Annotated in this window: 52 protein-coding genes and 2 tRNA genes; 38 read left to right on the forward strand and 16 right to left on the reverse strand. The window is 57.6% G+C overall.

Translation table 11 applies throughout. The features are described 5' to 3' along the window. Positions 1-166: 166 nt before the first annotated feature. A tRNA-Asn gene (locus tag EE36_RS13470) sits at positions 167-241 on the reverse strand. Positions 242-322: 81 nt separating this feature from the next. Then, positions 323-1234, reverse strand: coding sequence for an MBL fold metallo-hydrolase (locus EE36_RS13475; protein ID WP_005853121.1), 912 nt, complete (start codon positions 1232-1234; stop codon positions 323-325). A gap of 45 nt (positions 1235-1279) precedes the next feature. Between EE36_RS13475 and EE36_RS13480 the strand changes: the two genes are divergently transcribed. Next, a complete protein-coding gene (locus EE36_RS13480; protein WP_005853122.1) occupies positions 1280-2608 on the forward strand; it encodes an ATP-binding protein in 1329 nt (442 codons plus the stop codon). Between the two features lie 21 nt (positions 2609-2629). Here the strand turns inward: EE36_RS13480 and EE36_RS13485 are convergent, their stop codons facing one another. From EE36_RS13485 to EE36_RS13535, 9 genes are all read right to left on the reverse strand, one after another. Continuing rightward, complete coding sequence (locus tag EE36_RS13485; RefSeq protein WP_005853123.1) at positions 2630-3052, reverse strand: lysozyme inhibitor LprI family protein; 423 nt, start codon at positions 3050-3052, stop codon at positions 2630-2632. Positions 3053-3828: 776 nt separating this feature from the next. After that, positions 3829-4887 carry a hypothetical protein gene (locus EE36_RS13490; protein WP_039911928.1) on the reverse strand — a complete coding sequence of 353 codons (1059 nt, stop codon included), beginning with the start codon at positions 4885-4887 and terminating at the stop codon, positions 3829-3831. Continuing rightward, on the reverse strand, positions 4888-6483 hold the full coding sequence (locus tag EE36_RS17375; protein ID WP_083776469.1) for an AAA family ATPase: 1596 nt from the start codon (positions 6481-6483) through the stop codon (positions 4888-4890). Positions 6484-6969: 486 nt separating this feature from the next. After that, a complete protein-coding gene (locus EE36_RS13505) occupies positions 6970-7767 on the reverse strand; it encodes a site-specific integrase (protein WP_254655586.1) in 798 nt (265 codons plus the stop codon). Positions 7768-7919: 152 nt separating this feature from the next. Beyond that, positions 7920-8198 carry a helix-turn-helix domain-containing protein gene (locus EE36_RS17785; protein WP_083776470.1) on the reverse strand — a complete coding sequence of 93 codons (279 nt, stop codon included), beginning with the start codon at positions 8196-8198 and terminating at the stop codon, positions 7920-7922. A 60-nt stretch (positions 8199-8258) separates the two neighbouring features. Further along, positions 8259-8534 (reverse strand): hypothetical protein, encoded by a 276-nt coding sequence (locus tag EE36_RS13510; RefSeq protein WP_039911932.1) that lies wholly within the window; start codon positions 8532-8534, stop codon positions 8259-8261. 331 nt (positions 8535-8865) lie between these two features. Beyond that, positions 8866-9261 (reverse strand): hypothetical protein, encoded by a 396-nt coding sequence (locus tag EE36_RS13520; protein ID WP_254655587.1) that lies wholly within the window; start codon positions 9259-9261, stop codon positions 8866-8868. Then, entirely contained in the window at positions 9261-9518 is a 258-nt protein-coding gene (locus tag EE36_RS13525; protein WP_005853132.1) for a hypothetical protein, read from the reverse strand. Before EE36_RS13525 ends, EE36_RS13520 begins: the two co-directional genes overlap by 1 nt. 562 nt (positions 9519-10080) lie before the next feature. After that, entirely contained in the window at positions 10081-10419 is a 339-nt protein-coding gene (locus tag EE36_RS13535; protein WP_039911939.1) for a helix-turn-helix domain-containing protein, read from the reverse strand. 89 nt (positions 10420-10508) lie between these two features. Here EE36_RS13535 and EE36_RS17790 point away from each other — a divergent pair, with 89 nt between their 5' ends. The 19 genes from EE36_RS17790 (at position 10509) to EE36_RS13625 (ending at position 23401) form a co-directional block, all read left to right on the forward strand. Then, positions 10509-10724 (forward strand): helix-turn-helix domain-containing protein, encoded by a 216-nt coding sequence (locus tag EE36_RS17790; RefSeq protein WP_367577060.1) that lies wholly within the window; start codon positions 10509-10511, stop codon positions 10722-10724. Then, the gene (locus tag EE36_RS17720) at positions 10721-11080 is read left to right on the forward strand and encodes a hypothetical protein (protein WP_254655588.1); all 360 of its coding nucleotides are present in this window, start codon (positions 10721-10723) and stop codon (positions 11078-11080) included. The genes EE36_RS17790 and EE36_RS17720 overlap by 4 nt, the downstream gene beginning before the upstream one ends. Before the next feature lie 509 nt (positions 11081-11589). Then, a complete protein-coding gene (locus tag EE36_RS13545) occupies positions 11590-12234 on the forward strand; it encodes a hypothetical protein (RefSeq protein ID WP_254655589.1) in 645 nt (214 codons plus the stop codon). 226 nt (positions 12235-12460) lie between these two features. Beyond that, positions 12461-13051, forward strand: a complete 591-nt coding sequence (locus tag EE36_RS13550; RefSeq protein WP_156785547.1) for a hypothetical protein — start codon at positions 12461-12463, stop codon at positions 13049-13051. Continuing rightward, positions 13048-13749, forward strand: coding sequence for a hypothetical protein (locus tag EE36_RS13555; protein ID WP_050752199.1), 702 nt, complete (start codon positions 13048-13050; stop codon positions 13747-13749). Before EE36_RS13550 ends, EE36_RS13555 begins: the two co-directional genes overlap by 4 nt. 128 nt (positions 13750-13877) lie before the next feature. Continuing rightward, complete coding sequence (locus EE36_RS13560) at positions 13878-14219, forward strand: HNH endonuclease (protein WP_217564302.1); 342 nt, start codon at positions 13878-13880, stop codon at positions 14217-14219. Positions 14220-14674: 455 nt separating this feature from the next. Then, positions 14675-15154, forward strand: coding sequence for a hypothetical protein (locus EE36_RS13565; protein WP_005853139.1), 480 nt, complete (start codon positions 14675-14677; stop codon positions 15152-15154). Further along, entirely contained in the window at positions 15151-16875 is a 1725-nt protein-coding gene (locus EE36_RS13570) for a terminase large subunit (RefSeq protein ID WP_005853140.1), read from the forward strand. The genes EE36_RS13565 and EE36_RS13570 overlap by 4 nt, the downstream gene beginning before the upstream one ends. A 38-nt stretch (positions 16876-16913) precedes the next feature. Then, the gene (locus EE36_RS13575) at positions 16914-18095 is read left to right on the forward strand and encodes a phage portal protein (RefSeq protein ID WP_254655590.1); all 1182 of its coding nucleotides are present in this window, start codon (positions 16914-16916) and stop codon (positions 18093-18095) included. Positions 18096-18099: 4 nt separating this feature from the next. Then, entirely contained in the window at positions 18100-18954 is an 855-nt protein-coding gene (locus EE36_RS13580; protein ID WP_005853142.1) for a head maturation protease, ClpP-related, read from the forward strand. After that, a complete protein-coding gene (locus tag EE36_RS13585) occupies positions 18951-20261 on the forward strand; it encodes a phage major capsid protein (RefSeq protein WP_005853144.1) in 1311 nt (436 codons plus the stop codon). The genes EE36_RS13580 and EE36_RS13585 overlap by 4 nt, the downstream gene beginning before the upstream one ends. A gap of 87 nt (positions 20262-20348) precedes the next feature. Continuing rightward, positions 20349-20669, forward strand: a complete 321-nt coding sequence (locus EE36_RS13590) for a hypothetical protein (protein ID WP_005853146.1) — start codon at positions 20349-20351, stop codon at positions 20667-20669. Further along, positions 20666-20959, forward strand: coding sequence for a head-tail connector protein (locus tag EE36_RS13595; RefSeq protein ID WP_005853148.1), 294 nt, complete (start codon positions 20666-20668; stop codon positions 20957-20959). Before EE36_RS13590 ends, EE36_RS13595 begins: the two co-directional genes overlap by 4 nt. Continuing rightward, positions 20959-21309: a head-tail adaptor protein gene (locus tag EE36_RS13600; protein WP_005853150.1), complete on the forward strand. Its 351-nt coding sequence runs from the start codon at positions 20959-20961 to the stop codon at positions 21307-21309. The genes EE36_RS13595 and EE36_RS13600 overlap by 1 nt, the downstream gene beginning before the upstream one ends. After that, a complete protein-coding gene (locus EE36_RS13605) occupies positions 21306-21752 on the forward strand; it encodes an HK97-gp10 family putative phage morphogenesis protein (protein ID WP_005853152.1) in 447 nt (148 codons plus the stop codon). Before EE36_RS13600 ends, EE36_RS13605 begins: the two co-directional genes overlap by 4 nt. Before the next feature lie 148 nt (positions 21753-21900). Next, positions 21901-22284 (forward strand): DUF3168 domain-containing protein, encoded by a 384-nt coding sequence (locus EE36_RS13610; protein ID WP_005853154.1) that lies wholly within the window; start codon positions 21901-21903, stop codon positions 22282-22284. Between the two features lie 12 nt (positions 22285-22296). Continuing rightward, a complete protein-coding gene (locus EE36_RS13615) occupies positions 22297-22737 on the forward strand; it encodes a hypothetical protein (protein WP_005853156.1) in 441 nt (146 codons plus the stop codon). Then, positions 22734-23087 carry a hypothetical protein gene (locus tag EE36_RS13620; RefSeq protein ID WP_005853158.1) on the forward strand — a complete coding sequence of 118 codons (354 nt, stop codon included), beginning with the start codon at positions 22734-22736 and terminating at the stop codon, positions 23085-23087. The genes EE36_RS13615 and EE36_RS13620 overlap by 4 nt, the downstream gene beginning before the upstream one ends. A 98-nt stretch (positions 23088-23185) precedes the next feature. Further along, positions 23186-23401: a hypothetical protein gene (locus tag EE36_RS13625; protein ID WP_039912279.1), complete on the forward strand. Its 216-nt coding sequence runs from the start codon at positions 23186-23188 to the stop codon at positions 23399-23401. On the opposite strand, the gene EE36_RS13630 is transcribed toward EE36_RS13625, so the two are convergent. Continuing rightward, positions 23398-23784 (reverse strand): hypothetical protein, encoded by a 387-nt coding sequence (locus tag EE36_RS13630; RefSeq protein WP_005853161.1) that lies wholly within the window; start codon positions 23782-23784, stop codon positions 23398-23400. The genes EE36_RS13625 and EE36_RS13630 overlap by 4 nt on opposite strands. Before the next feature lie 33 nt (positions 23785-23817). Here EE36_RS13630 and EE36_RS13635 point away from each other — a divergent pair, with 33 nt between their 5' ends. From EE36_RS13635 to EE36_RS13690, 12 genes are all read left to right on the forward strand, one after another. After that, positions 23818-28824 (forward strand): hypothetical protein, encoded by a 5007-nt coding sequence (locus EE36_RS13635; RefSeq protein ID WP_005853163.1) that lies wholly within the window; start codon positions 23818-23820, stop codon positions 28822-28824. Positions 28825-28827: 3 nt separating this feature from the next. Beyond that, positions 28828-29724 carry a hypothetical protein gene (locus EE36_RS13640; RefSeq protein WP_005853165.1) on the forward strand — a complete coding sequence of 299 codons (897 nt, stop codon included), beginning with the start codon at positions 28828-28830 and terminating at the stop codon, positions 29722-29724. Next, positions 29725-32205, forward strand: a complete 2481-nt coding sequence (locus EE36_RS13645; RefSeq protein ID WP_005853167.1) for a LamG-like jellyroll fold domain-containing protein — start codon at positions 29725-29727, stop codon at positions 32203-32205. Between the two features lies 1 nt (position 32206). Next, positions 32207-32503: a hypothetical protein gene (locus EE36_RS13650; RefSeq protein ID WP_005853169.1), complete on the forward strand. Its 297-nt coding sequence runs from the start codon at positions 32207-32209 to the stop codon at positions 32501-32503. 2 nt (positions 32504-32505) lie between these two features. Continuing rightward, positions 32506-33015 carry a hypothetical protein gene (locus EE36_RS13655; RefSeq protein ID WP_039911946.1) on the forward strand — a complete coding sequence of 170 codons (510 nt, stop codon included), beginning with the start codon at positions 32506-32508 and terminating at the stop codon, positions 33013-33015. Continuing rightward, positions 33015-33365 carry a DUF1353 domain-containing protein gene (locus EE36_RS13660; RefSeq protein WP_005853173.1) on the forward strand — a complete coding sequence of 117 codons (351 nt, stop codon included), beginning with the start codon at positions 33015-33017 and terminating at the stop codon, positions 33363-33365. The genes EE36_RS13655 and EE36_RS13660 overlap by 1 nt, the downstream gene beginning before the upstream one ends. A gap of 33 nt (positions 33366-33398) precedes the next feature. Next, complete coding sequence (locus tag EE36_RS13665) at positions 33399-33668, forward strand: hypothetical protein (RefSeq protein ID WP_005853176.1); 270 nt, start codon at positions 33399-33401, stop codon at positions 33666-33668. Next, positions 33665-34099, forward strand: a complete 435-nt coding sequence (locus tag EE36_RS13670) for a hypothetical protein (RefSeq protein ID WP_005853178.1) — start codon at positions 33665-33667, stop codon at positions 34097-34099. The genes EE36_RS13665 and EE36_RS13670 overlap by 4 nt, the downstream gene beginning before the upstream one ends. 65 nt (positions 34100-34164) lie before the next feature. Beyond that, a complete protein-coding gene (locus EE36_RS13675) occupies positions 34165-35064 on the forward strand; it encodes a lysozyme (protein ID WP_005853180.1) in 900 nt (299 codons plus the stop codon). Further along, positions 35061-35372 carry a DUF5658 family protein gene (locus EE36_RS13680; RefSeq protein WP_005853181.1) on the forward strand — a complete coding sequence of 104 codons (312 nt, stop codon included), beginning with the start codon at positions 35061-35063 and terminating at the stop codon, positions 35370-35372. Before EE36_RS13675 ends, EE36_RS13680 begins: the two co-directional genes overlap by 4 nt. 16 nt (positions 35373-35388) lie before the next feature. Further along, positions 35389-35715: a hypothetical protein gene (locus EE36_RS13685; protein WP_254655591.1), complete on the forward strand. Its 327-nt coding sequence runs from the start codon at positions 35389-35391 to the stop codon at positions 35713-35715. Beyond that, entirely contained in the window at positions 35657-35896 is a 240-nt protein-coding gene (locus EE36_RS13690) for a hypothetical protein (protein ID WP_254655592.1), read from the forward strand. The genes EE36_RS13685 and EE36_RS13690 overlap by 59 nt, the downstream gene beginning before the upstream one ends. 871 nt (positions 35897-36767) lie before the next feature. Here EE36_RS13690 and EE36_RS17385 read toward each other — a convergent pair. The 3 genes from EE36_RS17385 to EE36_RS13705 all read right to left on the reverse strand — a co-directional run bounded on the left by EE36_RS17385 (position 36768) and on the right by EE36_RS13705 (position 40642). Continuing rightward, positions 36768-37988, reverse strand: a complete 1221-nt coding sequence (locus tag EE36_RS17385; RefSeq protein WP_039911949.1) for a GAF domain-containing sensor histidine kinase — start codon at positions 37986-37988, stop codon at positions 36768-36770. A gap of 454 nt (positions 37989-38442) precedes the next feature. Next, positions 38443-38516 (reverse strand) — tRNA-Gly (locus EE36_RS13700). An 89-nt stretch (positions 38517-38605) separates the two neighbouring features. After that, entirely contained in the window at positions 38606-40642 is a 2037-nt protein-coding gene (locus tag EE36_RS13705; RefSeq protein WP_005853191.1) for an ASKHA domain-containing protein, read from the reverse strand. A 239-nt stretch (positions 40643-40881) separates the two neighbouring features. Here EE36_RS13705 and guaB point away from each other — a divergent pair, with 239 nt between their 5' ends. The 3 genes from guaB (at position 40882) to EE36_RS13720 (ending at position 45929) form a co-directional block, all read left to right on the forward strand. Next, positions 40882-42330, forward strand: a complete 1449-nt coding sequence (gene guaB, locus EE36_RS13710; protein ID WP_005853192.1) for an IMP dehydrogenase — start codon at positions 40882-40884, stop codon at positions 42328-42330. 38 nt (positions 42331-42368) lie between these two features. Further along, complete coding sequence (locus EE36_RS13715; protein ID WP_005853195.1) at positions 42369-43529, forward strand: RsmB/NOP family class I SAM-dependent RNA methyltransferase; 1161 nt, start codon at positions 42369-42371, stop codon at positions 43527-43529. Between the two features lie 114 nt (positions 43530-43643). After that, positions 43644-45929, forward strand: a complete 2286-nt coding sequence (locus EE36_RS13720) for an ATP-binding protein (RefSeq protein WP_005853197.1) — start codon at positions 43644-43646, stop codon at positions 45927-45929. Between the two features lie 12 nt (positions 45930-45941). On the opposite strand, the gene EE36_RS13725 is transcribed toward EE36_RS13720, so the two are convergent. Then, positions 45942-46535 carry a hypothetical protein gene (locus EE36_RS13725; RefSeq protein WP_005853199.1) on the reverse strand — a complete coding sequence of 198 codons (594 nt, stop codon included), beginning with the start codon at positions 46533-46535 and terminating at the stop codon, positions 45942-45944. A gap of 206 nt (positions 46536-46741) precedes the next feature. Here EE36_RS13725 and recA point away from each other — a divergent pair, with 206 nt between their 5' ends. From recA to EE36_RS17390, 3 genes are all read left to right on the forward strand, one after another. Continuing rightward, positions 46742-47812 (forward strand): recombinase RecA, encoded by a 1071-nt coding sequence (gene recA, locus EE36_RS13730; protein WP_005853202.1) that lies wholly within the window; start codon positions 46742-46744, stop codon positions 47810-47812. A gap of 134 nt (positions 47813-47946) precedes the next feature. Then, positions 47947-50607, forward strand: coding sequence for an alanine--tRNA ligase (gene alaS, locus EE36_RS13735; RefSeq protein ID WP_005853203.1), 2661 nt, complete (start codon positions 47947-47949; stop codon positions 50605-50607). Between the two features lie 3 nt (positions 50608-50610). Further along, positions 50611-50772: DUF1330 domain-containing protein (locus EE36_RS17390; RefSeq protein WP_005853205.1), on the forward strand; the 162-nt coding region annotated here is incomplete at its 3' end.

A 50772-nucleotide genomic window follows, 5' to 3' on the forward strand; every position in this document is an offset into this window, starting at 1 on the left:
ACGCGCTGCGTCCGTTGCGCATCCGCGCCGTTCTGCGCACCGTGTTGCGTGGGATTGGCACCCCATCAGCTAAAACGGAAAGGATGTGCCACGCAGGCCCCCAGAACGCGAAAAGCGCCCCCGAAGGAGCGCTTTTTCGTTTACCGCCAACCACCTAAGGGGAAGTTGGCTCCGACGGTAGGGATCGAACCTACGACCAATTGATTAACAGTCAACTGCTCTACCGCTGAGCTACGTCGGAACGGTCTGCACCGTATAGCTATGGTAATTTCCGGCGTCCAGAGGGTTTTGCCACTTTTTTCCAGATTTTTTCAAAAGATTTTCAGACCCGGCGAAAGGTGGCTGTCGCAGAGAAGGATTCAACCGGGGCGACGCGGTTTTTGCCTGTAAGGTCAATCAGATGCGCAAGGACGTTGCGGGTCGCGGCACCCAGTAGCGCAGGCGGGGTTTCGGTGTAGATCGCGGCAGCAAGTTGGGCGGCTGTGGCGGGGGCTTGGTCGAGGGCGCGCAGGATATCAGCCTCGCGCGAGAGGCGGTGCGACACCAGCCAGTCGAGCCTTGCCGCAGGGTCGGTCACCGCCGCGCCATGTCCCGGATAGAACACCCGCCAGTCATTTTTTTGCAGCTCGGCACAAGATGCCATGAAATCGGTCAGATCCCCATCCGGCGGCGACACCAGCGAGCTGGCCCAGCCCATGACGTGATCCGCGGTGAAACAGGCGTCATTCCAGCCAAGGCTGATGTGGTTACCAATATGGCCGGGGGTGTGAATCACGCTCAGCGTCCAGTCGTCGCCGGCGATGGTCTCTCCGTGAGTTAGGGGGCGATCGGGGATGAACTCTGCATCAATGCCTTCGCCGCCGCCAATATCGGACACGGCGGCCAGTTGTTGCATCACCGCAGAGCGGCCAGAAAACGCGTCGCCAAAGGCCAGTATCGGCGCGCCGCAGGCACGGGCAAGGTCGCGCGCGAGGGGCGAATGGTCCAGATGCGTATGGGTTACGATGATGTGGCTGATGTGCTGTTCGGGTCCGATGGCATCGCGTATCGCTTGCAGGTGCCGCGGCGACGCGGGGCCGGGGTCGATCACGGCGATGCCGCGCGTGCCCAGCAGATAGGTATTCGTGCCACGGTAGGTCATGGGCGAGGGGTTGTCGGCCACGATGCGGCGCAAGCCCGGTTCCAAGATCTCGGCAATACCGATGGCGGGGTCGAAGTCGTCAGGGGGCAGCATGGTTTGGCCTTTCGCTGGGGCAGGGGGCTGGCTAAGGTCTATCCCATGTTCTTCGTCTGGCTCAAACGATATATGCCCCGCGGCATCTATGGGCGCGCTGCCCTGATCCTGCTTTTGCCGGTGGTGATCTTGCAGCTCGTGATGACCGTGATCTTTGCACAGCGGAACTATGAGGGGGTCACCAATCAGATGACCGACACGGTCCTGCGCGAGGTCGAACTGGTCATGCAGGTGGTCGATGACGCCCCCTCCGCCGCTGCCGTTCCCGCCACGGTGCAAGATCGGCTGGCCACGCTGGACATGGGGGTGACGCCTGTGTCCGCTAGTGAGGTGCCGACGCGCAACCGGATGTCGTGGTATGATTATTCCGGTCGGGTGATGGTGGCGCGGTTCGATGAGTATCTGCCAGCCTTCCTGAGCCTTGATCTGACGCGGCCCACGGGGGTGCATCTTTATGTGCAGTCGCGCTTTGGCCCGCTTGATCTCCAGTTCGAGAGGCGCAGGATCTCGGCGCAGAACCCGCATCAGCTGTTTGTGTATACCTTCAGCTTCGGCTTTGTCATGACGTTGATCTCCTTCGTTTACCTGCGCAACCAGCTGCGCCCGATCAAGCGGCTGGCCCGCGCAGCCGAAGCCTTTGGCCGCGGGCGTCACGTGCCATATACCCCGACAGGCGCTGTCGAGGTGCGTGCGGCGGGGGCGGCCTTTGTCGATATGCGCGCACGGATCGAACGGCAGATTGAACAGCGCACCTTGATGTTGTCGGGGGTCAGCCATGACCTGCGCACGCCCTTGACGCGGATGCGGCTTGGCCTGTCGATGATCGACGAAGACGATGCTGAGCCGCTGTTGCAGGACGTCGATGATATGCAGGGCATGCTGGATGCCTTCCTTGATTTCGCCAAAGGCACCGCAGAGGGGGAGGCCGAACCCCTGGACCCGCACGCCCTGATGCAGACCGCCGTAGAGGATGCGCAACGCGCTGGTCGCAATGTGACCTTGCTCCCGCCCGAAGGCGACGGCACCGGCACCGTCCGCCTGCGCCGCATGGCGATTTTGCGCGCGGTGGATAACCTGATCTCGAACGGGGTGCGCTATGGGGCGCGGGCCGAGGTATCTGTGCTGCTGACGGATAAAACCCTGCGGATCAGGGTGGAGGACGACGGCCCCGGCATCCCCGAGGATCGCCGCATCGAGGCCGTGCGCCCGTTCTCGCGGCTTGACCCCGCGCGCAATCAGAACAGTGGCAGCGGCGGCGTGGGCCTTGGCCTTGCTATCGCGACCGACATCGCCCGCGCGCATGGCGGGGTGCTGCGGTTGGGCAGTTCGGACACTCTGGGCGGTCTGCGCGCGGATATCGTCATCGCACGGTAATGCGCCAAAGGATCGGTGGTGTCAGCGTGCGGTGGCGTAGTCTTGCAACTGCTCGATGCGCGATCGCGTCAGGACAATCCGGCAGCTCAGCGTCACGTTGATCGCGGCCGTTCCCCCCAACGACAAGCGTTCGGGAAACGCGCAGTGATATTTGCGGTAGTCTTCAAATGCGATCTGAGAGTTTTGCAGCAACGCGCTCGCCGAGGCATCGGCCTTTCGCGAAAACGCCTGATCAAACGCAGCCAGCGCCGCTTGGGCATCGAGATAGGCGCGCACCATGTCACGCTCCACCTGATCGCCCATTGCAAACAGACATCGATGCACGGCGTCCGGATCTGTCTGCGGCGCGGTGCAGTCTGACAAAAGTTCTGACGCAGGGGGTAGTTTTTCAGCGGTGGCCATCGCCGGGATCAACAGCAGCGAAAAGAACATGCATTTCAACATCTGGCGTATCCTTTCGGGCGACATGGCAAAGCTACGAAAGAGATACTGCCGCAAAGCACGGCGGAATGCTACCGGTCGGGCCAAGGGCGATGATCGACAAACGGCCTTAGCGGCGAGACATGCCGCGATTCCCGAAAAGGATTGATGTGAATTTGAGGGAATATTGGAGCGGGTAACGAGAATCGAACTCGTAACTAAAGCTTGGGAAGAAATCCACAGAGATATGGAAAAAAAGGCTATGAAAGGCTGGTCTGGGATAAAGTCTGGGGGTGGTGCTGTGCAGGCGTGGTTTTCGCCAGTTCAGGCTCGAAGCTGCCGTCCCGTCCCGCGGCACTGCGTTCTGCAGTTCGCCGTCGTGCCCCTTTAATCTCTTGGCAGATGAGCCGCTGCGACGGTTGGCCTGATTAGGCGGGCATCCTTCCCGTCATCATCACCCAGATGTGCCGTCATTTCAGCACCCTAGCATCCGCCCCATCTGCTTGACGTCGAGCTCTTTCATTCGGCCGGCATCGCCAAGAAGGTCTTCAGGCCGCTCGCAGCTCTCCAGTAGTTCCTTGGACATGGTCATCGTCTTTGATACTCTTAGGAACCGTGGACTAGATCGCAGTTACACAGGAGTTCGGACCCACTGATGCTTGGTGCTGCTTCAAATCACGCGTATCTACGTATCGTGCAGATGCATTGGACTTTGGTCGCACTCGTCAGCCAAGCAATCGGTCGACTTAAATCTGCGAGAAAAATTGCTGATCCGTCCAAGCTGCTATTGTATGAAGTTGCTAGACGCGACTGGTCAACCTGCTCTGCAAAAAGGGTAGGAATGCGTCAAACCACGGAGCGAAATGGTGTAACCAATATTGTGAGCGGGTGAATTTGTATAGCTTGGCAAGAAGTGCTCCATCATCGAGCAGTTGCGCGACAACAGTTTCCCCGAAACCGGTGATCGCAATTTTATCTACTTGAAGATCAATCTTGTATTTCTCCTCTGCCCATCGTTGAGCGTCAATCGATTTGCATTTTTTAAGGAGTTTATTCGAGCAGATCCCTTCTTTGACGTCAAAGAATAGCCAGAGGCAATCTCTGGGTTGAACGGGCCCCTGAACAGTAATCAGATCCTCAAGCTTCTTTCGCTGATCTATAGGGAAATTCGGAACAATATCTAGCACTAGATCTAGAGGGAGAAAATTCTCGACTTCCCTACCCGGCGTCGTCACCACCGTACCAACGAGGTCAGAGTGTTTGGCTGTAGAAGCCGCCTTTCTAAAGGTTTCGGAGTTCTGAGAATAAGGTGACAGCTTGTCGTGATCGCAAATGCAAACAACAACGTGCTGTAGCTTTGCCAACCGATAAACTTCTTGAAAGGTGGTTCCGCCACCACCATTCGCAACTTCGTACGCTAAGCTCCGAATACCTCTTCTGCGGGCCTCATGGGAAAACAGCTCAATGTACAAGTCACCGTCATTGGTTGCGTTCTCAAGGAGCAATATAGGTTTCTCTAGAAAGCGGCCGGCTAGCATACTGTCAACACTAATAGACCAAGCGTGATCGCCGATCCTCTGGATTCCTTGATCAGTAGATACCACTTTCAGCACCCTCGAATCTGGATCACTGCGAAGACTTCCCAATTGAGTAAATTCTTCCTTTAGGCGCTCCAAATGCGCTCGATCATGACCCGAAAGCTGAATATGGCCCAAAGTCCAACTTGCCAATGCCCGTGGAATTACGACGATGTGATGCCCTCGCCTACTACTCCTTAAAACCTCTGAGAAGAACTCTTCCAGTTTTTCGCGGGGCTGTTCGCTCGCCTCTGCAGCGGAAATCTCTATTGAAATAATCATTTAATAGTTAAAAAATCCATAAGGCCAGTCAAGCAACACACCATCAGCATCAAAAGTTGATGTCGAAATTTCGGTTTTAAGATCTTGCTCGCCGCCGCTGGCTGAGAAAATAACTACCTGGACATCATTTGGATCAATACTACCGTCTTCAATCAATTCCCCCAAGCGGTTCACTAAAGATTCACTGTGAGTCTCAATTAGAAGGACGGCGTTAGTCAGGTTGGATTCGTTGCGTAGAATCGCACTTCGAAAAACGTCTGCCAGTTTCGCTTGGTGAGCGGGGTGCAGGTGTAACTCTGGTTGTTCCATGGTAATTGGGCGTAAGCCATGCCGCGCTTGTCTGACAGCATATCGAGGCATCTGCGTTGCCCACCATATTTGAGCTAAGACCGGCAAGATCTGAGAGACACCATATCCTGTATCGGCGACGTTCACAGAGATTGATCGTTGGCGAAGTTGTATACTTACATGTCCTTCTTTGCGTTCTACCAAAACTCCGAAACCAAAAGACTCTTCAACCCAATCCGAAAATCGTTTTTGTTCCGTAGCGCTAAGTGATGCTAGAAACATCGGTAAGTTCTGCCCGTCGGGACTTATCTCAGAAACTTCCAACTCTTGTGAACGGTAGTATCGTTCACTGCGTGCTCTGGCGGGACCAAGGTACGTAGTGTTTCGGAAAAAGTCCTTCAGTGCACCTGAGACATGACCAATTGTTGTAATAGCGTGATAAAGGGCACAAAGATGGTCTACCTCAGTAAACGTAATCGAGACATCGTTACCTCTCCATCGATCATAGAGTTTTTCAAAAGATCGATTGCTAGCTCCACGGTGTAACTTGTCTAAACTACTTTGATTTAGGCGAGGGTTTCGTAGAATACGCCGCGCTTCAATCTCAAGGTTTTCCTCGGATATCCTTTTGTCGACATGTTGTCGCAATCGTTGCGCAATCGCACTTCCGACCACCGATGATGCTCCGGCGGCGCGTTTTATCACTTTTCCATCTATTTTCCCCTGCATAAAAAGAGCAGGCTTGCCAAAGATATCGCTGGCGCTGAATACTAGTTTGACGCCAGGAATAAGGTCGGACATCTTTTGACCATTAATTTCAAACTCGCTACATTCGCGACCATTTTTCTCGAATATGGCGACGGCTGACGTTTGGTCATTGGGCACTTCTAATCTAACAGAACGGCGAACGGTCCGTTTGAGCTGCTCTCCCAATGAGACACTTAATGAAACAGACGGATAAGATATTGTCCGCCGCCGAGCGCGGTAAGCATATTCGTCATAATAATAAAAGTCGTCATCGATTTCTCGAGTCTGAAGATCATCCACGCGAAAATTGAACGTTATTTCGTTTTCTTGGTCACGATCGCTAACTGCCGCAGCAAAATCGCCGAAATCTACATAATCACCATACCAGAGTATTGGCGCGCTTGATCTCATTTCGAGTGACTGCCGCAACAAAGCAAAGGATCGCAGGTAGGTACTTTTTCCAGCGCTATTCCTTCCGACTAAGATGGTAATCGGTCTAAGTTCAATTTGCGGGGTTTTCTTCAAAGATCTTAAGTTTTCGACGCCATAGGATATCTTCATTTTTGTTTCTTTCTAATCCTAAAAAGCATGGCCGCGTACCCTTCAGTCATATTCTTCCGCAGTGTTGACATGAGACTGCGTGCGACAATGACCAATTTTGACTATCTTGCAAGGCGCAAGTAGTCTGCTGTTGGTACTTTAGCTCTATAGTGACCTGATTTATTTAAAAGGCCACTCCGTGAAGGCGTGCCTCGGCAGCTAGAAAACAAGCCGCTATCAAAGTATGAGAAGTAAGCCGATCCTGCGATTTAGTTGTATTGTTGCTTCACCATCCCGGTCGCGAACTTTATTAATTCGGTGGAGCTATGCAATGGGTAAGTTTGCTCAATCATTCTTTGATGAAAAAGTTGAGAGTTGGCTTCAGTAACCCTTAAGCCCGCCTTGAGGAACATCAATAAGCACCTCTCTGCTAGAGCGAAAGTTCGCCTTGCGCCGTTAAACGCCTGTAGGCCGCTATCCTCCAAATAAGAATGCAACCTATATCAGCTAAACAATAATGTCATTTACCTTCAGCGAGGTTGGTCCGCTGCCGGTAGCAGAAAACCCATCCAGCGCATCCCGAAGATCGCTGGTCAACACATGCGCATAGCGACTGGTAGTCTCAATATTCGTATGCCCCAGCAACTTTGAAACCAAACTGATGTTCTGCGTCTTGCGCAGCATCCTGGTGGCAAAGGTATGGCGCAGATCGTGAAACCGAAAATTGTCAATCGCTGCATCCAGCAGCGCCTTGCGCCATACGGTGCCGAACACGCCTCCGCTGGCGATAATCTGAATCCGCTCTGCCGAGTGGCCGTCGACGCGGGTGAAAACGTAGCGGCGGCTTTCCATGACATTCGACTTTGGCAGGGCAGACAGCAGCGCCGCCAGTTCGCCATTGATCGGGAAGATCATCAGCTCATCGCCTTTGAGCCGGAAGGTAATCTCACGGTGGGGCATGTCGACGTCGCGCCACAGCAGGCCGGTGATCGTGCTGATCCGCGCCCCGGTCATAAGCGCAAAGGCGACCATCGGATGAAACTCTTGGGGCAGGGCGGCGAATAGCCTAGTCTGTTCGTCGGTGGTCAGTTCGCGCACGCGTTCCCGCGGTTCCTTCGTCTCAGCCGCTTTAAGATCGATGTCGGGGATTTCTGTTTTGTAGACCTTGCCCATGTGACGCAGCGCGCGGCCTAGCATCTGAAGATGACGGTTAACTGTGCTGTTGGCGCATGTGGCGCGGTGCTTGGCGGCGTACTGGGTGATGTCGGCATCGGTCAGCTTGGAGAGCCGCTTCTTGCCGTCCATGTGGGATAGGATCACACGCGCCTGGCTCTTGGTGGTGCCCTCTGAAGGGCGTCCGACGATTTTGTCGTTGATGTATGTGCCAAGCGCCTCAGATAGCGTGTAATCGGAGCCTCTCGCGGCATTGCGCTTGGCATTAGCCCGGATGTCTGCCTCTACCGCTTTCGCGGCTTCGAAGTCCTCCGTCCCGCAAGATCCTCGAAAGCGATGACCCCCGACGACGATGTCGTATTGATAGACGCGGGTTTTCTTGGTTCGGAATGGCATTGTGTCTGGGCCTCGATGTAATCCTGTAGGTCGTCCGCGCGGTACCGGATCGCACCTCTGGCAACCTTCACATACTTTAGCCCGCGACGGCGGCACTCTTGCAAGGTCTTTGTGCAGATCCCCAGAACGTCTGCAGCGTCTGTCGGTTTAAGCAGGGGCTGGGTCATCTTGTCCTCGTTCTCGCAATCTTTACCGTAGTCAGGATGGAAGGGGCGGTTGGGAGTGGTCTATCGTTGTTGAGCGATCCGCCCTGACCAAGCATCGAACTCTGTACGCAAGGCGGCGAACTGGGCTTGAGCGGGCTTACTGGTATTTAGAACGGTCCTGCTGGTGATCCGGCAGACCCCGCGAAGGTATTCACCGGCTGCGCTGGCGTTGAACTGGTGACTGGGTAAGCCCGAGCGTACCGCAGCAAAGCGCTGGAATTGCGGATCATTGCAGAGGATCCCAGCCTGTTGTGCGGGTTGAATATCGGACAGGCGCTGACGTACGGCGGCGCTCATAGGACCGACCCCAGAACTGAGCTCATTACTGTGGCGAGGCCACAAAATATCGCAATGATGGTTATTGTTACCGCGGCCACGATGGCGAACGCTGCGCCTGGTATGGGGGCTGCGTCGTCTGGGCGCATCAGCCAGCATTTGGCACTAGGCCCGCAGGCGCAGTCCGTCGAGTAGTGGCAGGCCTTGTTTTGCTCATGCAAACGAGTGTTGTCGCCCATATCATCTATGTCCATCACGTCGCCTTTCAATTTGAAGAAAGAACCGGCGGGCTGATATTGCCCGCCAGCTTAGGTGCGGCGCTTTGGTAGGAGCGCCGTTGCAGGAAGCTGTGTCAGCTGATGCCGAAGGGCATCCGCTGGAATGCGCGGGGTTTCACGCTGTCTCGTTCGGCCAATGCGTTCGCGATCTCTTCCGCATGATTGCGTGGGGTGCCACATGGCGGGTGTTTCGTAATGAAGCCGTCAGCTTCAACCTCTTCACCCTTTGGGTTCGCAATCGCCTTGTTCGCAGCAACGATCCAATAGTGGATGGCATCTATCTCGGATACACCGCAGGCTGTGATGCCGTGTAGGCTGATCTCATACAGACCCGTTTTATCACCCGTCTCTTCGGCGTATGCGCCGCCATTCTCGATCACCTCATTCATAAAGGCGTCTTTCAGTGTGTCGGGGTCCTCGCGGTCGATCAGGGAGACGCCGCGGACAAAGGGGATAAGGCGCTCGTTCATCATGCTGCACTCGGCGGAAGATCATAACCCTTGGAACGGGCATAATCGCGGACTTTGGCTCGGATGCAAATAACTTGCGCGCTTGCGTGGTCAGGATCGACAATCAGATAGGCGGGGGCCCCAATGCGATCGTAGTCGACCGTTTGGCCGCGGGCATTCTTGAGCTTTTCCCAGTTGATCGCCAGCACTGATGGATGGCTCGCGTAGATCTGCGGGTGGGTCACGATGTGTCGGGCTTGGTCGATGGGGGTTTGCATATCAGCCTCCTGTAAATAAGGCTGATATAATACACTAAAAATGTATCAGTCAATCACTAATACATATAAAATGTATCCACTTGATGTGGTGCTACTTTAGTGTGGGCTCTTTCCGCTGACTGCTTGGGTGCTGAGGAGGGGCTAAGCCTGGTTTCCCGGTATTTGATTGAGGTTGGGCCGAGAGTATTTCAAGGATTCTGCGAGTGTTGTCGGCAGTGTCTATCTGAGCGCGAGCAAACTGCGTGAAGGCAAATTCAAAGATCGCAAACAGCCAGATTCCGACGCCCATTAGCGCGGCTGGCAACTATGTTCCTGTCGAATAAAGTCTTAGCGCTATCAGCGTTAGGGCCGCAACAGATAGCCATGTAACCGTGTCAAATATCAGGAGGCTGGTACGTGCTGATCTATAGTTGGTGCTCAATGTTCGTTCCTCGCAAATGGTAAAGGCGACCGCGGGTTTGGGTTGCGTTGTTCCTAATTTGTTCTAATCTGGCGTTACTGGGGGTGGCGGCGTTGAGACAGAGACATTTTAGAGTTGCGAAGTTTTTACGTTCGCTTGGGGTTAGTTTGAATTTGGTGTTTGATCCGTGGCACTGCTTGCGCCTTTCAATTTCGAAAAGAGATCCGCCTGTACGTCCTGAGGAAGCTGCGAAAAATCACCGTGCATCAGGAAGTTAAAGTCGATCCTGTGAGCGCGATAGAAGTATCTCATGATTTCACGGTTCGGGAACTGCCGGCCTCTTTCCATATTGTTGAGAGAGTTGTTGGCAATCCCAGCCTGTTGCGAAACTTCGAGCTGGGATAATCCGCTCGTTAGCCTCGCGGCTACGAGGCGTTTCGCGCATGCCTCTTTGCTCATGTCGCCTAGGCGGGTTAGGGATTCTTTTTGGGTGATATTCATACTAGTAAATATCGCTCGATACAGAAAATATGTATATTTGAAAGAAATGAACCTTTACGATACATAATTTATGTATTACCTCATGTGCTGTGAGTACAGTTCAGGAAATATGCGCGGCGATCGGGCGAGATGCCCTAGCGACTGCTCTTGGTGTAAGTCGCCAGTCGATCAGCAACGCGATCGCAAATTCTGCGTTTCCAGCTAATTGGTACTTGATCATCAAGAGTGAGTGCGATGAGCGGAATATTCCCTGCGGTCCGCTTTTGTTTAAGTTTAAACGACATGAAAAAAGGGATGCAGCATGACCGCAGCACCCCCTCGTTCCTTTTCACATTCGCTTCATTTGGACTCTTCACAGTTCAAACATGGAGCGAGTATGCGGAAAAATCTTTCACAAAATGCAAAGCGTGTCGCTTTTTGCTCGGGTAAGCACAAAAGCCTGTCGCGCCGATGGTTTGCATCGCTGTTGTGGCGCGCCTTTCCGGGTAAGTCGGAACGCGAGGTTGCGCAGCTTGGCGCGCCCGTTCTCGACGTATCGGAGCGGCAGATTATCAACTGGTTGCGCTGCGACAATGATGCGGCGTTGTCTTACGTCACTGCAGTGATGGTGCTGGCAGGCGTCGAGCTGGCACTTGAGCCAGTGCGGGGTCGGGTCGCATGAAGCGGCGCGTTTGGCTGCAAATTCAGGGGATTTGGTTTGCGGCGTGGTCGTCGCGTGCCGGCTTTATATCCCAAAGGTGGGCTGACCGCGCGCATCGCTGGGCTCAGCGGTCGGAAAAATTTTTCCAACAGATAAATGGGGGTCGTTTCAAATGACACCACGTGGCCACGCTATAGCATTTCGAATTTGGCAGTACTGCCAGCCCCGCGGCTGGGACTGCACCATGTCAGAGGTTTCTGCGGCGGTAGATGTCCCCGTGGCGTCAGTAAGGGCCGTTATAAAGCTGAAGAATTGGGGAGGTCGGCTGCGCGTGACCAAGACGCACTACCGCGGTGCTGGCGGGAACGACTATGCGCTGAGCGCGGATGCTGTGCTGAACGGTTCCGGTTCCCTCCGAACGCTAGCAGATCATACGGGTATCACACTGTGATTATGGTACCAATTGGCCAGGTAGATTTCGCTGATGATCTTCGCCCAAAGCTGTTTAAGTCACAGGCGGGTCACTAGCGATGGCAATTTCTGATGCAAATGGAAAATTCGCGTTAGTCGATACTTCGGAAATCGAGGAATACCCTCTTACGCGTGATGACCGGCTCAATAGTCACTTCTTTATGGTTTGGGAGCGCCGTCGCTGGCTGAACTCTGACATGCGGTTGAAGGGGCGGGCAGAGTGCCGTGCGCTTTACTTCGACTTGATCAACATTGCCTGCGATCAGTCGCCGGTGGGTACCATCCCGAACGACATGGAAGTGTTGGCAAAGCTCCTGATGATCTCGGAATCCGAGTTCAAGACGCTATGCCAACTTGAATACGGGCCGCTGCACAAGTGGCGACCGTGCCGCTGCGGTGATGAGGTGCGACTGATGCATCCGGTTGTCTTGGACATGCTGATCGAGGCCGTGTCGCGCAAAGAGGATAACCGGGCAAAGATGGAAGCGGCCAATACGGTCAAACGCGTCCAACGCCTGCGATCGACAGTAGCGGGGCTGCAGACTGAGTTGAGCAAGAACGACGCTGCTGTGAAGTGGATGGACGAATGGCTGCTGAAGCAAAGCGTTGGATATCGCAACACGAGCTGGGTGGAGCAGGCGATGATGGCATGGGCCGATCATCGGATGGACCTTGGCCGCGCGCCGCGCCGGGGGACGATGTGATGGGCGGCTTGAACTGTCCAGTGGACACTTTGCGGACAATGACAGGACAGTTCGAGGACAGTCTTGTGAGATTGTCTATTTAAAACAATTGGTTCGCTACTCTGTCCTCAAGTGTCCTACACGATAGGGACATAGACAGAGACAAAACAGTGAAACAGGCGCTGTCCCAAAAGATCAGGGGGTTGGGGCAGCTGATAGGTGGTTCGGCTAAGAAATGGGGTACGGCATGGTAGAGGCAACAGAGACCAAACGCGACCGGGTGCGCAGGCTGTTGATTGATCCGCTGAAAGCTGACGGGTTCCGGTTTGCCAAAAATGTGTCCGCGGAGGATGCGAAGACCCGGTTGGATCGGTTGGCTGATGATCTGGCCTATTTGAGGGATGAGGGACTGATCGCGCTGCGTGTCTCGCTCCGGACAAAAGGCGAGGGAACTGCCCGATGCTTCTGGCCAGCGCCTGCGACGGTGCTGGGACTGGCGGAAAGCTTTCAACGTCGGCCACTGGATGAGTTGCCAGCATTGCTGCGCTGGTTCGCGTCAGCTGCGGGTGGTGCGGCTGTGCTGGGGGACCGGCTGGTCGCGGAGTACTGGTTTTGGACTATGCACAAGCGACCGCCAGTAAAGCCGATGGATAAAAAGATGGTGGCGGACAAGGCTGGGGAATGGCGGCGACGAGTTGAGCTTGCGAAAGATCGGATCGCACGTGGCCACACCATGCCAGCGGACGAGGCGCAATGGCTGGACTGGTACCAGGGTAAGGTGGCCTATGTCGAAGGTCTGGTCGGTAATCAGGCCGGTGTGTCGGAGGACGCTGCATGATGGCGCGTAGGTTTATGCAGTCAGGTGGGCAGGTCAGTAAAAACACGACTGCGCAGATGGTACGTGACGCAAACGGTCGTGTGCGACGGCAGATTAGTATCCAATCGTTGCTGGAATGGGCTTTCGCTGATGAATGCGCATCGATTGATTTTGAGGATGAGGGAACGCTGGCGATTGGGTACGGATCAATCGGCAACGCATACCTTATGGAGCAGCGTGGTAAGTTGGGCTGTAGGATCGATGGTGGAGGCCGGTCACTGCCCGATCCTGATGCTGACCTTGTCGCGGCTGCCGTGGCAGTGCTGCCAGAGGGCTGTGGTGGTCGACGCATGGCGGTGCAAATCGCAGAGCTAGCGCGTGCACGGGCAATACCTGATGCATTCGTCGGGGTGCAACCTCGCTGTGAGCCCAAAGGCTGGCGCATCAATCAAAATGGTAAACGGGCAGAAACTGAAAGCCTGGGTATCGAGATTGATACCTCTGGTCGCAAAGCTCGGCGCCATAACGTGCTGATCTGCCCTGTCGTATATCGGCCTGATAATGCGCAGATAGCCGCGGCAAGACGTAATTATTTACAATGGTGGTCTGCGTTAACTGAATTGCGCATCACATTTGAAATACACACAAATCTCTCACGTTGGCGGGTGGATAGCCGCATGCCACCGATGACGCCATGGAAGAAAGTGCTTGCCGAATAAATCCGCTCCCCCTAGACATCATGCCAACAACACTTCTGCGCCCGGACGGTAAACCCGCTCCGGGCGCTTTGCGTTCTGGCAGATGAGAGGTAATCGTTATGCCTCGTCTAAAGACGGTGCCGGGCCGCTTGGCGGCACCAGCGCCACGCCTCGGCGCGGTTGCGGCCAATTCGAAAGAACAAGATCGAGCGCGCGACCAGCTCAAGCCCTGGCGCGCTTGGTACAGCCTCAAGCGTTGGAAGGATCTACGGCGAAAGATCTTGGCACGCGATGCCTACACTTGCATGCAAACCGGCGTTGCTTTGGTGGGCAAGGCACCAGCCCCAAACAGCCCCGTTGTGGACCACATCCGCGAGCACAACGGCGATCCCTTCCTGTTTTGGGATGAAGATAACCTGCAGGCGGTAAGCAAGCAGTATCACGACACCGAAAAGCAGCGCATAGAGAGGGCAAGAAGTGGATACATTTAGATCAGGGGATGTGGCTAGGATTACAGGCGTTAACCAGCTCAGAATTAGAAATTGGCGCAAGCGCGGCTTTCTACCCAATAATCCAAATAAATGGCAGAGCTGGACGCGAGACGAGGTAGTGGCGCTGGCCATAATGGGAAAATTAGCTGATCACCTCAGCCCTTCAGAGCTTTGGCCTATGTGCCTTTCCTGTGTTTCGTTAATTCTTCCAGGATGCGTCCTGTGCGTTTCGCCTAAACCACTAGGCTCGCCTGAGTGGGTGGTTCTGCCTTGGAACGAGGTAGACACCTCAGAGCGGGAAGTGCTTATCGTTATAGATTTGTCGTTTACCCTAAGTTTTCTTCAGCTTTGACGCCAATCCCACGCCGCTCTCACGCATGGGGGGGGTGGGTCAAAAGTCAGAAAAGCCGGGCACGCCACACCTGTTATGCCCTAACGCGGAGAATTTTTTTCCCATGGCTGATGAATTTCCGCCCCAAGGGGCATCTGTTGACCTGTTTGGGAATGAGATCTTGCCGATGCGCGATCGCCGCGGTCGGCCAAGTTTCAAGAAAACTAAGGAAAATCAAGACTTTGTAGCGGTTCGGGCCGCTGCAGGGTGGAACCAGGACTTGATTGCAGAGGCGCTCGGCTGTGATCCTAAGACTTTACGCAAGAATTTTTCCCGCGAGCTGTCGCAAGGGGCTTTGCTGATCGACGGCCTGTGCCTCGACGTGTTGCTGCGCGGCGCGCGTGAAGGTCACACGCCTTCGGTCAAAGCGCTGCAGGCGCGGCTCGATCGCGTCTCGGCCGGCGCGCCGCGCGCGGCTGGAAAGGAAAAACCCGAGCAGCCGGCGAAAGCTGAAAAGCTCGGCGTCAAAGAAAAGCGCTTGAATGATGCGACCAAGCCGCAGGCCGATTATGGATCGCTCTATGATCGGATCCCGCGACAGTGAGCGATCTTTCCTGGGCCGCGTGCCCTGACTGGTGGGAAAAGCTGCAGGCCGGCGCAACGCCGATCCCTGCGCTGGATCTCGATGATAATCTCGCCGAAATTGCCGTTGCTTTGTTCGACAAGCTGGTTGTGCCGGATATTCCAGGCCAGCCGACTATGGGCGAGGCGGCCGAGGAATGGACCCGCGACATCGTGCGCGCGGCCTTCGGTTCGGTCAATTCGGATGGGGCGCGCCTGGTCGGCGAGATCTTTACGCTGGTGCCCAAGAAAAACACCAAGACGACGCTCGCGGCGTGCATCGGCTTGATCGCAATGCAGATGAACACGACGCCCAACATTCGCGGGATCATCGTCGGGCCAACCCAATCCGTCGCCGACACTTGCTTTGCCCAAATGCAGGGCATGATCGAGGCCGACGACTGGCTTTCAAAGCGCTTCAAAGTTGACGAGCATAAAAAGACGATCACCGATCACTATCCGGATCCCAAGACGGGCCGGCCGCTCAACGCAAAATGCAAGGTCACCAGCTTTGACCCTGCAGTGACCACCGGGGGGATCCCGGCCTTTGCAATCCTCGACGAGCTGCACCTGATGGCCGAGCGGCATTTTGCGGCGCGGGTAATCGGTCAGATCCGAGGCGGGATGATCACAAACGCGCGTAGCTTGCTGGTGATCATCACGACGCAAAGCGAAATTCCGCCGCAAGGGATTTTTAAAAGCGAGCTCGAATATGCGCGCAAGGTGCGCGACGGCAAGATTGTCGAAGATGTCCGGATGCTGCCGGTGCTCTATGAGTTTCCGCAAGAAATGCAGGGCGATGAAAAGCAGCCTTGGAAAGATCCGGCAACCTGGGGCGCGGTGCTGCCAAATCTCGGCCGGTCGATCACGATCGAGCGCCTGATCCCCGAGTTTCGCAAGGCGGCCGACACCAGCGCCGAGGAGCTGGCACGGTGGGCAAGCCAGCACTTAAACATCGAGATCGGCCTCGGGCATCACACCGGCGGCTGGGTCGGTCAAACCTACTGGCCGAAAGCCGCAGATCCGGAGCTAAGTTTAGAGGCGCTTCTCGAAACCTCGGAAGTTGCGACGATCGGGATCGACGGCGGCGGCATGGACGATTTGCTCGGCCTCGCGGTTCTCGGCCGGCACCGGGAAACAAAGCGCTGGCAACTTTGGGTCGCGGCATGGGCGCATGACATCGTGCTCGAGCGGCGCAAAAACATCGCGGCGCGGCTACAGGATCTCGAGCGCGACGACGCTCTAACGATTTGCACGCATCCGACGCAGGATGTCGATCAGCTTGTCGATATCGTGTTGCGGGTTCACAGCGCCGGCATCTTGCCCGAGCGCGGCGGCATCGGCCTCGATCCCGAGGGTGTCGCGGCGATCGTGGACGCGCTGCAGGGCGCGGGCATTCCGCACGATACGCTCGCCAGCGTCACGCAAGGCTACAAGCTCAACGGTGCAATCAAGGGCACCGAGCGCAAACTATTTGACGGATCCTTGCGCCATTGCGGCCAGCCTTTGCTTGGCTGGTGCGTGGGCAATGCCAGGACCGAGGCAAGGGGAAACGCGGTGATTGTCACAAAAGCAGTAAGCGGCGCGGGCAAGATTGATCCGCTGATGGCCGCGTTTAACGCGGTGTATCTCATGAGCCTGAACCCGGCCGCTGCGCGTCGGGATCTGTCGGCCTTCCTCGCAAATCCGGTGATGTCCGTATGATCGGGCGCGCACTCAAGGGAGCCTGGGCGGGCATGCGCATGGCGCTCGCCGAGGGGCAAAGCGGCTTTGAAAATGTTGATCTCGATGCTTTGCGCGCGGGCGGCGGGTTCAAAAGTCATGCCGGGCAACCTGTCACAGCGTCAACGGCGATGTCGATCTCGGCGGCCTGGTCCTGTGTAAAAAGTAATTCGCAGCTCGTCGGATCCTTGCCGCTGGCCTTGTATGAGAAAGACCGCAACGGCAAACGGGTGAAGATCGAGGATCCTCTGGCCGAGATCCTGACGGTATCGCCTAACTCGGATCAAACGGCATTCGAGTTTTGGGAAAGCCAGGAAGCGCAAAAGCTTTTGCACGGCAACAGCTATGCCGAGAAACTGTTTATTGGCGATCGGCTGGTCGGTTTGCGGCCGCTGCTCGACACAACGCCGGTGCGCAACGCAGATGGCCGGTTTGACTATCGGTTCCGCGACCGGGGCAAGATGTACACGCTGCCGGCGAGCAAGGTGTTTCACATGCGCGGCTTTGGCGGCGGTGATGGCCTCGGCCTTTCGGCGATCAAGCATGGGGTGCATAGCTTCGGATCCGCTTTGGCGGCGGATCAAACAGCCGGCACCATGTTTAAAAATGGCATGGTCGCCAGCGGCGTTTTGAAATCCGGCCAAGTGCTTGATGAAAAGCAACGCGGCCAGCTCGAGAAGCTGCTCGATCGGTACACCTCGAGCGCCAAGGCGGGCAAGATCATGACGCTCGAAGCGGGGCTCGAATACCAGCCTTTGCAGATCAATCCCGAGGATGCGCAGCTTTTGGAGACGCGCCGCTTTCAAGTCGAGGATGTCTGTCGCTGGTTTGGCACGCCGCCGGTGGTGATCGGTCACGCGGGCCAAGGTCAAACAATGTGGGGATCGGGCGTCGAAGCGATCATGCTCGCCTGGCTTACGCTAGGGATCAATCCGCAACTGCGCCGCAACGAGGCGCGGATTGCAAAAGACCTGATCCCGCCGGGCAAGCGCGGCCGCTGGTATGTTGAATGGAACCGCGAGGCGATGCTGCAAATGGACAGCAAATCCAAAGGCGAGTTCCTAAGCAAGATGATTTCAAACGGTATTATCTCGCGAGACGAGGGTCGGGACAAATTGAACATGGCGCGCCGTGGTGGTGCTGCCGACGAATTGATGGCGCAAACGGCACACGCGCCGATTGACGACCTCGGAGGGATCTAAACCGATGACAAAACGCAATTTACCAACCGCAAAAATCTCTGCCCGGTCGGGCGTTTCGTCTGATATTTCGCCCAAAGCTTTGCAGCGTTGGTGCCCCGAGGTGCGCGCTGCGCTCGATGGGGATCAGCCGACAATCTCGGTGCTGGATCCGATCGGCGCGGATATGTGGGGCGATGGGGTGACGGCAAAGCGGATCGGCGCAGCTCTGCGCGCGATTGGCTCGGTGCCGGTGACGGTGAACGTGAACAGCCCCGGCGGCGACTATTTCGAGGGGCTGGCGATCTATAACTTGCTGCGCGAGCATCCCGAGCCTGTAACGGTCAACATTCTGGGGATCGCGGCCTCGGCCGCTTCGGTGATTGCCATGGCCGGCGACGAGGTGCGCATCGCGCGCGCCGGGTTCTTGATGATCCATAACACATGGATCGGCGCGGCCGGCGATCGGCACGGGCTGCGCGAGGTGGCTGATTGGCTCGAGCCTTTCGACGCGACCGCCGTCGAGATCTACGCGGCGCGCACCGGCATCGCGACAGCGGATCTCGCAACTATGCTCGATCGCGAAACCTGGATTGGCGGGCAATCCGCGATCGACCAGGGCTTTGCCGACACATTGTTGCCGGCTGACATGCTCGACACCGCCGACGAAGCGGGCACCGCCTCGATGCGGGCCGAGCGCAAATTTGACCTGCTCGCGGCGCGCGCGGGTCTCACAAATTCTGCGCGGCGCGAGCTGCTGCAGGATCTCAAGACCGGCAAGCCAGGCGCTGCCGGAAACGACACGCCGGGCGCTGTCGATGTTGAGCAGGGGCTTTCGGAGCTGCTGCAATCGTTCAAATCCTTTGGAAAGGAAAACCCATGAAAAAGATGATGATGCCAGCCGTTTCGCTGGCCGCCCTGGCTGCAGCAACGGCCATGCCTTCGGCGGTTGTCGGCACGCCCCGCATGGAAGCGGCCGGCGGTGTCGAGGCGCTGCTGAAGCAGGTGCAGCAAGAGCTGAACCGCGTCGGCGATGATGTGCGCCGCGCCGGTGAGGATGCGCTGAAACAGCAAACCAAGAACGGCGAAGTGACGGCCGAGGCGAAAGAGACGGCCGACAAGGCGCTGAAACAATACCACGAGCTCAACAGCGCCGTTAGCAATCTGACGGGTAAGCTCGAGGCGCTGGAATCGCGCAACGTGGATCTCGAGCAACACTATGCCGGCCAAGGCCGGGGCGGTGCCGGCGTTGTGTCAGTCGGTCAAGAGATCGCGAATAGCGATGATCTGAAAAACTACATCGAGCGCGGTGCGCAAGGTGGTCTGACGCTGCGCCCGACCAACGCGATCACAACCGTTAGCGGGGCGACTGGTGGGTTGATCGTGCCTGATCAGGATCGCCAAGTCACAAGCATGCCTATGCAGCGCCTGGCCGTGCGCAGCCTGTTGTCGCAAGCGACAACCGAAAGCGATCTGGTCAAATACGCGCGCCAAACGGTTCGCACGTCTGGCGCGGCTCCAACGGCCGAGGGCGGCACCATGCCCGAGCTGGTGGTCAAATGGTCGGCAGAAGAAGCGGCCGTGCGCAAGATTGCGGCGATCGTGCATGCCTCGGATGAAGCGCTCGCGGATGCCGGTCAGTTGCAAGCGTTGATCGACCAAGAACTGCGCTATGATCTGGATCTTGAAGAAGAAGCGCAGATTATTGCGGGGGATGGATTGAATCAAAACCTCCTTGGTCTGACATCGGTTGCCGCCTCTTTTGTCGCGCCTGGTGGCCTGCCAAACGAAACGCGCATTGATCGCTTGCGTTTGGGTCTGCTGCAAATCGCGCTGTCCAACAATGCGGCCGATGGTGTGACGATCAACCCCGTCGATTGGGCTGCGATCGAGCTGCTGAAAGACACTCAGGGCCGCTATATCTTCGGCAACCCGAATGAGCTGGCAACACCGCGGCTTTGGGGGTTGGATGTCGTTCCAACGCTGTCGCATTCGGTCGGCGAGTGGATGGTCGGCGCGTTCCGCATGGCGGCGACGATCTACGATCGCCAAGAAAACGAGATTTTGATCTCGAGCGAGCACGGCACCAACTTTGTCGAAGGTATGAAAACCATTCGCGGCACCAAGCGCCTTGCCCTGGCGCATAAACGCCCCGGCGCGTTGGTTATTGGTAACTTTACGTTCGCCTAATCGACCGACCGCTTTGCAGCGGTGAATAAGCCAGGCTGCGGCAATGCGTGCCGCAGCCGATTGCAAACTTTCCTTTAGGGGGTTCCTATGCTTTTGAAATTGAAGCGCACACAAAAGACCATGATCGGCCGGCTGCTGATGGGTGAAACTTATCGTTTCGATAAGAACAATCCGAAACAGAAAGAGGTTGCGGCGAGCTTGCTCAAGCGCAGCATGGCCGAGGAAGTGGATGCCAAGCAGCACGCCGAGGATCTCGCCAAGGTCAAAAGCCTTGTGTCTGATGATCAATCCGCTGCTGACAAGGCCGCTGCTGACAAGGCCGCTGCTGACAAAGCCGCTGCTGACAAGGCCGCAGCCGACAAGGAAGCTGCTGACAAAGCCGCAGCCGATAAGGCAGCCGCGAAGTGAGCCAGCTCACGATCGAAGATATCAAACGCCATTGCTCGGCGTTTGATTTTGACGACGATGACCCTCTGCTCGAGGATCTGCACAAGCAGGCCGAGGAATTTGTGCAGAAGTATCTGCGCCGCGAGCTCGACATCGAGTTGCCGGGTGCGTGGCCCCTGGGCTGCACCGGCGCGGTCAAGATGCTGGTGGCGCATTGGTACGATCACCGCTCGGCCGTCTCGGAAGTTTCTAATTTCGAGGTTCCCTTTGGCGTGCGAGATCTGCTTGCCCCGTATCGGGATTTGAGCTGATGAAAGCGCCGCGCGCGGGCGAGCTGAAATGGGTTGCGCAGTTTCGGCGCGCGAGCCTGGTCGATGATGGCTTTTCAGATGTCGAGCAGTTTGCCGATCTCGGCACGACCAAGCGGGTCAAAAAGCTTGAGGTCAGCGACGGCGAGCGCTGGCGTGCCGCGCAAGTGAGCGCGACGATCACCGCGCGGTTCCAGATCCGCAGCACGGCATTCTCGCGCGATCTTTCCCCGGCCGATCGTTTGATTGTCGAGGGCGTCGAGTATGGCATTAATGGGATCCGCGAAATGGACGCCGGCCGCCAGCGGTGGCTTGAGATCTCGGCAACGGCAGAGATCAAAGCCGCGTCATGAGCATGACGGTCAAGCTCTCCGGATTTGCGGAGCTCGAGAAGAAACTCGACCAGCTCACCAAAGCAGCCGGCAAGGGTGTCTTGCGCCGCGCGCTGAAAAAAGCCGCGATGCCGATCGCCGATGCCGCAAATGATTTCGCGCCGGTCGGGGCAACGGGTGGCTATGCGCAATCCTTCAGTTACTCGACCAAGCTCACAAAGCGGCAACGCGGTTTGCATCGCAAGATGTTTCGCGACGACAAGGCCGCCGTCGAGGGGTTCGTCGGCACGTCAGATCCCGCCGGTGTCCAGCAAGAATTTGGCAATATCAATCACGGGCCGCAACCGGCCTTGCGCCCCGCATGGGATGGCGGCCGCGAGCAACTGCTCGAGGATCTCGGCCGCGAGCTCTGGACCGAATTCGAGAAATCAGCGGCTCGAGCTGCGCGCAAAGCGGCAAAGTAGGAAAGGAAAAATTGTGAAACTGCTAAACCCGTGCGCGTGGCGCGTAACTTTTTATAGCCGCGGTCTATGTGTTTCTGTTTTCCGAAACGGTGATTTCCGCCATTGGCACCGCGTCGGCCTGCGTGCCCGGTCGGGGGCAGCGTAACCGATGGAAGAACAGATTAGGGCGGTTTTGCGCGGCAATGTCGCTGTCGCAAGCCATGTCGCACGCCGGGTCAACTGGGGTGCGCATCCTCAAGGCCAGCCGTTGCCGGCGATCGTGCTCAATACGGTGAGCGATTTGGAGGGCGTCACGCTGTCGGGCCCTAGTGGTCTGAGCGCCGCCCGGATCCAGGTTGATTGCTACGCGCCACAATCAGGCGGGGCCAAACTACTTTCCCGCGCCGTAAAGGCCGCCTTGCACGGGTACAGCGGCGACGGGATTCAAGGTGTCTTTCATGCGGGATCGCGTGACAGCCGCGAGGGCGGAACGAATGAGGCCGATCGGCCCTATCGCGTTTCGCTCGATTTCACTCTCACTTACTCAACCTAGGAGGCTCTACACATGAGCAAACAAATTATCGCGTATGGGGCACTAGTTGAGCGCTCCATTGATGACGGCGCAAATTGGGTCAAAATCCCCGAATGCGATGGCATTGCAATCCCGATGGTCGAAACCGATTTTCAGGATGTCACCAGCCTCGACAGCCCGAATGGGTTCCGGGAATACATCAAGGGCCTGAAAGATGCCGGCGTGATCAGCTTGCCTTGCGGTTATACCTCGGCAGGCTATGAGCAACAGCTCGCGGATCAAGCACTCGATGAGCCGGTGAAATATCGCACCACATTGAAGGCCGCGCCCGGTCAAGCTTCGGGCGATGTGTTCGAGTTCAGCGGCTTTCCGACGCCGCAGGTCGAGGGCGGCGACATCGGCGCGCCGGTCAAAATGAGCGTGTCAATCCGGACCACTGGCGATGTGTCCTGGGTGAAAGGGGTCGCCGCATGACTTCAAAGCGCGGGACAGTGACCTTTGAAGCGGGGGGCGTGTCTTATCAGGCACGCCTTAGCACAAACGCAATGATCCGGTTTCAGGACGTGACCGGGCAAAGCGTGATCGACGCCTTTGCGGCGATGGATGGCAAGAGCGCCGACCTCAAAGGCATTCGCGATCTGCTTTGGGTCAGCCTGGAAGGCGATCACACGCAAGAAAGCGTTGGCGATCTGATGGACGAAATCGGCCTTGTCGAGGCTGGCCGCATCATCGGCGAGATCGGCCGTGCGGCTTTCCCGACCAATGAGCCCGAGGATGGGGCGGCGGATCAGGGAAACGGCAAAGCGGGCAAGAAAGCCCGCTAGACCAAGATCCGATCGACAGCCTGCTTTCGGATTGGCTGGCGCAGGGTCAAGATTATCTCACGTTCTACGACCTGACACCGCGCGAGATTGTTTTGATCTTGCGCGGTGGCGTTGAAAAGGCGCGCGCCGAGAATGACATCGCGCGCCAACGCAACTATGAGCTCGCGACCCTAGTCGCTTATGCGTTTCACGATCCGGAAAAGATGCCGAAATTTGGCGGATCCGCGCAGGATGAAAAACAGGTTTCCGATGAAGTCGCACACGCTCAGGTCCGCGGGTTCTTTATGGCCCTGGCCAACCAATCAGCCGGTTAGTTTTCGACCAAGCTGATGAATTGAACCTTTTGTGAAGCCAACTTCACTTTGCAAGTCCAACTCGAGGCGAGAAGGGCACCGAAGATGTTATGGCTGTCTACTTTTGCGTCCGCTGTGATGTCATTGGCGTAGCTTGTTATTTTCCAGACAAATTCTGAATCACCAACACTCGTTTCTTCAGTCGAACGTCTTGAGCCTGACATTCTGTCTAGGATCTTTTCCCTACAAACTTCTTTAGCCAGCTCTTGAAGCTTGGGCGAAGCTGTAACTGGAGATCGGTCTGGAAAGCTTTTCACTACCCAAAGTCCAAGACCGCTGAAGATAGCGAAAACCACAATAACCACGACCGCTTCGAGCGGTAACTTGAACTTGTCTATTTGCATTTTGCGGCCTTCTTCATGGGAGAAAAAACAGTAATGGCACAAAGCGTTATTGGCGCACTCCGCGTCAACCTCGGATTAGATAGCGCGAAATTTAGCCGCGGCCTGTCTGAAGCCCAAAAAAGCATGCAGGCCGCGCGCAAGCAGTTTGCGGCCGTGGCCGGGGTTGCCGCGGCTATGGGGGCGGCGATCTCTGCAGCGGCGCTTGCTGGTGCGCGTGACATCGACCGTGCCGCGAAGTCTGCGCGCCGGCTCGATAGCACGGTCGGGGCATTTCGCGCGCTCGAGCTGGCGGCCGGCGAGGCGGGGGTAAGCCTCTCTGGCCTGGCGAATGATGTCCAGACAATGAACCGCGAGCTTGCCAACGTGGGCAAGACAGGCAACGCCAAGCGCGCGCTCGATGCCCTGGGGCTGTCGGCCGGTGAGCTGCAGGGGCTCGATGCAGACGAAAAGCTCGCCACGATTGCGGATCAGGTTAAAAAGCTCGGCCTCGATGCCGGCCAAACGACAGCCGTTTTGCGCGACTTGGGGATCCGCAATCGCGAAATGGCGTTGCTTGTTCTAGGCGGCGGTGATGCGATCCGCGCAGCGCGCGGGGATATCAAGGAATATGGCCTCGAGCTGAGCAGCATTCAATCGGCCGGCATAGAGCGTGCCAATGATCAAATTGGCCGTTTGGGGCTGATCACGCAATATGCGGGGCAACAGCTCGCGCTGTCGCTGGTCCCTGCAATGGGGCAGCTCGCCGAGGCGCTTACAAACAGCTTACGCGAGGGGGGCGCGCTGCGCGCCGTGATCGACGGGCTGATCGGCAACCTCGACAGGCTTGCGACTTATGTCGCGGTTGCGGTCGCGGGTTTCGGGGTGAAATACGTGGGTGCAATGGCGATGGCGGCGCTTTCGACGGCGAGCTTGTCCAAAGCGCTGATGTTTATGCGCGGTGCCCTGATCCGGACGGGGATCGGCGCGCTGGTGGTCGGTGCCGGCGAACTGGTGTACTTCTTTGCGCGCCTGGTGAAAGCTTCGGGCGGCTGGGGCAATGCGCTGTCAGCGCTCGGGGATCTCGCGGCCGGCGTTTGGCAAGGTATCCAAACAAGCGCGAGCGCGATCCCCCCGGCATTGGCGGCGGTTTGGAAAATGGTCGCTTCGAGCTTTTACGGGATGATATCGGAGCTGCAAGAAAGCTGGTCGCGGTTCCTCGGCAATTTGGGTGCAAATCTTTCCGATGTTCCCGGCATGGGCAAGTTTGCCGATGCGATCCTCGAGACGTCGGGCAAGGCTGCGGCCGGGATGTCCGAATTTGATGCGAAGGCGCAGGCTGCGGCAAACAGCGCGGCGGCATTAAAGGATGAGGCATCGGCGCTTGCGGCCGAGGGGTTCCAGCAAGCCAAGGACGCGGCGGCCAAGCTTGCCGCGATCGTATCCAACACGGCCGACGAAACGGACGGCGGGGCCGAGGCAACCGAAAACCTAAACGACGCGCTCGAGGATCTCGGCGGCTCGACGGGTTCCGGAGGATCCGCCGGCAAGGCAGCCAAGGCGCTCGATAAGGTCAAAACGGAGGCCGAGGCGTATCAGGATGCTTTGAAAGAGGCCGCCAATACATCCGAGGACATCGGCACCGAAAAGGCGCGGATTCTGGTCGGCGGGATCGACAGTGTTGCAAACGCTTTCGGTGATTTCATTGGCGGTGGCTTGAAGGGGTTCAAGGGCTTTACGAAGTCGATCCTCGACGGGTTCAAGGGCATGATCAGCCAAATGATCGCGCTGGCTGCGAAAAACCGGATCATGTTCAGCCTGGGGATCGCGCCCGCAGGGGTGGGCGGTGCTGCGGCTGCTGGCGTGCCAGGCGTTGCCGGCATGCCAAGCGCGGGCGGGATCCTGGGTAGCCTTGGCAGCCTCGGGGGCGGTGCCGGTGGCGGCGGGCTGCTTGGTGGTATAACAAGCGGGCTCGGCGCTTTGACAAGTGGCCTCGGGGCGGGTTTCAACATGGCGCTCGGCGGGTTTGCATCCGGCGGCCTCGGCGGCCTTGGCAGCGTGATCTCGACGCAGCTCGGCGCGGCAACCGCGTCCGTTGGCGCTTTGGGGGCTGCAGTCGGTGCGATCGCTTTGCCCGTGGCGGCGGTGGCGGCCGTGTTCAGTTTCTTCAAGAAGAAAACAAAGGAGCTCGACGCGGGTTTGCGCGTGACGGTCGAGGGGCTCGATGGGCTGGTCGAGACGTTTAAGGTGATCGAAACCAAACGGTTTTGGGGGCTGAGCAAGAAGGTTCGCACTTCCTATCAGGCTGCCGCTGATGAAACCGCCAAGCCGCTGCTGTCGGCGATCGACAGCATTGCGCAAAGCGTGATCGGCCTCGGCGATGTCTTTGGCTTTGCCAGCACCAATATCGACAAGGCAAGTTTTCAGTTCAAGATCTCGACCAAGGGCAAGAGCGACGAGGAAATCCAAGAGGCAATTGCCGAGGAATTGGATCGGCTCGGCGATGTCTTTGCGGATTCGATCGTCGGCACGTTCGATGAAGTCGTGACCAAAGTCACCGGCAACGGTAACTTGACCGGCCTCGCGGCGCTGTTCTCGAAATCCGGCGGGGTGGTGACGGAAACGATCAGCCACGTAAACGAGGAATTCGAGGCGCTCAAGAAAGAGGGCGAGGGATCTTTCGAGACGCTGAGCCGGCTTGTCAGCTCTTTGACATCGGTCAATTCGGTGATGGATACCCTGGGGGGCACGCTCTACGAGGTCAGCCTTGCCGGCGCGGATATGGCGAGCGGCCTTGTCGATATGTTTGGCGGGCTCGATGCAATCCAATCGGCAACCTCGGCCTATTATCAGGCTTTCTACACTGAGCAAGAGCGCCTTGATACGCTCACGCGCCAGCTAACCGGCACGCTGTCGGATCTCGGCCAGACAATGCCCGAGACGCGCGCGCAGTTCCGCGCGCTGGTCGAGGCGCAAGATCTCACGACCGAGGCCGGCCGGGCAATGTTTGCGGCGCTGGTCGCGCTTGCCGGCCAGTTCGACAGCATCTTGCCGGCTCTGGATAGCCTGTCGAATAAGCTTGGCGGTCTGGTCGCTGATGCGATCGACAGCGCGCTTGCGCCGATCGACGCGCAGATCGAGGCATCGAGCGCGGCCGCAAACCAGGCGCGCCAATCCGCAACCGAATTTTACCGCCTGGCGGAAAGCCTGCGATCGACAGCAAGCAGCATCGGCGGGGTGCAATCTGCATCGGATCTGGCCGGCGCGAGCCAGCGGTTCGCATCCTTGTTTGCGCAGGCGATCGGCGGGGATATCGATGCCCTGGGGGATCTCGGCGGCGCGGGGTCTGCCCTGGCATCCGACAGCGCGGGCTTTGCCAAGACGGCAACCGAGCTGCGCCGGATTGAGGCGGGGATCTCGAGCCAGCTCGGCCAGGCTGCGGCCGTGTCCGAGGCGCTCGGCCTTGGCGCTGATTATCAAGCGATGCTGTTTGACGTTCAAACGGCGGCGCTGCAGGAAACCCGCGCGCTGTTGACGCAAGGCGACATCACGCAAGAGATCCTGCTCGAGCAGGCGGCATTGCTTAAAAACATCGGCCGCCAAATCGTCGACAGCACTGATCTACAAGTTGCCGTCAATCGCGATGCCTCGGGAAAAGCTCTGGCGGCGCTAGTCGATAACGCCGGCGCTATCGTCGGATCTCTGTCGGCCGAGGGCGCGAAAGGCATCGCTGCGCTGCAGGGCCAAACTGCAAACGTAAACGCGGCGACGGCGGCCGCAGCTCTGGGGCTATCCTCGAGCATCGTCTCAAGCCTGGACGGCAACAGCGACGGGATCATTTCGGCGCAGGAAATGCAGGCGGCCTCGATCGTCAGCGCGTATCAAAGCACGGTGGTTTCGCTCGCATCCGCGATCGACCGCAACGGTTCAATGACAACCGCGCAGATCCGAGCCTCGCTTGCCGGCAAAGCATCTGATGCCGCGATCTCGGCCGTGATCTCTGCTGTCGATCGCAACAAGGACGGGGTAGTTTCGGCCGAGGAAATTGCGGCGGCGCGCATGCTGTCGGGGATCAATCAAGGCACGCTCGAGCAAGTGCGCGCCATGGCCGGGCAAAACGGTGTTTTTGCCAACGCGATCACCGGGCAAACGGCGAGCGTTACGGGCAGCCAAAGCCTGACGAACGCCGAGCTCGGCAAGGTTCAAGATCTGCAGGGCGAGACGGTCAGCATCACCGAGCTGGTCGAGCGTGCCGTTGCCGGAAATGAAAACCTGACATCGGCCTTGCTGAACCGGATGGCGTCGGGGATCTCTGTCGCGGGTGTGCCGTCGATGGTGTCAGGGCTAAATTCGATCGGATCCTTGATCGGTCGGATCGTCGCGGTGCAAGAGGCATCGCTCGCGGCGGCCGAGGCCGAGGCTGCGCGTCAAGAGGCGCTGACCAATGCGCAGCGCGAGCTCGAGGCGACGGCGCTCGCGCAGGGATCTGCGATCGAGCAGGTTTCGGCCGCCTCGGCCGAGATCCTTTCGCTTGCCTCGCGCTTTGGGGTTTACCTCAATTCAAAAGCTGGCCCGGTGCAGATGTCGCAGACGGCAAAGTTTGGCGTCAATGATCAGGGGCTTTTCGATGCCCAATATAATCAGATCAGCTACTCGGGTAGCTCGAGCAAGGCGCGCAACTTCAAAAACGAGTTCTACGGAGAGGGCGGGCTATACGGGCAAACCTATGGGCGCGCCGCTGAGCTCAAGGCTTTGGCCGAGCAACTGCAGGCGCAGCGCCAGGCGGTAATTGATCTTGGCGGGATCCCGCAGTTTGCGCGCGGCGGCCGGCACTTTGGCGGCTTGCGTATCGTTGGCGAAAACGGCCCCGAGCTCGAATACACCGGGGCCAGCCAGATCTACAATGCACGGCAAACGCGGGACATGCTGGCCGGAGCTGGTGGCGATCCGGCGCATGCCGAGGATCTGCGCCGGCTGCTGCTCGAGGTGGTCAAAAACACAAAGCGCACCAGCGACATTGCACGCAAGCATGATGTCGATGGCATGCCGCCGGTGAGGGCATAATTTATGAAGATCATCACGCCGATCGAGATCTCGGAAAGCAATTTGTTTTCGAGCAATATCCCCGAAAACGACGCGCCGCTTTGGGATCTCGAGACGGAATATGCCGACAAAGCGCAGGTGATTTTTGCGCATGTGGTCTATGAAAGCCTCGAGGCCGGCAATCTCGGCAATCAGCCCGACCAGGATAGCGCGCGCTGGCTGCGCCTGGGGGCGACCAACCGATATAAGGCGTTCGACAAGCGGATCAGCGATCGCGCGGCGATGGCGGATCAAGTCACCTATACGATCGCGCACGGCGGCGCTTTTGTGAGCGGGGTGGCTGTCTTTGGCATCGCCGGGGGCACGCTCGAGATCGAGGTTACGGATCCGATCGACGGGGTGGTTTTCTCGAAAACCTATAGCCTGTTTGACGACACCGGCGTTGTCGATTGGTACACCTATTTTTTCTCGCCCGTCGGGGTGCAGCGGCAAGAGGTGATCGAGATCGAGATCCCGCCCTATTTGAACGCCTCAACGCGGATCACGGTCACCAACCCCGGCGGGATCGCCGAGGTGGGGCAGATTGCGATCGGCCGGGTCCTGGATCTCGGCGTGACGGCCTACGGCACTAATATCTCGATCGAGGATTACAGCCGCAAGGAACGCGATGCCTTTGGCAATGCGATCATTGTCGAGCGCGCCTTTGCGCAGCTCATCGACTACTCGCTCAAAGTCACCACCCAAACCGCGCGTCGGCTTCAAAGCACCTTGGCCGACTATCGCACGATCCCTGTCGTGTGGGTCGGCTCGACCACCGAGGAGCTCGGCACGCTGGTTTATGGATATTATCGCAGGTTCGACATCGTGCTCGCAGGGCCGACCGTTTCGGATGCCTCAATCGAAGTAGAAGGATTAATCTAAATGGCTACTGCTCCAAAAATCAGCAATTTGCCGGCCGCGCCAAACCGTCAACAGCCGGCGAATTTCTCGGCCAAGGGTGACGCGCTTTTGTCCTCGCTGCAGGGATTTGCGACCGATGCAAATGCTTTGGGGGATTATGTCGAAGGTGCTGCCGCGCAGGTTGCGATCGACAAGGCGGCCGTCGATGCGAATGTGCCGTTGCTGAACGATGCGAAAGCCGCTGCGCCGCTCGCGTTTTCTTACCGCGACACGGCCAAGACCTACCGGGATGCCGCCGCCACGTCAGAGGCAAAGGCGCTGCAGTATAAGAACGACTTGGCAAGCGCGGTGGTCTATCAAGATCTAGCGTCTATCGCTCTTTCTAAAAATATCACAATGATCGACGGGTGCATCGACACGTCGCCGAACCCGCCGCTTGCGGTACAACGCCGGACCAGCTGGTATAACGAAGCACTTGGCACAGTCACGCGGGGCACGCGCCGCGAACTTCCAGCCAAGCGTGTTATTATTGTGGAAGAGAACTTTTTCGGAATCTATGATGGTGACGATCCGTCGCTACCCCTTTGGTGGGGAAGACAAGGTACAACCACCAATTCTGGCGGTAACCTTTTCTACGCAAGCTATCTTGGGGGGGCTTCTGTAAAAGCCTGCGGTGAAGGAAAGATTTTGCTTGGCTTGAACCGGTCGAACACGAATGGCGGCATTCGTGTTCTTGATTTTGGCGCTGATCGAATAATGCGGTCTACGGCGAGTGCAAGCGTCACGGGGTACATTCAACCGCTCGCCAGTGCGCAAACCGAAAAAGTAACGGCTGACCCGTCTGTCCCCACACTAAGAAATAACGCAGTCTATGCTGTAACCTCTGTTGTTTTGGATGACGCACCTATTGATACCGCAAGCGGTATGCGTGTGCCTACCTACATTCTGGGTTCAACGGGAATCGAGGTATTGAGGCACGATGGTACGCGCATCAACAGTGCCAACGCTGCCAACCCCTCGGACGGAATTATTGTTCTGGATAACAAGGCGATCCACCACCGCTATGGTGCCAGCCTTTCCAGCTTTATCCCATTCCCCGAATGGCTAGAGGATCAGTTTTCTTACACGCTCAAGGTGGACAATGTGGGGCACAGTTCGACAAATATACCCGTTTTGAGCAGCCCCCAGCCCAACATGTGCGCAGATGGTTCCGATGTTCTTTCGCAGATCGCGTCCTTGGGCATGGCTCGCATTCGACCAAATTACCACGACTATGCGCAGTCTAAGATTGCTTTCTCTGCTGCGGACTACGCAACAGGTTGGATGTACTCAGGCACTACCGGGTGTTGGTTGAGTAGCGTCGATACGTCCACCCTGGCTCAGGTGGACTACGCCCACAACACTAACGCCCAGCTTCTCGGTGAGGGAGGTCTTACAGGGTACGACGCACCTACCGAAACTTACTTTATTGAGAGGACGGTTGGTTCAGGCACAGGTACAATTTCATTCCCTGTGCCTGCGGGTACACGGGTGCGCGTGTCTTACGAGAAAGTGTCCGGGAGTTCCGTCCTGGTTCGGGACGGGAATACTGTGATCGGTACAACTTCTGATCTAGGTGTTTTCGAGTTCACCTGTCAGGAAGGAAGTGTACGTTTCAACAATGGCGCAGGAGGACAATCGTCGGAGTTTAAGGTTCATGGTATTGATGTCATGGATTTTGATCGTTCGGTGAAAGAAACAGGGCTAGTTGTGCCCATATCACCCCTAGCCCGGACCCCGGTAGCAACAGGCGCTGAATTGGTGGGTTACGGTCCTTTCGACAGATACAACACCCTCACGCTGCCCTCCGACGGCAACCTACCCAGGAACGTATTCACCAATATGTTTATCGAAGGGTGGATGTATCAGGACGTTCAGTCTTCCGGCGGAATCATGGAGTTCGGGGAAAACACTTCAGGTAAGCGTAGACTGCTGTACAAGAACGGCTCAGGCGACTTGATGTGGAACATAGGAAGTGGTCAGGTCGAAGCGGTAGCCTCTCTTAAAACTGGCGTCTGGCAGAAGTTCTCGGTGCTGCACGATCAAAACGAAGACGTTTTTATTTGGGTCGATGGCGTTCTTCGTGTGAAGAAAAATTTAGTCAGGTCTAACCCCTCAAGTGCTATGCCTTTAATGCTGGGAGGTTTTCAATCCGGCGCTACGGTATCTGCTTTGTCCGGTAAATTGGCGCTAATTCGCGGCAGTCAAGCACGGCCTTCAAATGAGGAGGTGTACAAGGCGTATCTTGAAGAACTTCCAATGTTTCGACCGAACAGCAAGGTTACTCTACACGGTCCGTCAAACCTGATATCTGCGCTGGCTCACGACGAAACGACAGGTCTTGTGCACGCGGGTACTTCAGCCGGCCGCTCTGATTTCTCCGGCCTGGTTCGCGTCGGTCAAACCGATACCCCAATCACTACAAAGATCGTCGCGCATGACGGCATGATTTTGGAGCAATAAGATGGTCGCACGCATTACGCAGCCCGCAATCAATTTGCGCGAGATACTCACAAAACTTGCGCAACCGCCAAAGCCTTTCCTCGCACCGCGCAAACAATATCCCGCCGATGGGGTGCAAACAGATTTCAAGCTGCCTATCGGGTTCAAGGCATATGCCGTCGATTCCGCGGGACTGATCCGCGTCGAGGGTGAGCTCGAGGAGTTTACCCAAAAGTTTGACGGCTTTAACTGGATCGTTTCCTTTGCACAAGCGCCGGCCGATGGCGCGATTGTCGGCATCTGGCCGATGGGGGTTTAATCATGGGAATTCTCGAGGATCTCAAGCTCGACAAAGGGCAGCCGCCCATGAATGCCGGGCAGTTTCAACGCCGGGTGCTGGCCTATAACGAAAACATTTGGCCGCAGGCTTTGCGCGAGCAATACACCGATGCTTTCGAGCTCTGGAAAGACGAAATGCGCCCGGTTCTTGCCGAGGCTGAAGCAAACTATGCTTTCAATCACAAGCTCGCGGCGTACAAGGCAGCACGCACGCGCCTGGCGCGGTATCGCCTTGCCAATGGCCGGCCGGAAGTCACCGACATAATCGACACTGGCAAGATCAATCCTGATGGCTCGCCCTATCTCGAAAGTGTCGTGGTGCAGCCGGCGATTGAGCCGCTGCCGGCAACGGTCGAGACGATCAACGAAGCGGGTCAAATCGTTGTGTCGCCCAATCCTGCGATCGTGCAAGACGACGCCGAGCGCGCCGAGGCGCAAGCCGTGATCGACGCCACGGCGGCCGATGTCGTTGAATTCTACGAGGGCTTGTAATGAGCGCCTATACACGCGCCTCGGATTGGTATGCCCATGACACGGGGATCTTGCACCGCGTCACCAAGCCGCTTGCCTGGTGGGTTGGCAGTCCGATCACCGGCGCGCTCTATGTTGTGCCGGTCGGGGCTCAATTCGATGTCTCGGTGCCTCGGGGGCTGCGGTGGATCTGCAACCCCTTAGATCCGCGGTACTTCAAAGCGGCCGCGTTGCATGATCACTTTCTTTCGATCGGCTGGGATCGGTTCACGGCCGGCGCGCAGTTTCACCAGGCGTTGAAAGCTGACGGCGTTCCAAAGCTGCGGCGGGCTCTTATGGCCCTGGCCGTGCTGTTTTTCAAATATCAATAAAGGCGGCGCTTTCGGGCGGTCGAATGGTGAGCAGTGAGCGAGCAAAAGCCCGCATCAAGCCTTGATGCGTATCGTATTAGTCAGCTCGAGCATTCCGTCTCGAGCTTGCGCCAAGCCAACACGAAACTTGCGGCCGAGTGGCGCGAAGAAAGCCGCGCGCTTCACCAGGAAATCACCGATATGAAATCCGCCGAGGCCGCTAAAGAGCGGCAACTGCTTTTGGTGGGCATCACCACATTGGGCGGCATCGTGACGACGCTTTTCGGGGTTCTTTGGGCTTACAGATCGGTGATCTTCAAATGAAAAAATTGTTCTACTTGCTCGCCCTGGTCTGCCTGATCCTCTCGGGCGTCTTGGGGTTTATGGCGGTCAAATACGAGCGCCTCGATCGGACGCAACCGATCTCGAATTTCAAGAGGGTGGAGACGCTCAACAGCCCGGTAAAGGCTGGCGAGCCGCTGCGGCTGCGGATCTGGCGCGACAAAGAGCGCGACGATTGCCCCGTGCAATCCGAGCGCACGGGGATCAATCAAGATGGCGTTGTGTTTGATATGCCCGATGCCGAATGGGCGGGCGGTCCAGCGCATACGGATTTTCTCGATCTCAACTATCCGACGCTGCCTTATATGCCGGCCGGCGAGTATGAGCTGCGCGTCGAGCTGACCTACACATGCCCTGGTGGGCTTGAGTTTAACTATACGCAGCCCTCGGCGCTGTTCCGCATCGCCGGCTAGTCACTGTCAAATTTTTAAACCTCAATGGATCGCCTCTGCGGTCTTTTTTGCATTGGAGAACGCAAATGAAATTCGTGCCGGATGTCTGGGGGGTGCTCGGGCGCTCCTATTCTATGTGGTCGATCTATCTCGGGCTGATCTGCCTGATCCTGCCTAATGTGCTCTGGGGGCTCTGGCGCATTGAGGCGGATCCGTACCCGATCGGGTGGGCGGCGCTGGTGTTTTTGATCGCTGGCCTGTTCGGGCGGATCATCGACCAAAAGCGCAGCGGGGCGATCGCGCGGCTTGTGTTCCTGGGGGCGTTTGGCTTTGGCGCGCTAATGCTGGGGCTATCCTTGGGCGGGGCCGTGGCCGAGGATCTCTATCTCCCCGAGCAGACATCGACGGCGATCGAGCCTGACGAACAGGCGCAAGTTCGCGAGGGCGGGCTGATCTGGGGGCAGGCGTCGATCGTGCCGGTGATGGCCGAGCGGCTGGATCCGCAGCCCGTGGCGTCGGGTCTGGCATCGGCGGCGGCCTTTCTCGAGGTGGCGGTGCCCTATGTTGGCAAATGGGAGGGGCTGCGACTGGCCGCATACCGCGATATCGTCGGGGTCTGGACGGTCTGTTATGGCGAGACAAAGGGGGTCAAGCCGGGCGATCGCTATACCAAGGCGCAATGCGACGCCATGCTTGCGCGCGAGCTGATCAGCTACCGCACGCGGTTGCACCGCTATTTCACGCGCGAGACGCTGGCCGGCCGGCTGCCGGTGCATCGAGATACGGCTTACACAAGCCTTGCCTACAATGTCGGCGTCGGGGGCGCTGGCGGGTCAACGGCGGTGCGCCGGTTGAATGGCGGGGATATCGTCGGCGGATGCAAGGCAATCACCTGGTGGGATAGGGCCGGCAATCGGGTGGTGCGCGGGCTGACTTTGCGCCGGGGCGAAGATTACGCGCTTTGCATGTTCGGGGTGGTCGCATGATGGGCGGGCTTAGCGCGATCGAGATCCTGATATTCGGGCTGTTTGTCCTGGCGCAGCTCGCCGATGTGTACACGACGCAGCGCGCCCTGAAGCTTAAAGGCGCTGTCGAGGGCAACGGCTTTATCGCGGTGTTGATGTACAAGCTCGGCCGGGGGTGGATCCTGGTCAAGCTCGGGATCAGTTGCGGGGCCGCCTATGTAATTTGGTCGGAGGGCAGCCTATGGCTTTTGGTGCTGCTCGCGGCCGGCGTGTTCGCGGTGGCCGCGTCAAACTACCGGATCATAAAAAAGCTCGAGGGGCGGCGCTGACATGCTCGGCGGGGGCATGGTAGCCCGCTGGGGGCTGGTGGCGCTCCTGGGCGCGCTTTTTGTGCTCGGGGGCTATGCCTGGATCCTCGATCGACGCAATGGCGCGCTCGAGCTGCAGGCCGCGCGCGATGCGCGCTCGATCACCGCGTTGGAAGCCGCGCGGGCGCAAGCACGCCTTGCGGCTGATGTTGCCGCTGCGCGTGCCAAGGGGGCGGCCGTGATGCGCGACCAGGCGACGGCCGGCATCGAGCGGATCCGAAACTTGCAATTGGAGGGATGCGCCGATGCGCCGATTGATCCTGATCTTTCCCGTGCTCTTGATGGGCTGCTTTGGGAAAACTGAATATGTGCAGTTGCGCGACGAGATCCCGGCCGAGCTGCTCGAGCCGACACCGATCTCGACGCGCCGGCCGGCAACGTACCGCGAGCTTGCGATCCTGGCGACCGAGCATCTGAATTCTGCGCGCCAAGCGAATGCAGACAAGGCGGCGATCACCGAGATCCTCGGCGCGCGGCTGCAGTAGGGTGTAGGCAAAGAAAAGCCCCGATTACTGGGGGGCAATCAGGGGCTAGTCTGCTGTGAGCAGGAGGATCCAGGAAGATCCGGTAAAGATATTAAATGCATAAACAAATCGGCGATGTAAATAAAAAAAATCAATGAAAGCAGAGCAAAGCGAGATTTTCTATGCAAGGGTTTTGCTCGGGTGCGGGACAGATCCACGATTTAGCCTCCCCCAATTCCAGCCCCAAACGCAAAATAACCGCATCCGGTTCATAACCGGAATCTTTGTTGCCGGAACCTGGCTTTCACCTTGAGCCCGAAATATGATCCGCGCGCCGTGCTGGAAGGTCAAAAACATGCCCGAATTGACGCTCTCGGACGCTTCGTCAGATCCTGGCTTGCCAAGCGCGAAGGTTTCAAAAGTTTCCTCACGCACAATCCTATCATTCGCGTTTATCCAGATCGACCGGTGATCCCCATGTATTCTAGGCATGGATATTACCCAGGTGCTATGCTGCGACCCTCTGCCGAGCGGCTAGGAGATTAAGCTAAAAACCCAGCCGCACCAGCACGAGCGAAAGCCCCGCGCAGTAAGCGGTGCCGCCTTCGCGGTCTGCGGTGATCGTCTCCGCTCTTCGCTAGTTTTTGGCGGACCAAAATGGCGCGATTAAAGGAGGCGATCCGATACTTCCTGACACCGAAGGGTGTCAAGAAGGTGATAGGTGTATCCATAAAATGGGGCTAAACCCTCGCCGTGCCGAGACTTACACTCTAACGAGCTTGCGATCCTGACGACGGAGCATCTCAATTATGCGCGCCAAGCGTATGCAGACAAGGCGGAGATCGTTTTTATCCACGGCGTGCGGCCGCGGTAGAATGCAGACTAGGAAAGTCTAGAGTTTTGTTGTGTGCGATTTAACTTCACGCCACGAAGGTAGTCGAATACTTGCTGTAGTTGAGCTAGTATTTATGAATACTTCGAATTTCCCGCTGTGCATTTCAATGATCTTGCGAGTTAACGGTAGACCCAAACCTAACCCACCAGAACTTTTGCGACGGTCTAGTTCCTCACCCACAACAAATGGCTTGTGCAAATTTTGTAGGCCGTCTGTGGCCTCGAATTCTCCGTCATCGCGCACGTCAATGCGAATAACGCCGTCATGGTCTCGGTATATGGAAACTAGTATCTCATGGCCGCCGTGAAGCACGGAATTCAACAAAAGGGCCGTTAAGCATAGTTGTATCTGATCAGGGTCAATCAATAAATCTATGTCTTCCAAACGGCAATCTAGAGAGATAGATTTACCTCCCGTTTGGGAGAGGGCAGAAACCATTTCTATCGTTCGGTTTGCTAAAATTGATAACCGAGAGGGCTGTTCATTTAGAGAAAGATCACCTGTTTCTACAACGCTGAATTCAATTATGGTCTCGATGAGGCTGGCAAGATGGTCGGTGGCCTTCTTTGCTGATGAGGCGAGATGTTGTATGCCTTTATCCGCGGCTTTGATCTGTAAAAGTCCAAGTGCCCCCAAAATTATAGTAAGTGGAGTGCGTAACTCGTGTCCGACGAGTGTGATGAAATTTGAAACGCGTTTGTCTTCACTATCTTGATGATCTGGGGCGGAGTGCTGCTCAAATATGGCTACCACAGCTTTTCCCAACTCTTCAAGCAAGGCGATCTGTCTTACTGACGGTTTGTCATGTGGCTTTACATCAAGTGCGCAAAGACTTCCTAAGCGAAATCCTGATGATAAGACTAGTGGAACTCCAACATAAAACCTGTACTCAGGACCGCCTTCAACGACCATGGGGTGGTTGGAAAATTTAGGGTCCAAGCTAAGGTCGGAAACAATCATGGGTTCATCCGACATTATTGTGAAGCTGCAAAGAGATATTCTACGCGGAACTTCTCCCTTTTCGATTCCGACAGCAGAGGGAAGGATCTGCGAGTCCTCATAAATCGCACTGACTAATGCGGTTGGACAATTGAATAGTAGTCGTGTGGCTTCGCAAATGGCGTCAATGGCAGGATAATCAGAATTGGAAAGGCTCGGTAAGTTACGAACCGCTAATGCTCGATCTTCGTCATTAAAGGGTATTGGGCAAAATTCCATTTTATCAATCCTAAGCAATGGTGTGGGTCTCGCACCTTCAGTCCAAGATAATGCTATCTTTTAAGGTCATCACACGGCTTAAAGTTCGCTCAGAGGTTATCACGCTACAAAATTTCGGACAAATCAACTAAAATTTTCGCTGTTTGCATGGCGCTACGTCATAGGACATTTACCCAAAGAACAACTGCATCAACATCAGCTGGAACTGCATCTTTCTGTAGTTTGCCAACAAAGAAGTCTCCGTCATTATCGGAGAAATTGATGACGTAGAGCACTGCTTAAATGCTTTTTACTGCTAGAATTTGGTCTGGGTGAAAGTCTGGGACTCGTGCTGCAAAACCTTCCCAAACGTTCCCGATTTTGCCCAACCTTACGTATTTGGATAACGGAAGAACAACGCCAATAAAATGCTTATTAAAGCCTTATTTATATGGCTTAAGATGCTGTGAAGACTTGGAGCGGGTAACGAGAATCGAACTCGTAACTAAAGCTTGGGAAGCTGCCGTGATACCTTTTCACCATACCCGCGCGCCGTGAGGTGACTTAATCCGATGTGGCGGGTGCGTCAAGCGGGGTTTTTGCCTGACGCGCCCTTTGCCGATGGTTGCGGGCAGACCTTAGCGGCGGCGGCGGCGGCGGTTGCCGCCGGAGCTGTCGCCGCCGGTGTTGAAGGTCTCGATCGGGAGGGTGACGATGCTGTTGAGGATCGGGAAGGGCTCTACCGCGTTGGGGATGGCAGAGGCGTTGACGAAATGCTCTTGGAAGCGGGGTTCGATGGCGGTCTCGATCTTGTGGATGTTGCGGACGGTCTCTTCGATCTCGGCGCGGCTGGAGGTGTTGAGCAGGGCAATGCGCGCGCCGGTGCCTGCGGCGTTCCCGGCGGATGTCACCTTGTCGAGCGGGGCGTCGGGGATCATGCCGAGGATCATCGCGTGCTTGGGGCTGATATGGGCGCCAAAGGCACCGGCCAGCACAACGCGGTCCACGTGATCGACGCCGAATTTATCCATCAGCAACCGCGCGCCGGAATAGAGTGCTGCCTTGGCCATCTGGATTTCTCGGATGTCGCGGTTGGTCACGGTGATGCGCGGGCCACCATCGGCGGTGCCATCATAGACCAGATAGGAATTGGTACGCCCGTCGGCAAAGACATTGGCCGATCCGGTTTGTTCAGCCGTGCCGATCAGGCCGGGGGCGTCGACGATCCCGTGGATGCGCATTTCAGCGACCATTTCAATGATGCCCGAGCCGCAGATGCCGGTCACGCCGCTGGCACCGATCTGAGATAGGAAAGCGGGGTCGTCGGACCACAGGTCGCTGCCGATCACCTTGAACCGGGCGATCTTGGTAATCGGGTCAATCTCTACCCGTTCGATCGCGCCGGGGGCGGCGCGTTGGCCGCTGCTGATCTGCGCGCCCTCGAAGGCGGGACCGGTGGGGGACGAACAGGCGAGCACTTTATCGCGGTTGCCCAGCAGGATTTCGGCGTTGGTGCCCACATCGACCACCAGCACCAGATCGTCGGATTTATCTGGGGCTTCCGACAGGGCGACAGCGGCGGCATCCGCGCCCACATGGCCCGCAATGCAGGGCAGCAGATAGACGCGGGCAGAGGGGTGGATGTTCAGGTCCAGGTCCATGGCGCGCAGGCGCAGCGCGTTTGACGTGGCCAGCGCAAAGGGCGCTTGCCCCAGCTCGAACGGGTCGATGCCCAGAAACAGGTGGTGCATGACCGGATTGCAGACAAACACCGCATCCACGATCATGCCCTTGTCTATGCCACCCTCGGTGCTGATTTCATCGAACAATGTGTTCATACCGGTACGGACTGCGCGGGTCATCTCTGCCGCGCCGCCTTCGTTCATCATCGAATAGCTGACGCGGCTCATCAGGTCTTCGCCAAAGCGGATCTGCGGGTTCATCACGCCCGATGAGGCCACGACCTCTCCGGTTTGCAGGTCGCACAGATGCGCCGCGATGGTGGTGGAGCCCAGATCGACCGCCAGCCCGTAAAGCGACCCTTCGTAGAAGCCGGGCCAAAGATGCATGATGCGGGCCGGGTTCTCATCATCGCCCAAATGCACGGCGACGGTGACTTTCCATGCGCCCTTGCGCAGGGCAGGTTGCAGCGTTTGCAGGATTTGCAGATCGGCGGTGACATTTTCAAGCTGCCACTGATCGCGCAGGGCGTCGCAGAGCCTCTCCAGATCGCCCGAGGGGTCGTGCATGTCGGGTTCCTGCACCTCGACGAAAAAGAGCTTGGTCGACGGGTTGAGAACGATATCGCGCGCCTCGGCCCGTTTGCGGACCACCTGTTTGTGCACCTGGCTTTCGGCGGGCACATCGATCACCACGTCGCCCATAATCTGCGCCTGACAGCCCAGACGGCGGCCATCAATCAGACCGCGCTTGTCCTTGTAGCGTTGTTCGACGCTGTTCCATTCGGACAGCGCATCCGGTGCCACGGTGACCCCGTGCTTAGAGAACTGCCCATATCCGGGCGAGACCTGACATTTCGAACAGATGCCACGCCCGCCGCAGACGGAATCCAGATCGACGCCCAACTGCCGCGCCGCCGTGAGCACCGGCGTGCCCTTGGCAAAGTGACCGCGTTTGCCCGAAGGCGTGAATACCACAAGGGGATCGTTGCTCATCTATCTTTATCCTCAACACTTTGGCGCACCATAGCGTAGCAGGCGGCAGGTGAAAGCCGCGATGCGGCATAATTCCTGCCATCTGCGCCTGTCTGTGCCCCTGTACCCCCACTACAGCGGCTGCGAGGATCACGTATGCGCGCCCAGCAATGCAGTTAGCGTGCAAATGGGTCTTTCCAATCAAACCCATCCATGAAATATGAAACCGCCAAATGAACCCATGCAAGCCGAGGTGCAAAATGGAGATTCGTGAGGCTCTGACCTTTGATGATGTACTACTGGTGCCTGCGGCATCCAACGTGTTGCCGTCTACGGCCGACACGCGGACCCGCGTTACCAAATCGATCGCGCTGAACATTCCGCTGCTCAGCTCTGCGATGGATACGGTCACCGAAAGCCGCATGGCGATTGCCATGGCGCAGGCGGGGGGCATGGGGGTCATTCACCGCAACCTCACGATCGACGAACAGTCCAAGGAAGTGCGCCGCGTCAAACGGTTTGAATCCGGCATCGTCTACAACCCGATCACTCTGCGCCCCGACCAGACGCTGGCCGATGCCAAGGCGCTACAGGAACGCTACCGTGTCACGGGCTTCCCCGTTGTTGATGAAGCAGGCCGCGTTGTGGGCATTGTGACGAACCGCGATATGCGCTTTGCTTCTGATGATGCCACGCCGGTGCGCCTGATGATGTCCTCCGACAATCTGGCGCTGCTGCAAGAGCCCGCCGACCGCGACGAGGCGATCAGCCTGATGAAGGCGCGCCGGATCGAGAAGCTGTTGGTCACCGACGCCACGGGAAAGCTGACGGGTCTGCTGACGTTGAAAGACACCGAACAGGCCGTGCTGAACCCCACCGCTTGCAAAGACAACCTTGGCCGTCTGCGGGTTGCTGCGGCGACGACCGTTGGCGACGCGGGCTATGAGCGTTCGCAGGCATTGGTCGAGGCGGGCGTTGATATGATCGTAATCGATACTGCGCATGGCCATTCCGCCGGCGTGGCAGAGGCGGTGCGCCGTGCCCGCGACCTGTCGAGCGACGTGCAGATTGTGGCCGGCAACGTCGCGACAGGGGACGCGACCCGCGCGTTGATCGATGCGGGGGCGGATGCCGTTAAGGTCGGCATCGGGCCCGGGTCGATCTGCACCACCCGCATGGTGGCTGGCGTCGGCGTACCGCAGCTGACGGCGATCATGGATTGCGCCAAAGCTGCGGGCGATGTGCCTATCATCGCTGATGGCGGGATCAAGTTCTCGGGCGATTTCGCCAAGGCGATTGCGGCAGGCGCGTCCTGCGCGATGGTCGGCAGCATGATTGCGGGCACCGATGAATCCCCCGGCGAGGTGATCCTGTACCAGGGCCGTAGCTTCAAAAGCTACCGTGGCATGGGCAGCCTTGGCGCCATGGCGCGCGGCTCTGCCGACCGGTATTTCCAGAAAGACGCCGCATCGGACAAGCTGGTGCCAGAGGGGATCGAAGGTCAGGTGCCGTATAAAGGCTCTGCCAATGCCGTTGTGCACCAATTGGTCGGCGGGCTTCGTGCGGCCATGGGCTATACCGGCTGCGCCACGGTCGAAGAGATGCGCAAGAACTGCACTTTCGTCAAGATCACCAACGCGGGTCTGTCTGAAAGCCACGTGCATGACGTTCAAATCACCCGCGAAAGTCCGAACTACCGCATCGGGTAACTCCCTTAAATCAAAGGCGTAATCTACGTGACCCAAGCATGACCCCCGGCGCGCGCATCTCTGCCGCCATCGAGATCTTGAACACAATGGCGGACGGTGTCCCGGCGGAGCAAGCCTTGACCCGTTGGGCCCGTGGCAGCCGCTATGCAGGGTCCAAGGACCGTGCCGCGGTGCGCGATCATGTATTCGATGTCTTGCGGCAGCGGCGGCTGGCCGCGCACCTTGGCGGTGGTGACACGGGGCGGGCGCTGATGATTGGCGTCTTGCGGGCGCAGGGCATCGACCTTGCGCCGCTGTTCAACGGGCAAGGTCACGCGCCACTGCCGTTGTCGGACGCAGAGGCCACGCCCCCCGACGCGCCAAGTGATATGGCGACCCTGTGGAACCTGCCGGACTGGATCATACCGCTGTTTCAGGCGTCGCTTGGGGCAGACGCCGAAGCTGTCGCGCAGGCTCTGCAATCGCGGGCACCGATCTCTGTCCGGGTGAATACGGCGCAGGCAACGGTCGCGGATGTGGCAGAGGCACTGGCCGAAGCCGGCATCGAAACACGCACGAATGACCTTTGCACCACCGCCCTGACGGTGACTGAAGGGGAGCGGAAACTTCGCAACTCTGACAGCTACTTACACGGTGATATTGAACTTCAGGATGCGGCCAGCCAAGCGGTTGTGGCAGCGCTTCCCGAAGCTGAGCGGATGCTTGATTATTGCGCAGGTGGCGGTGGCAAGGCGCTGGCGATGGCTGCGCGGCGCGATGCTACGGTCTTTGCCCACGACATCGATCCGCGCCGGATGGTGGATCTGCCCGCGCGCGCGGACCGCGCTGGTGCAACCGTCAGACAGGTGACGACCGATGAACTGGACGGGGCCGGCCCCTTTGACGTCGTTCTATGTGATGCTCCCTGTTCAGGGAGCGGGTCGTGGCGCCGGTCGCCCGAAGGTAAGTGGACGTTTACAGCCGGTCGTCTGGAAGAATTGACACAAATTCAGGATAAAATCCTGGATCACGCCGCCACGCTGACCGCCAAAAACGGGACGCTGGCCTATGCGACATGCTCGGTTCTGCAAACTGAAAACGAAGATCGGGCCGCGGCGTTTCTGGTGCGGAACCCGGACTGGACGCAGGTATTTACCAAGCGTTTCCATGTAGATGCGCAGGGTGACGGATTTTTCACGGCACATTTTAAGCGTCGTTGAAGGATCTTTGAAACAACTTGAAGATGTTATTTCCTTTGACCTGATACGAAATTAACAGCACATTAACCCTCCTAAGTCTAAATGAACTCGGTTTCATGATTTAGGGGGAAAGTGTTGGCTCAAGAAAGTGCGGCTCGTCAGATCGTCTTTGGTAAGCGTTGGCTGGTTCTATCAGCCTTTGTTATCTTCGCCGCCATCCTTGGTTCAATCGCTCCAGCGCGCTCTTTGGCCATCGTTCTACAGGCCGCCAGCGCCACTGTCGGCCTTGCTGTCTTGGTTAACTTTGTGGTCGCGCTGCGCCGCCAGCGCGTGCAACGCGCGCAGCGTGCGGCGGCAAAAACCACGATGGCTGATGATCCGAACCCCTGTGTACTTACCACCAAGGAAGGCGATATCGTTGCGCAGAACAACGTCGCGTTAACCACCTTTCTGCGTCCGGCACAGCCCACCATCGCCGACCTGCTCGCGCCGCTTTTCGCGGACCCAGAGGCTCTGTCGTCTCGGCTCGCGGCCAAGGCGACGGAAGGGGGCGCTGCGAAAGAAGACATCAACACCCGTGACGGCACCATGCGCCTGTCCGCGCACCGCGTGGGGGAAGATCTATTTTGGCGGCTCGAAACCTTGTGGGACGCGGCGGAAAACGGCGCTGGCACGAGCGACCACGGGTTGCCAATGGTCATGGCCAGCAACTCGAACGTCATTTTGTTTATGAACGCCGCGGCCCGTAGTCTAGTTGGCAGACGCGTGACGGCGCTAAACCAGATCATCGGCGATATCCCCATCGCTTCGGGGGAAATGGTTACCGTGCAGACTGCCAAAGGCCCCATATGCATGACCGTCGCCGAGATCGGAGCCTCGGCCAACCGCCGCGCACTGTATTTTCTGCCACATGCAAACGACCGATTTCAGGACGCAGGGTGGTCCGCGCTTCAAAACCTGCCGATCCCGCTCATCAAAGTCGCCCCAAGTGGCGAGGTTTTGTCCTTCAACGCGCCGGCAGAGCAGTTGGTGGGCGCGGAATTGACGGAAGGCGTGTCGCTTGCCGACGTGATGGAGGGGTTGGGGCGATCAATCTCGGACTGGTTGCAAGATACGCTGGAAGGGAGATTGCTGCAAAAGCCCGAGTTCCTCAGGCTCAAACGCAGCGATCGGGAAGTGTTTGTTCAGATAAGGTTAAGCCTGATTTCCGAAGGCGGCACGCCCACGCTTATCGCCGTGCTACATGACGCGACCGAGCTTAAATCGTTGGAGGCGCAGTTTACCCAAAGTCAAAAAATGCAGGCTATCGGGCAGCTTGCTGGGGGCGTTGCCCATGATTTTAACAATCTGCTCACCGCTATTTCCGGCCACTGTGACCTGCTCCTTCTGCGCCATGACCCGGGCGATCGTGATTACAGCGATCTGGTACAGATCGACCAGAATGCCAACCGCGCTGCGGCTTTGGTGGGGCAGTTGCTCGCCTTTTCACGCAAGCAGACGCTCCGCCCCGAGACGGTCAATATGCGTGACACGCTTGCCGACCTGACCCATTTGCTTAATCGTCTGGTTGGTGAAACGGTGACCCTGACCCTCAGCCATGACCCAATCCTGCAACCCATCCGTGCAGATAAACGGCAGTTGGAACAGGTGCTGATGAACCTGATCGTGAACGCGCGCGATGCTATGCCCATGGGCGGGGAAATCAAAGTCACGACAGAAAATACCCAGCTGGCTGAACCGCTTACACGTGATCGGGTGACCGTACCCGTCGGGAAATACGTAACGGTTGAGGTCACTGACGAGGGCGAAGGTATTCCGCAGGACCGTTTGCAAAAAGTGTTTGAACCCTTCTACACCACCAAACGGACCGGCGAGGGCACGGGGCTGGGGCTGTCCACCGCCTACGGTATTGTCAAACAGTCGGGGGGCTATATTTTCGTCGATAGCACGATCGGGGAAGGCACCACATTCACCTTGTATTTCCCGTGCCATAGTAAGGGCGCGGAGGCATCAGCGCCGATGAAACTAACCGCTTCCCCGACCGGATCGAAAAGAGAGGACGGGACCGTCTTGCTGGTCGAAGACGAAGCACCGGTGCGCGCATTTGCCAGCCGCGCGCTGCGCATGCGCGGCTATACTGTTCTAGAAGCCGACTCGGCCGAGATGGCACTAAAAACCCTTGAGGACCAAGCGCTTAATATTGATGTCTTTGTGACCGATGTGATCATGCCGGGAATGGATGGCCCCACTTGGGTACGCGAAGCGCTGAAAGCACGCCCGGGGGTGCCTGTGGTCTTTGTCTCTGGCTATGCCGAGGATAGTTTCGGCGATGCCCAGATGGCGATTCCCAATTCTGTTTTCCTGCCTAAACCGTTTTCGCTGACGGAGCTGACGAATACTGTGAACAGTCAGATCCGATAGTCTGGCTGGTCGCTACTTGATCGAGTCGTAGAGCGCGAATTCATCTGCGAATTTGCGTTTGAAACGTTGCTCTATCTCCGGGGAAAGATGCAGGTCCATTTGGGGGGACACGTTTTCTTGTTTCAGATCAAGCGTCACATCGAGCCTTTGTTCAAGAAAACCTTTTAACCGATCCTGATTCTCGTATCGAAAATAATGGGTTATGCCCGTTCCGTTCGGTTGCGCCGCCATAAAGTTCAGCTGGCTGCCCACGTCGGCAAATCCTGGTTTCTTCCCCTTCATATAGGCAAGGATGAATTCGTCAAAACTCACGTCAAAGGTGGCATTGGGCTTGCCCTGCATAAAGGGCCGCTGGCGATAGCGATACCAACTGCCCAGCCAACTGATCGGCTCGCGCATGACGGCCATCAATTCAAGCTCTGTATCACAGACTTTCAGAAACATCGGGCGAATGAACCGGTTGTAGCGATAGACCGGCGCATGTTTCAGCATGGGCGGTTCGGAAATGACCATATCCGCCCGGGGGGCCAAAGCGGTTTCATAGGCTGTCGTTCCGGTTTTTGGAACCGACAAAAACGCAAGGCGTTCCTTAAAGAAAACAAGCACTTGAAAGAAAACCTTTCGTCAGTCGAATAGTAATTTTCGCGTATCAACCGAATGTTAATCAGTTCAATAAATAGATGAAAGGGCAAACAAATACATTGTAATGTTCTCATTTTGATCTCATATGGAACATAGAAAGAACATCAAGATGGTCGGGGCATGATGATTGCGGCTTGCAGACCACTGTGACAGTAAGAGGATAACCTATCATGGCAACGGCAGATCTTTTGACTATGGACAACAAGAAACAAGCTGAAAAGCAAAAGGCCCTGGACAGCGCGCTGGCACAGATTGAACGCCAGTTCGGCAAAGGGTCGATCATGAAGCTGGGGGCCGAAGGGGCCATTCAGGACATCAAGGCGAGCTCGACCGGTTCGTTAGGGCTGGATATCGCACTTGGTATCGGCGGTCTGCCCATGGGGCGGATCATCGAGATTTATGGCCCGGAATCCTCGGGTAAGACCACATTGACCCTGCATTGTGTTGCGGAGCAGCAGAAAAACGGCGGCGTTTGTGCCTTTGTTGACGCGGAACACGCGCTTGATCCGCAATACGCGCGCAAATTGGGCGTTGATATCGACGAGCTGCTGATTTCCCAGCCTGACACCGGCGAACAAGCGCTTGAAATTACGGATACGTTGGTCCGCTCCGGTGCGGTGAATATGGTGGTGGTCGACTCCGTTGCGGCCTTGACGCCCAAATCCGAGTTGGAAGGCGATATGGGCGACAGCTCTGTCGGGGTGCAGGCCCGTCTGATGAGCCAGGCCATGCGGAAACTGACAGGCTCGATCTCGCGGTCGAACTGCATGGTGATTTTCATCAACCAGATCCGGATGAAAATCGGCGTCATGTTCGGGTCGCCCGAAACGACGACCGGCGGGAACGCGTTGAAATTCTATTCTTCCGTGCGTCTGGACATCCGCCGCATTGGCGCGCTCAAGGATCGTGACGAGGTGGTCGGCAACGCCACACGGGTCAAGATCGTTAAGAACAAGGTGGCCGCACCATTCAAGCAGGTCGAATTCGACATCATGTATGGGGAAGGGATCTCCAAGATGGGCGAGCTGCTGGATCTTGGGGTCAAGGCTGGCGTGGTTGATAAATCGGGATCGTGGTTCAGCTATGGCGATGAACGGATCGGGCAGGGGCGTGAAAACGCCAAGACCTTCCTGAAAGAAAACACCGCCATGGCAAATGAGATCGAAGACAAGATCCGCGCGGCCCATGGGCTGGACTTCGACGGCTCCGACAGCGACGACGCGGATATCCTCGAAGCGTAAAGGCTTTCACCGCAAGTGGTTAGAAAAGGCGTGCCCCCAGGGCGCGCCTTTTTTCATGGGGGCTGCCTGTGGACAGTGCTCTGTCGCGAGGGTATTCGAAGGTAATTGTTTTTGCCCCTCGAAAGGCCCCGCATATGAAGACGCTCAACGATATCCGATCAACCTTCCTTGGTTATTTTGAAAAGCAGGGTCACTCGATCCAGCCGTCCAGCCCGCTGGTGCCGCGAAACGACCCCACGCTGATGTTCGCGAACTCCGGCATGGTGCAGTTCAAGAACCTGTTTACCGGCGTCGAAACCCGCGATTATTCGCGTGCGACAACAGCGCAGAAATGCGTGCGCGCCGGGGGCAAACATAATGACCTCGACAATGTGGGCTATACAGCGCGCCACCATACCTTCTTTGAAATGCTTGGGAACTTCAGCTTTGGCGACTATTTCAAAGCCGAGGCCATCGCCTTTTCATGGGAGCTGATTACCAAAGAACTGGGCATTGATCCCAACCGTCTTTACGTGACCGTTTACCATACCGACGACGAGGCTGCGGAGATCTGGAAGAAAGTCGCCGGGCTGCCGGACGACCGGATCATTCGCATCGCGACAGATGACAACTTCTGGATGATGGGGCCGACCGGCCCTTGCGGCCCATGCTCCGAGATTTTTTACGACCACGGGGATCACATCTGGGGCGGCCCTCCCGGATCGCCAGAGGAAGACGGCGACCGGTTTGTTGAAATCTGGAACCTCGTTTTTATGCAATATGAACAGTTCGAGGACGGCAGCCGCACCGCACTGCCGAACCAATCGATCGACACTGGCATGGGGATTGAGCGGGTCGCGGCGCTGCTGCAGGGCACGAACGACAACTATGCCACCGACCTGATGCGCAACCTGATCGAGGCGAGCGCCCATGCCTCCAGCACCGATCCGGATGGTCCGGGCAAGACGCACCACCGCGTGATCGCCGACCACCTGCGGTCGACCTCCTTTCTGATCGCGGACGGGGTGATGCCGTCGAACGACGGGCGGGGCTATGTGCTGCGGCGGATCATGCGCCGGGCCATGCGTCACGCGCATTTGCTGGGGCTGAAAGACCCGTTGATGCACCGCCTTGTGCCCGAACTGGTGCGTCAGATGGGCGGGGCTTACCCCGAGCTGGGGCAGGCGCAGTCACTGATTACAGAGACACTTCTGCTGGAAGAAACGCGCTTCAAACAAACGTTGGACCGCGGTCTGAAGCTGCTGGATGACGAACTCAAGGGCCTGCCAGCCGGTGCCGATCTGCCGGGCGAGGCCGCGTTCAAACTCTATGACACCTACGGCTTCCCGGTCGATCTGACCCAAGATGCCCTGCGCGAACAGGACCGCAAGGTTGATCTTGAAGGCTTCAACGCCGCGATGGATGCGCAAAAGGCCAAGGCGCGTGCCGCATGGTCCGGTTCGGGCGAAGCGGCGGATGCGACCATTTGGTTCGATGTGGCCGAAAAGTCCGGCACCACCGATTTTCTGGGCTATGACACCGAAACCGCCGAGGGGCAGATCGTTGCGCTGATCCAGGACGGTGCGCAGGTGGCCGAGGTGAAACAGGGCGACGCCGTTCAGATCGCGCTGAACCAGACACCGTTTTATGCCGAAAGCGGCGGTCAGGTCGGGGACACCGGCACGATCAAGACCGACAGCGGCGTGGTCACGGTGACCGACACGCGCAAAACCGCGGGCGTCTTCATCCATATCGGCGAGGTGACAGAGGGCACAGTCAAGACCTCTCAGGCCGCGGTCTTGGATGTGGACCACGCGCGCCGGACCTCGATCCGTGCGAACCACTCCGCCACACACCTGCTGAACGAGGCGCTGCGCAAGACCTTGGGAGATCACGTGATGCAGCGTGGCTCTTTGAATGCGGCGGATCGTTTGCGTTTTGATTATAGCCATAACCACCCGATGACGGCCGACCAACTGGCCGCGGTCGAGGAGGAGGTGAACAGCTACATCCGCCAGAACACCGCCGTGGAAACCCGGATCATGACCCCGGATGACGCGCGCGAGATGGGGGCGCAGGCGCTCTTTGGCGAGAAGTATGGCGATGAGGTTCGGGTTGTTTCTATGGGCCGCGAGGCCGGTTCGGGCAAGGGCGCGGACAAGCAGACCTATTCGCTGGAACTCTGCGGTGGTACCCACGTCCGCCAGACCGGCGACATCGGGGCCTTTGTGCTATTGGGCGATAGCTCCAGCAGCTCGGGCATCCGCCGGATCGAGGCGCTGACCGGCACCGAAGCCCTGAAGTGGCTGCGCACACAGGAAACCGCGCTGACCCGCGTCGCGGCAGAGCTCAAGACCTCGACCGCGGATGTGCCCGATCGCGTCCGTGCCTTGCTGGACGAACGCCGCGCTTTGGCCAACGAGGTCGCTCAGCTGCGCCGCGAGCTGGCCATGTCGGGCGGTGGCGATGCCAGTGCCGCGGCCCCGCGCGAGGTGAACGGGATCAAGTTCATCGCGCAGGTGGTCAACGGTGTGACCGGCAAGGATCTTCCCGCGCTGATCGACGAACATAAGGCCAAGCTCGGGTCCGGCGCGGTGCTGCTGATCGCTGATGCCGACGGCAAAGCCGCGGTCGCGGCGGGTGTGACCGCCGATCTGGCCGCCACGATCTCGGCGGTTGATATCGTCAAGACCGTCGTTGCCGAACTGGGCGGCAAGGGTGGCGGTGGCCGTCCTGAAATGGCCCAGGGCGGTGCCAAAGATGTCGCAAACGCCGAGGCCGCGATTGCCGCAGCCGAAAATGTTCTGAAAGGATAAACGATGCCCGCTTTGTGGATTGCACATGTCACGGTTACTGACGAGGACGCCTACGGTAAATACGCCAAGCTCGCTGGCCCCGCCATCGCGGCGCATGGGGGCAGCTTCTTGGCCCGTGGTGGCCGCTTCGTGCAGCTTGAAGGCAAGGAACGCCCGCGCAATGTT

Origin of the sequence: Sulfitobacter sp. EE-36 (assembly GCF_000152605.1) — a bacterium.
GTDB lineage: Bacteria > Pseudomonadota > Alphaproteobacteria > Rhodobacterales > Rhodobacteraceae > Sulfitobacter > Sulfitobacter pontiacus.

What these genes read in the sequence shown, in the direction of transcription:
- EE36_RS13475 (WP_005853121.1), bottom strand. Translation starts at nt 1,234, where the DNA reads ATGCTGCCCCCTGACGACTTCGACCCCGCCATCGGTATTGCCGAGATC.
- EE36_RS13480 (WP_005853122.1), top strand. Translation starts at nt 1,280, where the DNA reads ATGTTCTTCGTCTGGCTCAAACGATATATGCCCCGCGGCATCTATGGG.
- EE36_RS13485 (WP_005853123.1), bottom strand. Translation starts at nt 3,052, where the DNA reads ATGTTGAAATGCATGTTCTTTTCGCTGCTGTTGATCCCGGCGATGGCC.
- EE36_RS13490 (WP_039911928.1), bottom strand. Translation starts at nt 4,887, where the DNA reads ATGATTATTTCAATAGAGATTTCCGCTGCAGAGGCGAGCGAACAGCCC.
- EE36_RS17375 (WP_083776469.1), bottom strand. Translation starts at nt 6,483, where the DNA reads ATGAAGATATCCTATGGCGTCGAAAACTTAAGATCTTTGAAGAAAACC.
- EE36_RS13505 (WP_254655586.1), bottom strand. Translation starts at nt 7,767, where the DNA reads ATGGACGGCAAGAAGCGGCTCTCCAAGCTGACCGATGCCGACATCACC.
- EE36_RS17785 (WP_083776470.1), bottom strand. Translation starts at nt 8,198, where the DNA reads ATGACCCAGCCCCTGCTTAAACCGACAGACGCTGCAGACGTTCTGGGG.
- EE36_RS13510 (WP_039911932.1), bottom strand. Translation starts at nt 8,534, where the DNA reads ATGAGCGCCGCCGTACGTCAGCGCCTGTCCGATATTCAACCCGCACAA.
- EE36_RS13520 (WP_254655587.1), bottom strand. Translation starts at nt 9,261, where the DNA reads ATGAACGAGCGCCTTATCCCCTTTGTCCGCGGCGTCTCCCTGATCGAC.
- EE36_RS13525 (WP_005853132.1), bottom strand. Translation starts at nt 9,518, where the DNA reads ATGCAAACCCCCATCGACCAAGCCCGACACATCGTGACCCACCCGCAG.
- EE36_RS13535 (WP_039911939.1), bottom strand. Translation starts at nt 10,419, where the DNA reads ATGAATATCACCCAAAAAGAATCCCTAACCCGCCTAGGCGACATGAGC.
- EE36_RS17720 (WP_254655588.1), top strand. Translation starts at nt 10,721, where the DNA reads ATGACCGCAGCACCCCCTCGTTCCTTTTCACATTCGCTTCATTTGGAC.
- EE36_RS13545 (WP_254655589.1), top strand. Translation starts at nt 11,590, where the DNA reads ATGGCAATTTCTGATGCAAATGGAAAATTCGCGTTAGTCGATACTTCG.
- EE36_RS13550 (WP_156785547.1), top strand. Translation starts at nt 12,461, where the DNA reads ATGGTAGAGGCAACAGAGACCAAACGCGACCGGGTGCGCAGGCTGTTG.
- EE36_RS13555 (WP_050752199.1), top strand. Translation starts at nt 13,048, where the DNA reads ATGATGGCGCGTAGGTTTATGCAGTCAGGTGGGCAGGTCAGTAAAAAC.
- EE36_RS13565 (WP_005853139.1), top strand. Translation starts at nt 14,675, where the DNA reads ATGGCTGATGAATTTCCGCCCCAAGGGGCATCTGTTGACCTGTTTGGG.
- EE36_RS13575 (WP_254655590.1), top strand. Translation starts at nt 16,914, where the DNA reads ATGGCGCTCGCCGAGGGGCAAAGCGGCTTTGAAAATGTTGATCTCGAT.
- EE36_RS13580 (WP_005853142.1), top strand. Translation starts at nt 18,100, where the DNA reads ATGACAAAACGCAATTTACCAACCGCAAAAATCTCTGCCCGGTCGGGC.
- EE36_RS13585 (WP_005853144.1), top strand. Translation starts at nt 18,951, where the DNA reads ATGAAAAAGATGATGATGCCAGCCGTTTCGCTGGCCGCCCTGGCTGCA.
- EE36_RS13590 (WP_005853146.1), top strand. Translation starts at nt 20,349, where the DNA reads ATGCTTTTGAAATTGAAGCGCACACAAAAGACCATGATCGGCCGGCTG.
- EE36_RS13600 (WP_005853150.1), top strand. Translation starts at nt 20,959, where the DNA reads ATGAAAGCGCCGCGCGCGGGCGAGCTGAAATGGGTTGCGCAGTTTCGG.
- EE36_RS13605 (WP_005853152.1), top strand. Translation starts at nt 21,306, where the DNA reads ATGAGCATGACGGTCAAGCTCTCCGGATTTGCGGAGCTCGAGAAGAAA.
- EE36_RS13610 (WP_005853154.1), top strand. Translation starts at nt 21,901, where the DNA reads ATGGAAGAACAGATTAGGGCGGTTTTGCGCGGCAATGTCGCTGTCGCA.
- EE36_RS13615 (WP_005853156.1), top strand. Translation starts at nt 22,297, where the DNA reads ATGAGCAAACAAATTATCGCGTATGGGGCACTAGTTGAGCGCTCCATT.
- EE36_RS13620 (WP_005853158.1), top strand. Translation starts at nt 22,734, where the DNA reads ATGACTTCAAAGCGCGGGACAGTGACCTTTGAAGCGGGGGGCGTGTCT.
- EE36_RS13630 (WP_005853161.1), bottom strand. Translation starts at nt 23,784, where the DNA reads ATGCAAATAGACAAGTTCAAGTTACCGCTCGAAGCGGTCGTGGTTATT.
- EE36_RS13635 (WP_005853163.1), top strand. Translation starts at nt 23,818, where the DNA reads ATGGCACAAAGCGTTATTGGCGCACTCCGCGTCAACCTCGGATTAGAT.
- EE36_RS13640 (WP_005853165.1), top strand. Translation starts at nt 28,828, where the DNA reads ATGAAGATCATCACGCCGATCGAGATCTCGGAAAGCAATTTGTTTTCG.
- EE36_RS13645 (WP_005853167.1), top strand. Translation starts at nt 29,725, where the DNA reads ATGGCTACTGCTCCAAAAATCAGCAATTTGCCGGCCGCGCCAAACCGT.
- EE36_RS13650 (WP_005853169.1), top strand. Translation starts at nt 32,207, where the DNA reads ATGGTCGCACGCATTACGCAGCCCGCAATCAATTTGCGCGAGATACTC.
- EE36_RS13655 (WP_039911946.1), top strand. Translation starts at nt 32,506, where the DNA reads ATGGGAATTCTCGAGGATCTCAAGCTCGACAAAGGGCAGCCGCCCATG.
- EE36_RS13660 (WP_005853173.1), top strand. Translation starts at nt 33,015, where the DNA reads ATGAGCGCCTATACACGCGCCTCGGATTGGTATGCCCATGACACGGGG.
- EE36_RS13670 (WP_005853178.1), top strand. Translation starts at nt 33,665, where the DNA reads ATGAAAAAATTGTTCTACTTGCTCGCCCTGGTCTGCCTGATCCTCTCG.
- EE36_RS13675 (WP_005853180.1), top strand. Translation starts at nt 34,165, where the DNA reads ATGAAATTCGTGCCGGATGTCTGGGGGGTGCTCGGGCGCTCCTATTCT.
- EE36_RS13680 (WP_005853181.1), top strand. Translation starts at nt 35,061, where the DNA reads ATGATGGGCGGGCTTAGCGCGATCGAGATCCTGATATTCGGGCTGTTT.
- EE36_RS13685 (WP_254655591.1), top strand. Translation starts at nt 35,389, where the DNA reads ATGGTAGCCCGCTGGGGGCTGGTGGCGCTCCTGGGCGCGCTTTTTGTG.
- EE36_RS13690 (WP_254655592.1), top strand. Translation starts at nt 35,657, where the DNA reads ATGCGCCGATTGATCCTGATCTTTCCCGTGCTCTTGATGGGCTGCTTT.
- EE36_RS17385 (WP_039911949.1), bottom strand. Translation starts at nt 37,988, where the DNA reads ATGGAATTTTGCCCAATACCCTTTAATGACGAAGATCGAGCATTAGCG.
- EE36_RS13705 (WP_005853191.1), bottom strand. Translation starts at nt 40,642, where the DNA reads ATGAGCAACGATCCCCTTGTGGTATTCACGCCTTCGGGCAAACGCGGT.
- guaB (WP_005853192.1), top strand. Translation starts at nt 40,882, where the DNA reads ATGGAGATTCGTGAGGCTCTGACCTTTGATGATGTACTACTGGTGCCT.
- EE36_RS13715 (WP_005853195.1), top strand. Translation starts at nt 42,369, where the DNA reads ATGACCCCCGGCGCGCGCATCTCTGCCGCCATCGAGATCTTGAACACA.
- recA (WP_005853202.1), top strand. Translation starts at nt 46,742, where the DNA reads ATGGCAACGGCAGATCTTTTGACTATGGACAACAAGAAACAAGCTGAA.
- alaS (WP_005853203.1), top strand. Translation starts at nt 47,947, where the DNA reads ATGAAGACGCTCAACGATATCCGATCAACCTTCCTTGGTTATTTTGAA.